This is a genomic window from Mesorhizobium sp. M0239 (genome assembly GCF_040321815.1).
Classification (GTDB): domain Bacteria; phylum Pseudomonadota; class Alphaproteobacteria; order Rhizobiales; family Rhizobiaceae; genus Mesorhizobium.
On sequence record NZ_JAMYSG010000044.1, the window covers coordinates 1 to 44,080 of the forward strand.

The window sequence follows — 44,080 nt, forward strand, 5'->3', positions numbered from 1 at the left end:
CGGGGGGGTCCCATGGGCGGGCGCCTCCCCGGGCAGTCGCGCCGGCCGCGAATCGTAATTCCTATCGGCCGCCCGCCCGCCCTAGCCCTTTCAACATCAACCCGCCCCCGGGGGCGGGCGCCGCCGGGCCCGTCGAACCCAGTTTATTTCTGCAACTCGGTCCAGATCTTGGTGTAAATTTCCTGGGTCTCCGGCGAGCACATCTGCTGCAGCTCGCCGCGTGGCTTGTCCGCGGCCGGAATGATGACTTCGGGCGCGTCCTTCATGTCGGCCGGCATGTACTTGTCCGAGCCGGTGATGGCATTGGCGTAGCGATGGAAGGCCGAGAGACCTGCCGCGTTTTCCGGATCCATGATGAAGTTCTGGAAAAGCTTGGCGTTCTCGACGTTCTTGGCTTCCTTCAGAACGACGACGTTGTCGCTCCACAGGCCGAAGCCTTCTTTCGGATAGTTGTAGTGGATGGCCGGGTTGGCCAGCCGCTGGCGCAGCGCCGAGCCGTTCCAGTCGCTGGTCGCCTTGAAGTCGCCGGCGCCCATCTTCTCGATGGTGTTGTATTCCATCGCGATCCAGTTCGGCTTGGCCGCCACCAGCAGGTCGCGCACCTTCTTCAGCACCGCCTTGTCGTCGGTGCATTGCTGGCCGCCGACATACTTGATCGCGGCGAACATCACATCGCCCATCTCCGGAACGACATTGACCTTCCCCTTGAGCTCGTCAGGCGTGTTGAAGATGATACCCCAGCTATCGGCCGGCCCCTTGTAGGCATCGGTGTTGACGACCACGCCGATCGTGCCCCACGCCCATGGAACACTGTATTTGCGACCCGGATCGAAATCGGGATTGGCCCATTCCGGCGCCACGTTCTTGAAGTTTTCCATCTTGCCAGGATCGGTCTCCTGGATGAGGCCTTCCTTGATCCAGATCGGCACGTAGGTCTGCGACGGCACCGCAATGTCGAAGCCGGTGCCTCCCTGGCGAACCTTGGCCAGCGCGGTGTCGTTGGAATCGTAGTCGGTGATGGTCACTTTGACGTTGTATTTGGCCTCGAACTTCTTGATCACGTCGGGGCTGGTGTAGTTGCCCCAATTGTAGATGTTGAGCACGCCGTCGGCGCGGGCCAGGCCCGTCGAGGCGAGCAACGCCAACCCCATGGCGGTTGCTGTTGTCTTCCAGTTCATGGTTTTAACTCCCATTTTTCGGTTCAGTCTCGTTTCCTGCTGACGAAGAAAAACAACGTGACGATCGCGACCGAAAGCAGCAGGAAGGCGGTCGATATCGCGTTGATCTCGGGTGTGATGCCGCGGCGGATCTGGCCGAGCATGTAGGTGGGCAGCGTGTCCTGGCCGCCTGATTTGACGAACTCGGTGATGACGACGTCGTCGAGCGAGATGACGAAGGCCAGCATCAGCCCGGCCAGGATGCCGGGCCACAGAAGCGGCAGCGTGATGCGCCGGAAAGCCTTCCAGGGCGTCGCGTAGAGGTCGGCTGCGGCACGCTCCAGCGTCAGGTCCATATTCTCAAGCCGCGCCCGGATCGGCAAATAGGCAAAGGGAATGCAGAACGCCGTGTGCGCGGCGACCAGATAGCCGATGCCGGAATAGCCGGTGAAGATCTTGATGCGCGAGAAGAAGATCAGCAGCGCCACGCCGGTGACGATCTCGGGCACCATCAGCGGCTGGTTGATCGCCGCATATTTGAAGGTGAGGCCGGGATAGGGCGCGGTGCGGGTGGTGGCGAGCGCCGCCATGGTGGCAAAGATCGTGGAGAGCACCGCCGCGATGGAGCCAATCTGGAAGGAACGCAGCGTGGCATCGACGACCTGCGTGTTCTGCCATGCCGACTGGAACCATTTCAGCGAAAAGCCGCCCCATTCGGAGGTCGAGCTCGCCGCGTTGAAGGCATAGATGACCAGCACGATGATCGGCAGATACAGCACGATAAAGCAGGTCGCGGCGATCGCGGTGAATCCTGGCTGGTGCTTGATGGAAAAGTTCTTAGCCATGACGTACCCCCGACTTGCCGGCATTGCGCACATAGGCAAGCAGCGCCACCATGACGATGATCATGACGGCGATCGACAGCGCCGAGCCGAGTGGCCAGTTGCGGCCCTGCCCGAACTGCAATTCGATCAGGTTGGACAGCATCATGTTCTTGCCGCCGCCAAGAACGCTCGGTGTCACATAGGCGCCAAGCGCTGGAATGAAGACCAGTATGGAGCCGGCGATGACGCCCGGCTTGACCAGCGGAAAGATGATCCGCCGCAGCACCTGGAAGCGCGACGCGTAAAGGTCGTACCCCGCCTCGACCAACCGGAAATCGAGCTTTTCCATGCTGGCATAGATCGGCAGCACCATCAGTGGCAGGTAGACATAGGCCATGCCGATCAGGATCGCCGTGTCGGTGTAGAGTATCTGGATGGGCGCCGAGATGATGCCGAGCTTGAGCAGGATCGTGTTGACGATGCCTTCGTTGCGGATGATCTGCAGCACCGCGAAGGTGCGGATCAAAAGGTTGGTCCAGAACGGAATGGTAATCAGGAACAGCCAGAGATCGCGGGTCTTTTCGCTGCGCGTCGCCATGAAATAGGCGGTCGGGAAACCAAGCACCAAAGTGGCGATCGTCGTCACCACCGAGAGCTTGATCGAGCGCAGGAAGATGGTGACGTGGGCGGCGGCGATCGAAAGCGTGTCGTCGAAGATATCGCGTTCCAGAAACACCGATGTCCAGGCTTCCGGCGAGAACTGCCACTTCACGTCGCCATAGGAGCCTGGCGTCAGGAACGAGTAGACGAGCACGATCAGCAAGGGGCCGGTCGCGGCGAGGAAAATGACCAGCAGCGCTGGCGCTGACAAAAGCCAGCGGTCACGGACATCGCGCCGCTCCGCTGCCTTGGCGACTTCTTCCGCGGTCGCCATCGTCAGTCCTTCAGGACCTGAGCGGCATCGCTGCCGATGAGGATGCCGACTGCGTCGCCCTTCTCGAAACCGCAGCCCGCGCTGCGCGTGTTCTGCTGGCGTACGGTGAAGAGTTCGCCACTGTCGAGATGAACATGGATGTGGGTGTCGGTGCCGAAATAGACGATGTTTTCGACCGTCCCCGACAGTTCGCCCTTGGCCTTGGTCAGCTTGGCGTGTTCGGGCCGAACCACCACCGTGGCGTTGGATTTGGGCTGGAAACCCTGGGCCACGGTCGCCTCGATGGTCGCACCGGATTTGAGCGTGGCGCGCGCCTTGCCGTTGGCCATCTCGCTGATGGCGGCGGTGAGGAAGTTGGTTTCACCGATGAAGTCGGCGACGAAGCGCTCCGCCGGCTTGTCGTAGATATCCCAGGGCGAACCGACCTGCAGGATCTTGCCCGATGACATCACCGCGATGCGGTCTGACATGGTCAGCGCTTCTTCCTGGTCGTGGGTGACGAAGATGAAGGTGATACCGGTCTCGTGCTGCAGCCGTTTCAACTCGATCTGCATCTCCTTGCGCAGCTTGTAGTCAAGCGCCGACAGCGGCTCATCGAGCAAAAGCACCTTCGGCTGCGGCGCCAAAGCGCGGGCCAAAGCCACGCGCTGCTGCTGGCCGCCGGAGATCTGGCTGGTGCGACGACCAGCGAGTGCCTCCATCTTGACCAGCTTCAGCATCTCGGCGACGCGCGCCTTGATCTCCGCCTTCGGCTTGCCCAGCATTTCCAGGCCAAAGCCGATATTGTCGGCGACCGTCATGTGCGGGAACAGCGCATAGGACTGGAAAACGGTGTTGACCGGCCGCTTGAAGGGCGGCAGCGGCGCGATGTCCTGGCCGTAGAGCAGGATTTCACCGGCGGTTGGAAAGTCGAAGCCGGCGATCAGCCTGAGCAACGTCGTCTTGCCGCAGCCGGATGGCCCCAGCAACGTGAAGAATTCGTTCTCCCGGATAGATACCGAGACCGTGTCGAGGGCAGCTACCTGCCCCTCACCTGATCCGAAAATTTTGCTGACGTTTACTACTTCAATCGCATTCCGATCCGGTTTGTCCGGCACGATTACGCCTCACTGTTGACCCCGCTCTTGCTGGCGGAGCTCTTCCCCTGTTCGATGTGACCACATGGCCGGTGGGTTGGCAAGCCCGGCATTGGGTCACAGTTCAATCAGTCATTGAGGCCTGCAAGCCCCATGCCATAGTCAGGCCTGATAGGTGACCTTGCCGCCGCAAATCGTCGTCACCGGCCGCACCTTGTGCAGGTCGGCCGGGGCGGTGTTCTCGATATCCATCGACAAAACCACCAGATCGGCCATGTAGCCTGATTTCAGCGTGCCCTTGCGGTGCTCGGCGAATTCGGCGTAGGCGCCCTCGATCGTGTAACCGGCGATCGCTTCATGCAGTGAGAAACTCTGGTCCGGGTCGCTTTCTGCCCACGGTTTGCGCAACACTGCCGCCTGAATGCCCAGGATCGGATCGATCGGCGACACCGGCCAATCGGATGCGAAGACGACATGCGCGCCGGCATCCTTCAAGGTCCGCCAGGCATAGCTCAGCGGCCAGCGCGCCGGCCCGATGCGAGACACTGTCGGCTCCAACGGAAAATCCATGGCGCCGGGCGGATGCGGCGGTTGCATGGAGGCAATGACGCCGAGTTCGGCGAAACGCGGCACATCAGCCGTGGTGGTGACCTCGATGTGCTCGACACGGTGACGGCTGTCGCGCTTGCCGTTCGCCTTCTGCGCCGCCTCATAACCGTCGAGCACCGCGCGCACCGCGCCGTCGCCGATCGAGTGCACGGCGATCTGCAACCCGCGTCTGTCGACCGCGACGGCCAGATCGATGAATTGTTGCGGCGTGAACAGCGGCTCGCCAACCCAGTCCGGGCGGTCGGCATAGGGCTCGACCATTACAGCTGTCCAGGAATCGAGAACGCCGTCGTAGAACACCTTGACCATGCCCGACGACAGCCATTCGCTGTTGTAGCGTTCGGCCATATCGGACGCCTTGTCGAGCATGTCGAGCGTCATGAAATTCTTGTAGTGGAACGGGATCTTGACGCGGCAGGGCAAACCTTCCTCGGCGTCGATCTCGGCCAGCAGCTCAAGTTGATAGAGATTGCCGTCCATGTTCTGGATCGAGGTGATGCCGTGGCGGGCGCACCAGGCGAGCCCGCGCCGCATGATGTCGCGGTCGGCGTCCCGCTCGGCCGTCGTCGGCATCGGGTCCGGCTCGCCGCCGGTCGACAGCCCCAGCCGCACCCGGCCTTCGCCGGCAAGGTCGAGCACCGGGCCAAAGGCCTCGCCTTCGCGCAATTCGCCGGCGGCCAGTCCATCGTCACCCATGACGATCTCATTGCCAGGGCCGAGCGTGCACCCCTGCAGGATGCCGGCCATTTCCAGCGCCTTGGTGTTGGCCCACATGGTGTGATGGTCGGGCGCCGCCATGCAGAACGGGCGATCGGGCAAAATGGCGTCGAGGTGGTGGCGCGTCACCCGCTCGCTGCCGAGCACGGTGTAGTCGACGCCTTGGCCGACCAGCATCTTCGCGTCGGGCCGGGTCGGCGCATAGTCGCGGATCGCCTTCTGCAGCGCCTCGAGGCCATGAATACCGGTGAGTTGAAGGTGGGCAAGTTCAGCCCCGCCCGAAAACAAATGCATATGGGCTTCGATGAACCCCGGCACGACGGAACCGCCCTTGGCGTCGATCACCTTGGTGGTCGGTCCCTTGAACTCTTCGATGGAGGCGCGGCTGCCGATGGCGATGATGGCGCCGTCCTTGACGGCGACGGCTTCGGCGGCGGGATTGTCGTCGTCCATGGTCCGTACACGACCGTTGGTGACGATCAGATCCGCATTGTGACCCGCACCTGTGACAGACATCGCGACTCCGCGCTTTTGACGACTGACTGGGACCGACAACCCCTCATGTCCAACGACCTGCCCCTCCACCGGAGCGGCGCCATGGGACGAAAAAGAATGCCAGCGCGCTGTCTTGGAAATTCCCCTTGTCATCCCAAGAGGCAGCGTGGATAAAGAATGCGACTGATTATTCGCGTTTGTCAACATACCGAATCTGGAATGTATTGTGGACAGCAAGCTCCCACCATGTTGAGACCAGGCGGGGAACGAGGACATCAAGCCGTGAAGCGCAGTCTCGACCGCAAAACCAGGATAGCGCTCGAACCGCGCAAACAGCCGCGGCAACAACGCTCCAGCAAGGTGGTCGACCGGATTCTCGACGCAGCGCTGGTCTTGACGCGCGAGCAAGGAACCAAGACGCCGACGACGCTCGCCATTGCGCAGCGCGCAGGCTTGTCGGTTGGTTCGATCTACCAATACTTTCCCAACAAGGAAGCCATTCTTCTGGACCTCGCCCGGCGCTGGCTGTCATCCTTTCCCGAGGTGATCGCCAAGCGTATCAAGGTCGCCCCGCCCACCAACCGTGAAGAGTTTCGGCGCGAAGTGCGCAGGCTCTTCACCGACACGTCCAGGCTCTACCTGGAAAACGCCAGCCTGATGCCGGTGATCGAGGCCATTTCAGGCAACGCCGACCTCAGGCCGATCCAGAACGAATATGACGACCAGATCATCGCCCTCTACGCCGCATGGCTGCAGCATGTGAACCCGGCACTTGAAGACAAGATCGCCAGCCGGCTCGGTGTGCTGATGATGGAGGTCGGACACGTTTGCCGGCTTGTGGGGCTGAAAAAGGATCGCAGGACGTTCGACCTCATCGAGGACGATGTGGAAACCATGTGGCTCGCTCTGGTGAGCCCTTATCTCAATCTTGAATCTTGACTGATTTCACACTTCGAGAGGAATTTATGAAGACTGTTTTCTCCCCCCTGCACGCCGGCCATGCCGGCCAAATGGAACTGGTCACATCGGCCATCGTGCCGGGCTTCGAAAAGCCATCGAGGGCCGAATTCATCAAGGCACGGGTCGAAAGCGAGAAACTGGGTCCCATCATCGCGCCGCACGAACATGACCTCGCCGCCGCCAAGCGCATCCACAAATCAGACTATATCGACTTTCTCCCGACGGTCTGGCCGCAATGGCTGGAAGCAGGCCTCACGGGCACGGCGATGCCCTTCACCTGGCCGACGCGCGGGTTGCGCGGCGACGTGCCGCCAAAGCGCGTCGACGCGCTGCTCGGCTATTATTCCTTCGATGCCGGCGCCACCTTCGTCGAAGGTACCTGGACCGCGATCAAGTCTTCGTACGATGTGGCGCTGACCGCCGCCGGCCTGGTCAAGCATGGCGAGGCTTCCGCCTTCGCGCTCTGCCGTCCGCCCGGCCACCATGCCGGGGCTGGCTTCATGGGCGGCTATTGCTACATCAACAACGCCGCCGTCGCCGCGCAATGGTTCCGCGACCGGGGCGCCAAACGCATCTCGATCCTCGATGTCGACTATCACCACGGCAACGGCACGCAGGAAATCTTCTACGACCGTGCTGACGTCCAGGTGCTCAATCTGCATGGCGATCCGATGATCGAGTACCCGTTCTTCCTCGGCCATGCCGACGAACGCGGAGAAGGCGAAGGCGAAGGCTTCAACCTCAACTATCCAATGCCCTTCGGCACCGACTGGGATGCATGGAACGCGTCGCTCGAGGATGCCTGCGCCAGGCTCACCGCTTATGCACCGGATGTCGTCATCGTCTCGCTGGGTGTCGATACGTTCGAGAAGGACCCGATCAGCCAGTTCAAGCTGAAGACATCTGATTATCCCAAGATCGGCCGCCGCATCGCCAGGCTCGGCCTGCCGACGCTGTTCGTCATGGAAGGCGGCTATGCCGTCGAGGAGATCGGCATCAACGCGGTAGGCGTGCTGACCGGGTTCGAGGATCGGTAAATGCCTGTCGTTCAGGAGCATCTAGAGCGTCGGATGTTCAGTTTGAATCGCGAGGGATTCCAGTGAGGCGTGGTTCATGATTCACTTCCTGTAGGAGGTGATTTGCCATGCCCAAGCCCTATTCGCTCGATTTGCGTGAACGTGTTGTGCGGTTTGTCGAGGCTGGCCACTCGCGGCGTGCGGCGGCGGCACATTTTGGGGTGTCGGTTTCGTTTGTCGTGATCCTGATGAGGAACTATCGAAAGACCGATAGCCTAGCGCCCAAGGCCAACGGTGGCCGCCGCCATTCCAAGCTCGACCCGCATCGAGCGTTCTTGCTTGGCCGTGTAGCCGAGAAGGATGACATTACCATGCCGGAGCTTGCCGCCCAACTGGCCGCTGCTACAGACGTCCAGGTCGCTCCTGCCTCGATCTCGCGCTGGCTCATCAGGAATGGCTATCGCTTCAAAAAAAACGCTGCTGGCCAGCGAGCAAGATCGTCCCGACATCAGCAGGGCGCGGCAGGAGTGGCAGACCATGCGCCAGCCGCGGATGCGGCTTGAGCCACATCGGCTGGTGTTCATCGACGAAACCGGAACCACTACGAAGATGACACGTCTGCGCGGCCGCTGCCTAAAGGGCCAACGGCTGCGCTCAAAGGCACCGTTTGGGCATTGGAAGACGCAGACCTTCATCGCCGGGTTGCGTTGTCATGGGCTCACGGCCCCTTTTGTTATCGACACGCCGATGAACCGGCGCATCTTCGAAACCTATGTCGAAACGCAGCTCGCTCCGACGCTGGCAAAGGGCGATGTCGTCATCCTCGACAATCTCGCTGCCCACAAGAGCCCGACCGCCGAGGCAGCGATCCGGGCCAGAGGCGCATGGCTGCTCTTCCTGCCGCCCTACAGCCCAGATCTCAATCCCATCGAAATGGCATTCGCCAAGCTCAAGGCGCACCTGCGCGCAAAGGCCATCAGAACCATCGACGCCCTGTGGCAGGCCATTGGCGATATCTGCAATCTCTTCTCTCCAACAGAATGCAGATCTCCAACAGAATGCAGAAATTACTTCGCAGCCGCAGGGTATGGACTCACATGAAAGTCCGCCGCTCTAGCGATTTTGGGACAACGACAGGCATAGCAAAGGACCACCGGGACCGGGCGGCAACATCGCCCGGTTCCCACTATCGGGCCAAGGCACCAGCCTTCGGCACAGCAACCGGCGCGCCCATCTGTTCAATGCTCCCGAGCCTGGCGAAATCGACCAGCCGCCGAGAGGGCCGGCGAAGACTTTCGCGTCCCGGTCTTCTGTCCAAGGCGCGAAAACCGACCTCTGAGTCGCACCTGAGTCCATCGGATTCGATTTTGTCAAATCGCGTTTGATGTCAGATTCAACTGCGGGTAGATTAGACCCGAATCAGCCGGTCCTCGGGGGGCGCGGCGACCACCCAAAGTCTCTTGTTCCGGAGCTTTTCCGGCACCAGACGCGGACGGCTTCGCGTTCCCTGAATGGATTCGGGATTTGGTTCGGCGCAGCCCTGCGCCACGCGTGTGTCTTCGTCAAAGTAATGCGTATTCGGGTTCGGCGGCTGGCTTCCAGCATCCGGACAGCAGAAACGATTCCGGCCAAAAGCAACAAGAATGAGCAGTCCCGCCGCACTTCTTCAATCCGACACATTGGGCTCGCGCCTGACGTCGCGCGGCGATCTCACCAGTTTTTTCATGCAACTGACCGCCGAGATCGGCGCCGACAGCTACATGTTGGTCGCCATCGTCCACGACCAGGACCGCAACGATGCGCGCATCGTCTCCTCCAACTGGATTTTCGATGCCATCGAGCTGATCGGCAAGCGGCTGATCGCCGGGCTCGCGCAAGGCGCGCTCACCGTCGCGCCAGGTATCCGTCCACAGCCGCTGGTGGCATCCCGGGCACCAGAAACAGACGGATTGATCACCGGCGAGGAAGCCCGCCTTCTCGACGTGCTCGGCCATGCCGAAATCTATTCGCTGCGCCTCAATGTCGGTCGCCAGCGCCTGTTCGCCCTGTTCTCTGCGGCGACCGCCGGCAGCATCGACCAGCCGGCGTTGATGCGGGCGCAGCTGAAATGCTGCTACGCGCTCTCGCACATTCCGCAACTGATTGCCGCCGCCGCCATGCAGGATCCGTTGTCGGATCGCGAGCGCGAATGCCTGTTCTGGGTTTCCGAAGGCAAGACCACCGACGAGGTCGCCGTCATCCTTGGCGTCTCCTCCAACACCGTCAACAGCTACATCACCCACGCCATCCAGAAATTCGCGGCCAGCAACCGCGCGATGGCCATCGCCACGGCGATCAGGAGCGGCATCATTTGAAACACGCCGATATCAAGGAAACGGCCGAAGCCCTTTTCAACGAGCAGCGCAACCCGTTCGGAGCCTTCACCCTTGGCTCCGAAACCCATCACGCGGTCACCATTCCCGATGCCGTGCGCCGCTGCCGCTGGATCGCCGTTGACATGAATGCCTCGGCTTTCGGCCTCTTCTTCGTAAGCCCCTCGCCCGAGCGGGCGCGGCTAGTCCCATGCTTTGATTCCGACTATCCCGGCATTGCCGTGGCGACCAAGTTCATCTCAGGCGCCAACGGCGAGGAGATCGTGCGCCACACCCGCATCTCGACCGAACCGCGCTGGTGGACGGATGACGGCGTCCCTGCCATGGCGGAGCTGTTTGGCGATCTCACCTGGACCGAGCAGATGGCGGCGCTGGTGCCCGGAACCAGCGGCATCGCTTTTCCCGTTCACGCCGACCGCGGCCAATGCGGCCTTGTCGTGTTCCTCGGCTCGGAGATGACCATGCAGCAGGATGCGCTCTACGAAATACACGCCCGCTGCTTTTCGCTGTTCGCCGCCGTCGCCCGCATCCGTCCGGGCGATACCGGCCGCATGCGCGCAATCTCCAAGCGCGAACTCGAATGCCTGAAGCTGACCGCCAACGGCAACACCAGCGAGGAGATCGCGCGGCTCCTGAAACTGTCGGTGCACACCGCCAACCAGTATCTGACCCAGTCGACCCAGAAGCTCAACGCCGTCAATCGCAACCAGGCCGTGGCCAAGGCGCTGCGGCTGGGCTTGATCGAATAGGGGATTTCGACAGGCGGCTCGATAGCGACCGACGGTCAGCGATAGGCGAGCGGCTCGACCTTGCGGATACGCGCCTCTTCGATCACCGCCTCGAGCAGCGCCGTATTGTGCTCCGGGTCTTCGCCCGGCTTCTCGAACGACACGTAGTTGACCGCCACCGATGCGCCGAGCTCGCTCAGCGTCAGCTGGAAATAGACGGTGACGCCGGGCGGCCTCAGTTCCAGATCGAGCACGATGCGCGGGCTGCCGCTCCAGTCGACATGCGCCTCGCCGCCATGGCCGAGCCGTAGAGTGCCCGGCATGAAGAACAACTCAACCGCTGAATCGACCAGGTCCGACAGGCACGCGAAATGCTCCAGCCGGATAAAGGCGATGTAGTCGGCGACATCGATCAGCCTGAGTTCCCCCACCACCTGCTCGATGGCGCTGGCGACGATGATCTCGCGGGATTTTGCGTGCGGTTGCCGGTTCATGAAATCTGTCTGCGCTCAGCCTTTTTCGAGTAGACGATCCGCACCAGTTCGGCGACGGCCTGGTAGAATTGTGATGGGATTACACTATCGACCGAAACTTGCTTGTACATGGAGCGGGCGAGCGCCACGTCCTCGAAGACCGGGATGTTGTGTTCCCGCGCGATCTCTCGGATTTTCAGCGCCACCAGATCCTGGCCCTTGGCCAGCACCATGGGTGCCGAGTCCTCGTCGCGCACATATTTCAGCGCGATCGAGAAGTGCGTTGGGTTGGCGATGATCAGCGTCGCGCGCGGCACCGCCGTCATCATCCGCTTGCGCGCCCGGTCGCGCGCCAGCGAGCGCAGCCGCGACTTGACGATCGGGTCGCCCTCGGACTGTTTGAACTCGTCCTTGACCTCCTGCTTGCTCATGCGCAGATCCTGCTTCCAGTGGAAGCGCGACCAGACGATGTCGGTTGCCGCGATCAGCCCCATGACGAAGACGATCGCCACCAGGATGTCGACGGCGATGCCGCGGATGACGAGACCGAAGGCGACCGGATTGGTGATCATCCCGCCGAGCAGCTTTCGGTGGTCTTCCGACAGGGTGAAGCTCAGCACGACGATGGCAAACCCGACCTTGCCGAGTGACTTCAGGAACTCGACCCAACCCTGGATGCCGAACAGCCTGTTCCACCCCTTGGCGATCGAAATGCGCGAGAGTTGCGGCCGGACCCGCTCGCCTACGAATTGCGGCATGTTCTGGAACACCGAGGCGCCGACGCCGGCGACGGTCAGCAGCACCATCAGGCTCAGGACGGCGCGGCCAACCTCGAGGAGGACGATCTTGTAGAGCGCGATGACGTCGGTCTCGGTGTCCATCGGCCAGGCTTCCGGCTTCTCCAGGAACATCGACAGGAACATGCCGAGATCGATGATCGCATCCTTGGCGTAGAAGACGGTGAACACCAGTATGGCAACGAACGAGGCAAGGAGCGCTGTCTCCCGCGAATGGGGCAGTTTGCCCTGTTCGATGGTGTCGCGGATCTTCTTTTCCGTCGCCTCTTCGGTTTTCGAATCCTTGTCGACCGCGTCAGCCATGGCGCGGTCTTAGGCGGCGTCTTGGGTCGAGGGTAGTTCGAAGGCACCTTCGCGCGACAGCCGGATCGTCGTCGTAACGATCGTCTTGCGCGCCGCCGTGATGTCGGCGAGAGGGACCCCGTCCGAGCCCTGTCCGAGTTCGGCTTCGATCATGCGCCGCGAGCGGGCGCCGATGGCTGACAGCACCGATTCTGCGAGTGCGGCCGAAGTGCCGCGCAGGGCCAGCGTGACCAACTCCGTCGACAGCCCGTCGAACAGCAGCACCCGCGCTTTCTGGGTGAGCAGCGGCAAATCGTCGAAAGCAAACAGGCGGGCCCTCACACCGTCGAGATCAGGCGTGCCCGCGGCTTCCAGATCCTGCATGACCTCCTCGAGCAGCGGCTTGTCGAGTTCGTTGAGAACGCTGGCGACACGCGCCTGCCCGGCCGAGGTGTCCTTGGTCGAGGTTTCCGCCAGCACGCTGGTACGCAGCCGGTTTTCGACGATCCTGGCGGCAGCGTCGGGAACATTGGCCATCGTCACCATGCGCTTGATGATTTCTCCACGCATCGGCTTGGTCAGTGTCAGCAGCACGTTGGCCGCCACCTGCGGTGCCAGCTTCGACAACACCATGGCCGCCGTCTGCGGATGCTCACCGGCCAGGAAGGCACCAAGCCGCGCCGGCTCGAGCTTTTCGAGCTCGGGCCAGATCGGCGGCGGGCCTTCCGGTGCGACCTCGAATTTCTTGTCGCCCATGATCGCGCTCATCTCTTCGGGCGAGAGCGATTCGTTGAGGATGGTGTCCATCCTGTCGGCGGAATCGAGCAACCCCGCCCCTTCCGTGAACTCGGCTTCGAACTCGGCGACGATGCGCTCAAGATCGCTTTGCGGAATCGTCCGCAGCAGGCGGGCGCCCTCGATCAGGGCCTTCAGTTCTTCCTGCTTGAAGAATTTCAGCAGGCGGCTGGCCGACGGCTTGCCCATCGCCACAAGTATGGCGGCCGCCTTCTGCGCGCGGGTCAAGGTCACCGGCGTCGTCATGCCACTCGCCTCCGCCGCCACCGGCAAGCCCCGCAAACCATGTCTAGGCGCCCTTCGTGCCGGCGATGATTTCGGTCAGCCTGATGCCGAAACGCGACGGATCGCTTTCCAGCACGGTGATCTCGCCGCGCGCGATCTTGCGGCCGTTGACCACGACGTCGACAGGTTCCCCGATGCGGCGATTGAGCGCCACGGTCGACCCTTTTTGCAGCGCCATCAGATCGGAGACCGGCATCTCCGTGCTGCCGAGGATGATCTGGACATCGACGGGGATGTTCATGATCACGCTCGAATTGGCTGATGAGGCCGCCCTGAACGCCGCATCGGGGCGCTGCTCCTCTTCATGCAGGACACCACGCAACTCTTCGATGGCACGGTCGAGTTGCTCGTCCGGCTGGTCGAGGTCGGCTTCCGCCTTGGTTTTGGCCATGATCGTCTCCAAATTCTCAGGCGCGTCCGGCGGCTGCCGGCATCAGCCCGTCGATAAAGTCCTGTCCGGCGTCGTAAGGATGCCTGATCCGGACGGTGTAGTTCTGTCCCAGTTTGCCGAACTCGCATACGAACAGCGTCTTGCCCCGTGCGCTGAGACGCGCCTGGGACTGGGCCGTTTCCTCGAATTCGATGACGTCGCCGATTTGGAAACCGGCGAGCTCGCCGAGCGTCAGCCGCGCCAGCGGCATCGTGGCCTCGAGCGCCACGGTGGAGCGCATCACCTCTTCCGAAAAGCGGGCGCGCCAGCTGGGGCCGTGATCGTCGTCGCTGACAGGCACGGCTCCGTCGCGGCTGGCCAGCACGACGCGCTGCGGCATCGTCACCGTGACGGTGCCACTATCGGCCGGCGTCGAGATGGCAAGCACGATACGGATTGCCGCGCCATCGCGCAGCACATACCGCTTCGCCTCGGTGCCGGACATTGCTCGCGGCGCGGGCAGGCGCAGGTCGAGCGAGCGCTTTCCCGATCCGTTGAGGGCCTGCGCGACCTGCTGGAACACCATGGTCGAAACATCGATTTCGATCTGCGACAGATCGCGTTCGATCGGCGATGCCGGCAGATCCGGGTCGCCGCCGAACAGCGTGCAGACCATGATCGCGATCGCCGGAGCATCGATCACCAGGGTCATCGCATCGGAGGACGCCGACGAGCCGATCACGGTCATGGCAAACGTGTCGCCGGCACGCGAACGCGCCTCGGGAACGCGGCTGACCTCGATCGCTTTGAGTTCGACGACGACCGGAACGCCAAGCTCGCTGGTCAGGCTTTTCTGCAACAGCGGTACGGCGCGTTCGGCCATGGCGCGGCCTGCGTCGATGACCTGCGCGGCCTCGCCGCTGTCACCGACCAGACGCTCGATGATCAGCGAACGCGCTTCCGCTGGACTGCCCAGGCTGGTCATGACAGTGCCGGGACCGATCTGTCGTGCATCGTTCAGGCGGCCTTCTTTTCGACGGCACCGGTGTTCATCGTGCTCTGTTCGACGGCGTCGATCGTCGGCCGTTCATAGGACGAGATGGTCTTGCGGCCGAACTCGATCGCCACCTGCGGCAGCGCACCGTTCATGTAGGCCAGCAGCGTCTGCTTGACGATGATATAGAGGCGGTTCTTCTTCTCGCGCACTGTCTTGATCTTGGTGGCGACCGGCCCGACCACCGAATAGGACAGGAAGATGCCGAGGAACGTTCCGACAAGTGCGGCACCAATCAAACCGCCGAGGATTTCAGGCGACTGGTCGAGCGCGCCCATCGCCTTGACCACGCCGAGCACGGCGGCGACGATGCCGAGCGCCGGCAAGCCGTCGCCCACCGCCACCAGCGCGTGATAGGCCTTCATCTTGTCGGACTTGATGGTCTGGATTTCTTCGTCCATCAGCGCCTCGATCTCGTGCGAGCGGGCATTGCCGATGATGATGATACGGCAGTAGTCGCAGATGAAATGCGTCAGGTCGTGGTTATGCAGCACGGTTGGGAACGCCTGGAAAATCGCCGACTCTTCCGGATTGTCGATATGCGCCTCGACTTCGCTGCGGGATTTCGAGCGCAGCTCGCGCATCAGCGAGTGCAGCACGCCGAGCGTCTCGAGATAGTCCTGTTCCTTCGGCACCGCCTGCTTGAAGGCTTCGAGGATGCCCTTGCCGGTGTCCTTGACCGTCTTCATCGGATTGGCGACGAGGAAGGTGCCAAAAGCCGCACCACAGATGATCACGGCTTCCCATGGCTGAATCAGCACATGAAGATGGCCGCCCATGGCCATGAAGCCGCCAAGGACGCAGCCGAGCGTTACCACCAGTCCAATCAGAATGCCCACGACAGGTCCTTCCGCATTTCACATCAGGAGCTAGGGATAGTCCCCGTGCCTTGTGTGAGGCTTGAATCGAGGGCTTGGAAGCGATTCAGTTTCGCGCAAGGAAGTAGGGGTATTGTGCCGGCATAGCTTCGGCCGGAGGCACGTCTTTGCTCAATACCTTTACCAGCTACCAGCTCATCACCAAGGACATTTCAAAATCGATCGACAGGATCGAGCAGCAGCCCGTGGTTGATCGCGACACCAAATATTATCTCGCGAATATCACCAAGGTGAAATCGATCGACGATTTCGTCAAAAACGACCGTTTGTTCAAGTATGCCATGAAGGCCTACGGGCTGGAGGACATGGACTACGCCAAGGCCTTCATGGTCAAGGCACTCAAGGAAGGCGTCTCCGATCCCGACAGCTTCGCCAACAAGCTGACCGACAAGCGCTACGCCGAATTCGTCAGCGCCTTCAACTTCGCCGCCAACGGCGCCGATGCGACCATCTACAACAAGACACAGCAGTTGGTGACCAAGAACTATGCCACCCAGGCGCAGATCGCCGGCCTCGATCCCAATTCGGCCTATGTGAAGGGCGAGACGACATACTATCTTGCCAACATCACCAAGGTGAAGTCGATCGACGATCTGATGTCGAACAACCGGCTCTACACATACGCGCTGGCGTCATTCGGTCTCGATTCGGCGACGGAAGACAAGGATCTCATCAAGCGGGTTCTGCAGGGCGGCGTCCGCGACCCCGACAGTGTCGCCAACAAGATGACGGACAAGACCTATGCCGCGCTTGCCTCCGCCTTCAACTTCGAAGCCTATGGCGAAAACACCACCACCATCAATCCGGCGCAACAGCCGACCGTCGACAAATACATGCGCCAGACCCTCGAAGAGGATGCCGGCCAGACCAACCAGGGCGTGCGGCTGGCGCTTTATTTCGATCGCAAGGCCCCGACCATCACCAGCTGGTATGACGTGCTGGCCGACACCGCGCTTGCCAGTGTCGTGCGCACCGTGCTCGGCCTGCCTGATTCCTTCGCCACCGCCGACGTCGACAAGCAGGCGCAGCTGTTCGAGCAAAAACTCGACATCTCGGATTTCTCCGACCCCGAAAAACTCGGCAAGTTCCTGACGCGCTTCACCAGCATGTACGAGATCAACCACCTGACTTCATCGGCCGTCGCCTCGGTCAGCGTGCTGTTTGCCCAGCCACTCACCGTCGGCATCTCCACCGACCTGATGATGGCGATGCAGAAACTGAGGTTCTGAGACCATCATGCGGGACAGCCTGTACGTCGCCCTTTCGTCGCAGATCGCGCTTGAGCGGCGCCTCGACACCATCGCCGACAACGTCGCAAACGCCGCGACGATCGGCTTTCGCGCCACCGGCGTGAAGTTCGAGGACGTCGTCTCCGGCACCGGGCAGAAATCGGTATCCTTCGCCTCCCCGGGCAAGACCTACCTTTCCGGCGCTCACGGTGCCTTAAGCGAGACCGGCAATCCCTTCGATTTCGCCGTCCAGGGCGATGCCTGGTTCGCCATAGAGACGCCGGTCGGCACCGTCATGACCCGCGACGGACGCTTTTCAATGAACGAGAACGGCGAACTGATGTCGATCGAGGGCCACCCGGTGCTCGATGCGGGCGGCTCGCCGATCCAGCTTGACCCCCGCAACGGTCCGCCCAAGGCCGGGGCTGATGGTTCGTTGCGCCAGAACGATCAGCTTGTCGGCTCGATCGGTCTCTACAATTTCGATCCGGGCGCGAACTTCGTCCGCTACGGCAATTCCGGCATCGTTCCGGCACGCACCCCAGAGCCTGTCACCGATCGCTCGGATATCGGCGTTGCCCAGGGTTTTCTCGAAGAGTCCAATGTCAATCCGGTGCTGGAGATCACCAGGCTGATCATGGTCCAGCGCGCCTTCGAGAACACCGCCGCCCTGATGCGGCAGACCGACTCATCCACCGACGAGGCGATCAAGACGCTCGGCTCGAAATAATCCATGTCGCTCGACCAGCCATCCCTGCGCGCACTCGAAAGACAACTCCAGCCGGCGCCGGAAGAACGGCTTGCCGCGCTGGAACGGGTCTGGCGGCGTTTCGCCGACGCCGAGGCGCTGCTCAAGCGCGGCGGCCGCGTCATCGAAGTCACGCCCACGCACTACAAGGTGCACGGCCTTTCCGGTTTCGCCAGGCTGGGCGACATCGTCGAGCAGCGCGGCCATGCCGGTGCGCGCCGCGGCGAGATCGTCAAGATCGGCCGCGACGAGGCCGTCGTGGCGCCCTTCGAACGCAGCGCCGATTCCGGCATCGGTGATGCCGTGTTCCGCCGCGGTCCGCTCGTGGTGGCGCCGCATGCCTCGTGGCGCGGCCGCACCATCGACGCACTCACCAGGGTCATCGATGGCGGCCCGCCACTCGCCCGGGGAGACGACACGACGCGCGGCGCCCAGACGACGCCGGGGGCCATGGCGCGGCAACGCGTCGGCACTGCCTTCATGACCGGCGTCAAGGTCATCGATATCTTCACGCCGCTCTGCTTCGGCCAGCGCCTCGGCATCTTTGCCGGCTCCGGCGTCGGCAAGTCGACGCTGCTCGCCATGCTCGCCGGCGCCGACGCATTCGATACCGTCGTGGTGGCGCTCGTCGGCGAACGCGGCCGCGAAGTCCGTGAATTCCTCGAGGACACGATCGGCGACAGCATGGCCAAGACCGTCGCCGTCGTCGCCACCAGCGACGAAAGCGCCATGATGCGCCGGCGTGCGCCAGACACCGCCATGCGCATCGCCGAGCACTTTCGCGACCAGGGGCATCGCGTTTTGCTGGTGCTGGATTCGATCACCCGCTTCGCTCACGCCCTGCGTGAGGTGGCGACGGGAACCGGCGAGCCGCCGGTCGCGCGCGGTTATCCGGCCTCGGTGTTCACCGAACTGCCCAAGCTGCTCGAACGCGCCGGGCCGGGTACGGAAGGCAAAGGGTCGATCACCGCCATCATTTCCGTGCTGGTCGACGGCGACGATCACAACGACCCGGTCGCCGATTGCGTGCGCGGCATCCTCGACGGCCATGTCGTGCTCGATCGCACGATCGCCGAACAGGGTCGCTATCCCCCCGTCAACCCGCTGTCGTCCATATCGCGGTTGGCCGGAAAGGCCTGGAGCGTCGAACAGCGCGCGCTGGTGACAAGGCTGAAGTCGATGATCTCGCGCTTCGAGGACACGCGCGATATCCGGTTGCTTGGGGCCTATCAGGGGGGCGTCGATGCCGAACTCGACATCGCCGTGCGCCAGGTGCCGCTGATCTATGAGGCGCTGACGCAAGCGCCGAAGGATCGCCCGTCGGCCGACCCTTTCTCCGATCTCGCCCGCCACCTCAAGAGCAAGCTGAACGCCGATGCCGGAGACTGAACGCGAATATACCGAGCGCATCCTGCGCGACATGATCGCCGAGGCCAATGCCGTGGAGCAAGCCGAGGCTGACGAAACGAGAACCGCCAAGGCAAAGGCTGCCCGTACCATCGCAGCGAAAGCCGAGGCCGTTCTGGCCAGAGCCGTCAAGCCAATCCTGCCACGGGCTGGCAAAGCCGATCCTGATCTGGCCAGGCCCGTCGAACCCGCTCTGCCCCGGGCTCCCCGGGCGGTGGCTGCCGAGATGACGCAGGCCAGCCGCGACTCGCTGATCGACGGGCTGTTCCCGCGCACCGAATGGCCGCAGCCGCCAAAGGCACCGTTTCCCCGACTGAAGAAGAAGTCCGACCGACGCAGCGATTTCGTCATAGCCGCGCTCGGCATCACGCTCGGCCTGATCTGCGCCCTGTTTCCCTGGTACATCTTCTTCAACCAGGATCAGTTTGGCGTCCAGGCGATGAAGTTCGGCGGCACCGGCTCCAATTCCGGGCGAGCGGGCGGCGGCGTGGTCGCCGAACGCAGCGCGCCGCTGACGGCAAAGGATATTCCCGCGGCCAATCTCGATCTTCTTGCCACGGGGACGGTGCGGGATGATGCCAATCCCGCAGCCGCACCCGACGAGCAACCGTTTCCGGCCGACGCGGCGAAATTCCGCATGGTTCATGTCGCCAACGGCCGTGCCATGATCCAGGACGACGCTGGCCTCTGGATCGTCCAGCGCGGCTCGATACTGCCTGACTCCAGCCAAGTGTCCTCCATCGAGCAGCGCAACGGCAAATGGGTCATGGTCACCAGTGCCGACCGGGTAATCGAACTCTCCAGATAAACGATCTCCGGCTTCCGGCCATCCGCAAGGCCCGCGCAAGACTGGCGGCCTAGTCTCTGGGTACCTGCTCGGAGATTCCCATGGAGCCCGTTTCCCTTTTCGACCTCGCCGCCAAGCAAGCGCAATGGCTGGCCGTGCGCCAGTCGGCAGTCGCCGGCAACATCGCCAATGCCAACACGCCGGGTTATACGGCAAACGACGTCGAGCCATTCGAAAAGGTGCTCGACCGCGCCGCCGTATCGCTGCAGGCCACCCAGGCCGGCCATCTCGGCAATGCAGCGACCAATGCCGGCTTCACCATCAAGCCGCAGGAGGATGACGGCGTCGTCATGCCGTCCAAGAACTCGGTCGTTCTGGAAGACCAGTTGCTGAAAGCCGGCGAGGTGCGCCGCTCCTTCGAACTCAACACGGCGATCGTCAAGGCTTTTCATACGATGATGATGATGGCGGTGAAGAGCTGACCATGGACGCACTGACCGCAGCCCTCAAAGTCGCAGCATCCGGCCTCGGCGCCCAGTCGGAGCGCCTGCGCGTGGTTTCCGAAAACCTCGCCAACGCCCAGTCGACCGGCACCGCGCCCGGCTCCGATCCTTATCGCCGCAAGACCATCAGCTTCGTCTCCGAGCTTGACCGGGCCTCCGGCAGTTCAACTGTTGCAGTGAACTCGATCGATCGAGATCCCAGTGACTTTCCAGTCGAGTTCCAGCCCGGCAACGAGGCCGCCGACGAGAAGGGCTATGTCAAGATGCCCAACGTCAACGTGCTGATCGAAATGGCCGACATGACCGAGGCCAATCGCTCCTACGAGGCCAACCTTCAGGTGGTCAAGCAGGCCCGCGACCTGATTTCCATGACCATCGACCTGATGAGGAACCAGTAATGATCAGCGGTATCGGAGCGCTTCAGTTCAAGCCGTCGATCGGCGGCGACGACGCGGCCACAAGCCTGCTCCAGGGCGGCGCGGCACCCTCGGCCGGCGGCAATGTCGGCACCTCCTTCGCCGAGGCGCTGAGCCAGGCAGCCTCCAAGACCGTCGACACGCTGCAGAATGCCGAGCAGGTATCGTTGCAGGCGCTCAAGGGCGACGCCGACACCCGCCAGGTGGTCGACGCCGTGATGAGCGCGCAGCAGGCGCTTCAGACCGCCGTCGCCATCCGCGACAAGGTGGTTTCCGCCTATCTCGAAGTCAGCCGAATGGGCATCTGAGGATTCCGCCATGAAAGCACTCGCCATCGCCGCCACCGGCATGAATGCCCAGCAGACAAATCTGGAAGTCATCGCCAACAACATCGCCAACATCAACACCACCGGCTACAAGCGCGCCCGTGCCGAATTCTCCGACCTGCTCTATCAGGTCGACCGCACGCAAGGCGTGCCCAACCGCTCCAACGCCTCGCTGGTGCCGGAGGGCGTCTCGATCGGCCTCGGCGTCAAGACGACGGCCGTGCGCAACGTGCACACCCAGGGCGAACTGACCAGCACCGGCAACAGTTTCGACCTGGCGCTGACCGGCAGGGGCTGGTTTCAGATCGAGGGTGCCGACGGCGGCACGCTCTACAGCCGCGCCGGAGCTCTCAACACCAACGCCACCGGCCAGTTGGTGACGGTCGACGGCGCTGCCGTCATTCCGGCAATCAATGTCCCCGTGGATGCCGTCGAGGTCATCGTCAACAAGACCGGCCAGGTCTTCGCCCGCATCGACGGCCAGACCGACCTGCAGAACCTCGGTCAGCTTCAGATCGCCAATTTCGCCAACGAGGCCGGCCTGGCGCCGCTCGGCGACAATCTGTTCCAGGAAACCACGGCTTCGGGGCCAGCCAATGTCGGCGTGCCTGGCGATCCCGGCTTTGCCACCATCCAGCAGGGCTATCTCGAAGCCTCCAACGTCGACCCGGTCAAGGAAATCACCGAGCTGATCTCGGCGCAGCGCGCCTATGAGATGAACTCCAAGGTCATCCAGGCCGCCGACGACATGGCCTCCGTGGTCTCCAAGAACATCAGGTAAAGCATGATGTCGACGCCCGGCCTCCTGTCCGCATTCCGCCGCACCGCGCTCGTCCTTGCGCTGGTGACCGGCGGCCTGCCGGCTTTTGCCCAGGAGTCGGCCAACCAATCGGCCACCCAGATCGCCAGCAATCAAGCTGTCGGCGAGGTGGTGCTTATTCCGAGCCGGGTTATCTATCCCGGCGAGACCATCAACCTGGCTGCCCTGAAACAGGTCACCCTTATCGTCGGCAAGCACAAGCCGGAGGCGGTCGCCACACGGGTCGAGGAACTGGATGGCAAGGTTGCCAAGCGCACGCTGCTGCCCGGCCGCTACATTCCCTCCACCGCGATCCGCGAGGCCTGGCTGGTCGAACAGGGTGCTTCCGTGCAGATCTTCTTCATCGCCGGCGGGCTGACGATCTCGGCCACCGCCGTGACGCTGCAGCCGGGAGCCGCGGGCGACCTCGTCAAGGTTCGCAACATCGACAGCGGCAAAGTCCTGTCCGGCACCGTGATGGCGGATGGAACCATCCAGGTCAGCGCTTCATGATGCGCGGGCTTACCCTGATACTGGCAGCCGTGCTTGGCCTGCAGCCGGCGCTGGCCGACGGCTTGCCGCCGAAGGCCAAGCGTGAGCTCGCCGCCAAGAATGGCGGCGTCTACAACGATCCCGAATATGATCCGGCCACCACCAGCCGCATGTTCCGGGTTTCGACCGGGCCGAGTTCGCTGCCGCCGGGCCAGGTCGCCTCGCGCATCAAGGACATCGCCCAGCTGCAGAGTTCGCGCGACAATCAGCTCGTCGGCTACGGCCTGGTCATCGGCCTTGCCGGATCGGGCGACAGCCTGCGCAACTCGCCATTTACCGAACAGTCTATCCGCGCGATGCTCGAAAACCTCGGCATCGCCACCGAAGGCGGCAGTGCACGTGCCAAGAATGTCGCCGCCGTCATCGTCACCGGCAACATGCCGCCCTACGTGCAGTCGGGCGCCCGCATCGACATCGACGTCTCCTCGATGGGCGACGCGACCTCGCTTTCCGGCGGCACGCTGATCATGACGCCGCTGAAGGCGGCGGACGGCGAGATCTATGCCGTCGGCCAGGGCTCGGTCATCGTGTCCGGCTTTACCGCCCAGGGACAGGCCGAGCAACTGACGCAAGGCGTGCCGACCTCCGGCCGCGTGCCGAACGGCGCCATCGTCGAGCGTGCTGTCCAGGCCGAGTTCGACGATCAGGCGATCCTGACGCTGCAACTGCGCAATCCCGATTTCTCGACCGCTATCCGCATCGCGGACGCCATCAACGATTACACCGGCCAACGCTTCGGCATGCGGGTGGCGGCAGAGCGCGATTCGCGCACCGTTCAGATCAGAAGGCCGAAGGGTGTCTCGGCGGCGCGCTTCTATGCCGAAATCGAGAATTTGGTGGTCGAATCCGACACGCCGGCTCGTGTCGTCATCGACGAGCGCACCGGCACCATCGTCATCGGCAATGACGTCAAGATCTCGCGGGTCGCCATCAGCCACGGCACGCTCACCGTGCGCATCACCGAAGCGCCGCGCGTCGTCCAGCCCGAGCCCTTCTCCAAGGGCGAGACCGCCATCGAACCGTTCACCGCCATCGACGCCAGCCGGCCCGACGCCCGCGTTGCCGTGCTTGACGGACCCGATCTCCAGACCCTCGTTTCCGGCCTCAACCGCCTCGGCGTCAAGCCGGACGGCATCATCGCCATTTTGCAGGGCATCAAGTCGGCCGGGGCCCTGCAGGCCGACCTGGTTCTGCAATAGGCGATGCCGATGATCCGCTCCCTCTCACGCCACGAAAGACACCGCCCCGCTGCAATCCTGCTCGCGGCCGCCGTTCTCGCGACTCTGCCCTTTGCCGGCGATACCGCACGTGGCGAGGAGAAGGTCCGCCAGGTCTTGCCGGGAGCACCGGTGGCAGCGGCGGCGCCGCAATTGACGCGGGAAAAGGCGCCGGACCAAAGCGAGATCGAGCGCTTCTGCTCAAACATCGCCGACGCCGCCCGCGACCGCCGCTATGTCCTACAAGCGGAGGAACTGAAGCAGCTCCAGGCCGGCATTGACGAGCGCATGAAAGCTCTCGATGCAAAGAAAGCTGAATACGAGACCTGGCTGAAGCGGCGCGAGATTTTCCTGGCCCGGGCCGAGGACGGCGTCGTCCAGATCTACGCCGGCATGAAACCCGACGCCGCTGCCGAGCGGCTGGCCATCGTCAACGCCGATCTGGCTGCGGCCATATTGATGAAGCTCGACACACGCAAGGCGAGCGTCATCCTCAACGAAATGGACCAGAAGGCGGCGGCGACGCTCACCGGCATTATGGCCAGCGCAGCCCGAAGGGTAGACCCGTCATGATCCGGAAAATGCTTGTCCTGTGCGCGGTCACCGTGCTGTCGGGTTGCGGAACCAACCTCAAGGAGGTCGGCAGGGAGCCGGCTCTGTCCCCGGTCGGCTCCGGCATCGATGGCGGCAGTACTGGCTCCCTCTATCGCTATCCGCAAACGCCGCCCGCGCCGGTCAAGAAATTCTCGTTGTGGGACGACCGCCAGAGCCGGCTGTTCACCGACCCGCGGGCGCTGTCCCAGGGCGACATCCTGACGGTCAAGATCAAGATCAACGATCGAGCCAACTTCAAGAACCAGAACGACAGGAGCCGCACCGCCAATCGCAAGCTCGGTTACGACCTCAGCGCGCAGTGGGACAAGTGGAGCACCGCCGGCAAGGGCGCTGGGGCTCTCAGCTCCACCACGGACACGACCGCCGACGGCGAGATCAAGCGCTCGGAGACGCTTGAGCTCAATGTCGCGGCGATCGTCACCGATGTGCTGCCCAACGGCAATCTGATGATCACCGGATCGCAGGAAGTGCGCGTCAACGCCGAGCTCAGGGTGCTGACGCTCGCCGGCATCGTGCGGCCGGCCGATATCGGCGCCGAAAACACCATCCCCTACGAACGCATCGCCGAGGCCCGCATCTCCTACGGCGGACGCGGTCGCATCACCGAGGTTCAGCAGCCTGCCTACGGCCAGCAGATTCTCGACCAGGTTCTTCCGTTCTAGGGTTGGGGAACAGAGCACAGTGGCAAATGTCGAACAGGTCCAGCCGCGCAAGGGTCCCTCCCTTGCCATTCAGGCCGGCATGCTGCTGGTTGTGACGGCGGCCGCCATCGGCATGGGCTGGATGTCCGGCGGCTATCTGAAGGGTGTCGACGCACCGTCGTCGGTACCGGCGGCGCCCGAGAATGAAGGCAAGACGGAGCAGCCGGCTTCTGCCGAGCAGCCAGCCGTGGGGCCTACACTGGTCGTGCTGGCGCCGATCACCACCAACATCGCCTCGCCTGCCGGCACCTGGATCAGGATGGAGGTGTCCATCGTCTATGACGCGCCGCAGCCACAGGCAATGTCGGATGACATCCACCAGGACCTTCTGGCCCTGGTGCGCACGTTGAAGATGCATCAGATCGAGGGCGCCAGCGGCTACCAGCACCTGAAGGCCGACCTCGAAGACCGCGCCGCGATCCGCAGCCAGGGTCACGCCAAACAGGTACTCATCAGGACATTGCTGCTCGAATGAGAAAACTCCTTCTCGCCACGGCCATGATCGCCGCCGCCACCTCCATCGCGGCGGCCCAGCAACTCGATCTCGGCGGCATCGGCAAGGCTGACGGCACCACCGTCGGCTACATCATCCAGATGTTCGGCCTGCTGACCGTGCTGTCGGTGGCGCCAGGCCTGCTGATCATGGTGACGAGCTTCACCCGTTTCGTCATCGCCTTCTCGATCCTGCGCGCCGGCATCGGCCTGCAGTCGACACCGGCAAACCTCATCCTGATTTCGCTGTCGCTGTTCATGACCTTCTATGTCATGGCGCCGACCTTCGATCAGGCTTGGAACACCGGCGTCAAGCCGCTGATGGACAACCAGATCACACAGACCGAAGCCTTCGACAAGATTTCGGACCCGTTCCGCACCTTCATGCTGCACAATGTGCGTGACAAGGATTTCGACCTCTTCGCCGACCTCGCCCGCGAGCGCGGCCAGACCGTTTCGCGTGACACCGTCGACCTGCGCATCCTGGTGCCAGCCTTCATGATCTCGGAGATCCGGCGCGGATTCGAGATCGGCTTCCTGATCGTGCTGCCATTCCTGGTCATCGACCTGATCGTCGCCACCATCACCATGGCGATGGGCATGATGATGCTGCCGCCGACAGTGGTGTCGCTGCCGTTCAAGATCCTGTTCTTCGTCCTGATCGACGGCTGGAACCTGCTTGTCGGCAGCCTGGTGCGCTCCTTCAACTGACCCTGCCGCGCCGGCTCGAAATCCCAGCAATATATTTTCGATTAACCGTCCGGTTTAGCCCTTTGGTAGGGACTTGCCCGCATATTCGCTCGCAGATGGCGGGTGATCGATTTGAGAGATCATGGGCATGATGCCGCACCGTCATACCGGTAGAGCCGGTATGTAAAAAATACCTGTAAAATCAAGGTACGAGTACCATGTCCAGCATCATGACGAACAGCGCCGCATTGACGGCTCTGCAGAGCCTCAACGCCACCAACAAATCCCTCACCGACACCCAGGCCCGCATTTCGACCGGCTACAAGGTCTCGCAGGCTTCGGACAACGCCGCCTACTGGTCGATCGCCACCACGATGCGCTCCGACAACCAGGCAATGTCCACCGTTTCGGACGCTCTCGGCCTCGGCGCCTCCAAGGTCGACACAGCCTATACCGGCATGAGTAGCGCGATCGATACCATCAACCAGATCAAGACCAAGCTGGTCGCGTCCTACGGCCAGACGGACGCCTCCAAGGAAAAGACCCAGGTCGAAATCGCCGCCCTTCAGAACCAGTTGAAGGCCTACGCCGATGGCGCCACCTTCTCCGGCACCAACATGCTTTCGGTGTCCACTGCGACAGGCACCGCGGCCGACGTGAAGATTGTTTCGGCCTTCAACCGCGACGCGACCGGCGCGGCTTCGATCTCGACGATCGATGTCAATGTGGAAAGCATCAAGCTGTACGATGCCGGCGCGGCACCAACCGCCAAGGGTATTCTCGACACGGCTCGCCTCGGCACCACGGGCGCTGCTGTTGCCACGGCCTCGAACCCCACCCTGGGTGCTGCAGCAGCGGCAACCGACACCTATTCGGTTGCCTCGCTCACTATCTTTTCGGGTGGCACGGCTGCCAGCGATAGCCAGATCGCGCAGCAGATGAACGTCGTCGACGCCGCGCTCAAGGCCATGACCAACGCCGCCACCACGCTCGGCGCCGCCAAGAGCAGTATCGACCTGCAGAAGACCTTCACCTCGAACCTGATGGACTCCATCGATCGCGGTGTCGGCCAGCTCGTCGATGCGGACATGAACAAGGAATCGACCCGTCTGCAGGCCCTGCAGGTCCAGCAGCAGCTCGGCATCCAGGCGCTGTCGATCGCCAACGGTTCGTCGCAGTCGATCCTGTCGCTCTTCCGCGGCTAATCGCCTTCGCTCAACCGCAGTTCGCACTAAAAATCGGGCCGCGCCAAAAGCGCGGCCCGATTTGCGTTTTGCTCCAGCCCCACGCAACCCTCGATGCTTAACTCTCAAAAGCCAGCTTTTAACAGGCTGTTAACCATGCCGCGCTAGTTATGGTTAACCAATAGCTTACGACAGTTGGCGAATCGGTCCGACCGGCACGATGCCACCCGTTGAACAGGCCCATCCGGCATGTCTGAGCATGTCGGCTTTTGAGAAGGAGCGACTTTCTTGGCGAGCATCATGACCAACGCTTCGGCGTTAACCGCACTTCAAAGCCTCAGCGCCACCAACAAGTCGCTTGAACAGACGCAGGCCCGCATATCGACCGGTTACCGGGTCTCGCAGGCCTCGGACAACGCCGCCTACTGGTCGATCGCCACCACGATGCGCTCCGACAACGCGGCCCTGTCGACCGTGCAGGATGCACTCGGCCTCGGCGCCTCGAAGGTCGACGCCGCTTACACCGGCATGAACAATGTGCTGACAACGATCGGGCAGATCAAGACCAAGGTGCTGTCCATGGTCGGTCAGACGGATGCCGCCAAGGCAAAAACCCAGACCGAGATCAAGGCGCTTCAGACGCAGATGAAGTCGTTTGCCGATGCGGCGACCTTCTCCGGCTCGAATTTCCTGGCGGTGACCTCCAAGCAGACTGCCGCCCCCAATGATGGCGTTCAGCCCGACTCGCAGATCGTGTCCTCATTCAATCGCTCCTCATCCGGCGCAGTGTCGATCGGAACGATCAACATCGATGTTGAGGGCACCAAGCTTTTCGACTACGGCCTCGCCGCCGAGGTGAAGAATTCCGGAACCCTCGATCGCAAAACCTCCATCTATTCCACGGGCGCCGCCCAGACCCTGTACGACAACGCCTATGCGGGCGTGATCGCGGGCGGAGGAACGGATATCGCCGCGAACACAGCCGGCCAGACGGCGGCGGGAGCGGTCGCCAAGGTCGACAATATTTCCGCCTACAACCTCGACATCACGGCCCCAGGGGTAACCGACGACATCATCACGCAGATGGTAACCAGGATGGACAAGGTCATGGCCCAGCTGACCGACTCCGCCACCATCCTCGGCTCGGCCAAGAGCAGCATCGACCTGCAGAAGACCTTCACCCAGAGCTTGATGGACTCCATCGACCGCGGCGTCGGCCAGCTCGTCGATGCCGACATGAACAAGGAATCGACCCGTCTCCAGGCCCTGCAGGTGCAGCAGCAGCTCGGCATCCAGGCGTTGTCGATCGCCAACGCCGCCTCGCAGTCGATCCTGTCTCTGTTCAAGAGCTGATCACGGGCGCCACCGGCGCCCACCTTCCCATCAGATAATCGGGCCGCGCCGCAAGCGCGGCCCGATTTCATTTTCGCACAAGCTTCGAAGACTAGAGTTCCAGCGGACAATCATGCTGGGAGTCGTTGAACCGTGCCGGAACAGATCCAGAGCATCATCTCGAATCTCCGCGGGTTTGGCGTGAAGCGCCTCGCCATGCTGGCGGGCATCGCCGTTCTGGTGATGGGCGTCATCGGCATCGCCTCGGTCTATCTCAACCGCCCCGCCTACGACACGCTCTATGTGGGACTAGACCGTGCCGACGTGAACCAGATCGGCCTGGTGCTGGGCGAAGCCGGTATCGGCTTCGATGTCGGCGCCGATGGAACCTCGGTTCTGGTGCCGGCCGGCACCACCGCTCAGGCCCGCATGCTGCTCGCCGAAAAGGGCCTGCCGACCAGCGCCAATGCCGGCTACGAACTGTTCGACAATGTCGGCTCGCTCGGCCTCACCTCCTTCATGCAGCAGATCACCCGCGTGCGCGCGCTGGAAGGCGAGATCGCCCGCACCATCCAGTCGATATCGGGCATCAAGGCTGCGCGGGTCCACATCGTCATGTCCGAACGCGCCAATTTTCGCCGCGACGAGCAGCAGCCCTCCGCTTCCGTGGTCATCCGCTACGCCGGCATCGACGCCGAGAAGAGCGCCATGTCGATCCGCCATCTCGTCGCCGCCGCCGTTCCCGGCCTGTCGGCAGACAAGGTGACTGTTCTCGATTCCAGCGGCAATCTGCTGGCTGCGGGCGACGACCCTTCCAACACCAGCGCCGCCCGCACGCTCGGCGTCGAGCAGACCGTCGAGGCGCAGATCGGAGACAACATCCGCCGTGCGCTGACGGCCTATCTCGGCCCCGACAATTTCCGCGCCAGCGTCAAGGCCGAGGTCAACACCGACACCCGCCAGACGGAAGAGACCATCTTCGATCCGAATTCCCGCGTCGAACGCTCGGTGCAGTCGGTGCGGGCCAACGAGAACAACAACCAGAAGCAGGCTTCCACTCCGGCCAGCGTCGAGCAGAACCTGCCCGAGACCCAGGCAACCGCCACCGATGGCCCGCAATCCTCCTCGCAAAACGACCGCAGGGAAGAGATCACCAACTACGAGATCAATTCCAAGAAGATCGCCACGGTCTCCAACGGTTACACCGTCACCAAGATGTCGATCGCCGTGGTCGTCAATCAGCAGCGGCTGACGGCCATCCTCGGCAAGGACGCCACGCCGGAGCAGATCGCCAAGCGCGTCGCCGAGATCCAGAAGATGGTCACGTCCGCCACCGGCCTGGACGAAAAGCGCGGCGACATCATCGACGTCTCGGCGGTCGAGTTCATCGATGGCCTGGATGGCGAGGCGATCCCGCAGGCGGGAATGCTCGATTCTATCGGCCAGCATGCCGGCACGATGATCAATGCCGGTGCCTTCATCGTCGTGGTGTTCCTGGTCGCCTTCTTCGGCCTGAGGCCGATGGCCGCGGCGCTGACGGCAAAGGCTACTCCGGCCCTGGCAGGTCCCAGCTTCGACGACGTCCAGCGCTCGCTGCCGACGCCGGAGGCAATGGCGGCCACCGACAGTGCCGCGATCGGGACCTTGCCAGGCACACGCCCAGGCCCCACGCCGCTCGACGATCTTCGCCAGAAGATCCGGCCGGCGCCGCAGGACAGGCTTGCCAGGATGGTCGATCTCAACGAGGAGCGCACCGCGCAGATCCTGCGCAAATGGGCTGCCCAGGAAGTGGCGGTGTAAACCATGCCCTCCGTAGCCCTCTTCGACCTTCTGCCCGATTTCGGGACGCGCGCGCAACGCGCCGGCCAGCCCCGGGCAGCAGTCGATCCCGACCACAAGCCCGAGACGCCGGCGCCACAAGCCGATATCGGCACGCTGATCGCCGAGGCGGTTGCCCAGGCGGAGGCAGCGCTGGAGGTCCGCCTGTCGGCTGCGCATGACGCCGCGCTCGAAGCCGAACGCCAGGCCAGTGCCGAGGAAGCAAGGATATTTCTCGAAAGCCTCGGCGACGATGTCGGCAAGGCTGTCTCGTTGCGCATCGATGCGATGGAGGCGCGCGTGACCGGACTTGTCGCCGCCACGGTCGCCCGCATCATCGGCGGCATCGTCAGCGACGATCTGCAGAAACGTTCGATCGATGCGTTGGCCGGCGCCGTTCGCGAAGCGGTTGGCGATGCCGAAGCGGTGCGCATCGTCGTGCGCGGCCCGCTCTCGATGTTCGAAACACTGAAGGCGTCGCTCGGACCCCGCGCCGCCAATCTCGATTTTGTCGAGGCGCCAGGCTTCGACCTGACCGTCGCCATCGACGAGGCGGTGTTCGAGACGCGCATGGCCGAATGGTCGACGACCCTCTCGGAGGTCCTGGCATGAGCGTCGCCGACGCCGATCACGGCCGCCACGAGATCATCATCGTGCGGCGCAGTCATGACGACCATGACGAAGCCCACCATGGCGGCGTCTGGAAGATCGCCTTCGCCGACTTCATGACGGCCATGATGTGCTTCTTCCTGGTCATGTGGCTGATCAACGCCGCCAACGAGCAGACCAAGGCAGCCGTCGCCAGCTACTTCAACCCGGTCAAGCTGGTCGACCGCAATTCGAGCCGCAAGGGCCTGGAGGATCTCGGCGACGGCCCGCGCGCCATGGGGCTGACGGCCGACGATCCGCAAGAGGCGACCAGCAAAGCCGGACAGAACGGCAATGCCGGCGCGGGCGCGTCGGACCGCAAGCAGGACAAGCAGGAGCCGCAGCAGGCGGAACGCACCGACGATCATCTCTTCGCCGACCCCTACGCGGTGCTTTCGGAAATCGCCGCGGATACCGGCGTCATGCAGAATGTCAGCCAGAAAGGCGACGGCGGCGTGCAGGCTGCCGGACCGGCTACCGGCGCCTCCGGTGGCGCCTCCTACCGCGATCCCTTCGAGCCGGATTTCTGGTCGCAGCAGGTCGCGGCGCCCGGCGCCGAGGCCAGCGCCGAGCGCACCAAGATCGAGGGCGATCCGGCCAAGCCCGGCGACAAGACCGCCGAAACGCAAGTGCTCAAAGTCAAAGCCGTGCCGCCTGTCGCGGCACCGCTCGAGCCGCTGGCTAAGGACGCGACCGGCAAGCAGGCCGCGAACCCTGCCACGGCAATGGCCGGCGAGACCAAACCGGACGGCACCACGGTCGCGGGCGGAGCGAAAGCCGCGACGCAAAACGCCACCAAGCCTGACGTCGGCGAGAAGGCGCCAACCGCGGCTGCCGTCAAGGCAGCGGCCGACGTCAAGCGGCAACTGGCCGATGCCTTCAAGCCCGGCGACAAGCTGCACGACGGCGTCTCGGTCGAAGCCACCGACAAGGGGGTCGTCATCTCGATCACCGACCAGCTCGACTTCGGCATGTTCGAGGTCGGCTCGGCATTGCCGAGACGCGAACTGGTGCTGGCGATGGAGAAGATCGGCCGCATCGTCAACAGCCAGAAGGGCACCATCAGCATCAACGGCCACACCGACGCCCGGCCGTTCCGCGGCGACAGCTACGACAATTGGCGCCTGTCGACGGCGCGCGCGCATTCCGCCTACTACATGCTCGTGCGCGGCGGCGTCGACGAACGCCGCATCACCGAGGTCGCCGGCTTCGCCGACCGCCAGCCGAAAATAGCAGCCGATCCATTGGCGGCCGCGAACCGCCGCATCGAGATCCTGATGGCGACCGGCGGATGAAGCGAGCGGCCGTCACCCGCCGGTTGATTGGCCTGTTGCTGCTGGCCGGCGGACACCCGTCGACCGGTTTCGCCCAGGATACGCTGCAGCCGTATCAGTTGGTGCGCTCGCTGCAACTCATCCAGGACCGCATAGCCGCCGGCGATCATGCCGCCCTGCCGATGCAAGCCAAGCTGCTGGAGATGGCAGATGCGCGCCTGCGGGCGGCGAATGCCGAGGACTACAAGGATCCCAAGAACTTTCGAGCTCTGCTTGTCTATGGCATGAGCGGCGGCAACCCGGTGACCGTCGAAGCGGCCACGTCGCGCGCTACGACGGACCCGCAAAGCCTTGCCATCGCCAAAGGCGTGATTGATTACCTCAACGGCCGGCCCGGCGAGGCTATCGAAGCCTTGAGGCCGATCGATCCCATGGCGCTGCCCCCGGATCTCGGCGCCTTCCTCGCCCTGGTCAAAGGCTCACTGCTTGCCGGCGATCAACCGGCGACCGCACTCCGTCTGCTCGACGAGGCAAGATTGCTCAGCCCCGGCACGCTGGTCGAGGAAGCGGCACTTCGCCGTTCGGTTGGCCTTGCAGTCGCGCAAGGCGACGCGGCACGCTTCGCCCTTGCTTCCACCCAATATGTCGAGCGCTATCTCTATTCGCCCTATGCCAGCCAGTTCGCCGACTCCTTCGTCTCCGGCGTCATCGCGCTGCACATGTCGATCAGCCAGGACAAGCTGGGCGACATCACCTCGATGATGGATCCCGAGCGCGAGAAGGTGATCTATCTGCGCATCGCCCGCCGGGCCGCGATAGACGGCCTGAACGACTTGTCGGCCTTCGCTTCGGCGCGGGCGGAACAGGGCCGCGACGGCAACACCAATCAGGACGATCCACGCGCCCTGCTCTATGCCAGCCTTTCCACCGTCACCTCGGGTACAATCGAGGACGTTCGCGCCAAGCTCGGCAAGATCGACCGCAGCCGGCTGTCGGAGGGCGACCGCGCTTTGCTCGACGCCGCGCAGGCCATTGCCGGCGAGGTCGTCGCGCCGCCCACCGCCCTTCCGGCGGAAAAGCCTGCCCCAGTTCCTGCCGCCGCGGCGCAGCCGGTGCCCGAGATCGCCACGGCGCAAGGCGCCGATGACAGTGGCCTGCCGCCGGTCGAAGGCGCCATCTCGGAGCAACCCGCCGTCACCGCGGCCTCCGGCGGACCAGCCGCCAATGCGCCGGACATGGCAGCAGCGGCATCCGCCGACCCTGCGACTGTCATGCCAGCGTCGGCACCGTCACCCGCAGCCGGTCCAGAGCCCGCCGATCCGACCGACGCCGCCATGACCAGAACACGTCGACAGCTCGACCTGATCGACCAGATGCTTGGAGCCGCCCCAAAATGACCACCAGCCTCGGCTCGGCCTTGCCAGGATTTGCCTCCACGCGCGCGACGTCGGAGCAGCCGGCCGCGAACGGCAGGAACGATGACGCCGGCTTCGGCGAGATGCTGCGCGACGATGCCGGTGCTGCCCGCCCGGAACGGCAGCCTTCGACAGAGGCGGGATCGCGCGACCAGCGCTGGAGCAAGCTCGCTGCCGGCCTTGCCGGGCATGACGCCAGGGCCGAACCAGCATCGGCCGAGCCCGGAAGGACCATCTCGGCCAAAGTGGCAAACGTGAAAACCGGCAAGGACGATTTGGAAGAAAACGCGAAGGCCGACGCTGAAGATACGGCGCCGGATGCCGGGCCGCTTCAGGACGACCTGCCGCTGCTGATCGCGTTTCATGACCTGCGGCATTTCGCGACAACGGCCAAGGCAGCCGGGGGCAATACGGCCACCGGCGAGAATCCGTCGGACCCGGCGCTCGATGGGCAGGCTTCACTGCCAAAGACCTACCGGCCAAAAGCCGCGGGCGGACGCGAAGCACTCGAAACCATGTCGAAGCCGGAGCAGGCGTCGATCGTCGACGGACCTTTGACGGCGTTTGACGGTCAGTCGCCGAGCGCTGCCTCCAGCGCGCCAAAACGCGACGCCGCAGCGGCGGCCCAGAAGCTGTCGGACGCACCGGCCGCCGATGTGCCCGGCGTGCGGTCGAAGCACACCGCGAATGCGATGAAGAGCATCGAGGATGTCCAGTCCTCGATGCGTCCAGAAGCGGGAAAACAGTCCCTGTCCACTGCGCGCATCGACGTGGTGTCGGAACGGAGTTTCCCCGCACCGCCGCAAAGTCCCATCAGCCAGGCAGCCCTCAATGTGATCAACGCCATAGCCGCCGACGCCGGGCCGCAAAAGGCGCTTTCAGCCTCACCCACGACCACCCATCTGGCCAGCTCTGTTGCCGTTCCGACACATGTGTTGAAGATCGAACTCCACCCCGCCGAACTCGGCATGGTGACGGCCAATCTTCGCCTCTCCGGGGAACAACTTTCGATTGAGCTGAAGCCTGAAACGCATGACGCTTATCGTCGGCTGTCGGCCGACAGCGAGGCCATCGTCAAGTCACTGCGGGGGCTCGGCTTTGAGGTTGACAAGGTCACGATACTGCAACCTTCGGTAGCAGCTCCCGCTACAACCCGGACGGATGCAACCGCTCCTATGGCGGCGGCGACAGGCCGCGATCCAGCATCCTTTCAACCGGGGAATTCGGGCAGCGGCAATGGTGGAGCCGGCGGCCAGCAACCGGGCCAGCAATCCTCAGGGAAACGCAACGATGACGCGCAGGACTACGGCCGCGGCACTTCGCCTGCTCGCGAGCGCGCTGGCGGCGATATCTTTATCTAGCGCGGCAAACGCCGCCGCAGCTACGGCCAACCCCTGCGAGCCGGAGATCCTGCGCGCCGCCGATCGTTATGGCGTGCCCGCCGGCATCCTCTATGCCGTTGGCCTGACGGAGACCGGAAACAAGGGCAGCCTTCAACCCAATGCCTTGAATATAGAAGGAAAAGCAGTCTTTCCGAGGAGCCGGACCGAGGCCCTTGCCGCCTTCGCCAATGCCCGGCGCGAGGGCAAGACCCTGATCGATCTGGGCTGCATGCAGATCAATCACCACTATCACGCATCGCATTTTCGCAGCGTCGAGGACATGCTCGACCCACGCCAGAACGTCGACTATGCGGCGCGCTTCCTGGCCAGCCTTCATGCCCGTCACGAGACCTGGTCGATGGCCGTTGCCCGCTATCATGCCGGTCCCGACAACGACCCGGCGCAGAAGATCTATGTCTGCCGCGTCATTGCCAACATGGTCGCCACCGGCTTTGGAAAATGGACCGCGAACGCCCGCGGCTTCTGCAACCCGTAAGCGCATTTCCCGTTACTAATAGACCAACCGTACAACCCGAATTGTTGGTTTGACTTGATCATACCTTGCCGCCGAAAGCACATCTGGCCGCCCGCTAATGCAACCGGTACGATTCCAGACTCCCAAGAAACTAGCTACAAGAAATGACGGTTGTTCAGGATTCCCGCCAGCGGATACGCCTCTCTTCACGGGGCAAATGATTTGATTCGGAAGGCGGGGCCGATGATTGTGATCGTTGACGAGCGCGAGCTCGTAACAGAGGGATACAATTCACTTTTCGATCGTGAGGGCATCGCCTGTGCAGGCTTTGCGTCCGGCGAATTCGGTGAGTGGGTGAACTCGGCCGCGGACACCGATCTGCGCTCGGTCCGGGCCTTCCTCATCGGCGACTGCCGCGAAGGTTCCATCTCTCCCCGCCAGATCCGCGACCGCACCGGCGCTCCGGTCATTGCGCTCAGCGAACAGCATTCGCTGGAGAACACGCTGCGGTTGTTCGAGAGCGGCGTCGACGACGTCATTCGCAAGCCCGTCCATATCCGCGAGATTCTGGCCCGCATCACCGCCATCCGCCGCCGCGCCCAGGAAGACGTCGCCTACACCGAGATCGGCGCCATGCGCATCTTCATGGACGGCCGCGACCCCGAGATCGACGGTCAGCCCCTCCCCCTGCCGCGCCGCGAGCGCCGCATCCTCGAATATCTGGCGAGCAATCGGGGGCGCCGTGTCACCAAGACCCAGGTTTTCAATGCCATCTACGGCATCTTCGACGAAGAGGTCGAGGAGAACGTGGTGGAAAGCCACATCAGCAAACTGCGCAAGAAGCTGCGCGAGAAGCTGGGCACCGACCCGATCGATTCCAAGCGTTTCCTCGGCTACCGGCTCGTCTTCTGATGCAGCGCCGCGCCAGCCTCGCGCAAGAAAACATGCGTAGCCTCGTAGCCAGCAGCATGGACACAGCGGAGACGTTTCGATGAGCCTCTACGGAATGATGCGGACCGGCGTCTCCGGCATGAACGCCCAGGCAAACCGCCTGTCGACGGTCGCCGACAACATCGCCAATTCCGACACCACCGGCTACAAGCGGTCCTCCGCCGAATTCTCGACGCTGGTCATGCCGTCGACCGGCGGTGCCTATAATTCCGGCGGCGTCACCACGACGATCCGCCAGGCGGTCAGCGATCCGGGTGTGCTTCAGTACACGACCTCGGTTTCCGACCTTGCCGTCAGCGGCGATGGCTTCTTTGTCGTTCAGGATCCGAGCGGCACCCCCTACCTGACCCGGGCCGGCGCTTTCGTTCCCGACGGTCAAGGCAGACTGGTCAACTCGGCCGGCTTCCAGCTGATGGCGTACAGCTACGACAACGGCGTACCGGCAGCGACGGTCAATGGCTTCGAGGGGTTGGTCCCGGTTGTCATCTCCGACCAGGGAATGACCGCAACGCCGAGCACCGAGGGCAGCTATGCCGGCAACCTGCCGGCCGGCGCGACCCCGGTCGCCGCCGGCAATCTGCCCACCACCAATGCTGTCGGCGCGCAGTACACCTCGAAATCCTCGATGGTTGCCTACGACAATCTCGGCAACAAGAAGCTGCTCGACGTCTATTTCACCAACACCGGCGCCGGCACCTGGCAGGTCTCGGTCTTCGATCAGTCTCAGGCCACGGCCGGGACAGCATTCCCCTATACCGGCGGCGCGCTGGGCTCGGCCAACCTGACGTTCGACGCCACCACTGGCAAGCTCACCGGCGCCGTCGACAGCGTCTCCCTCACCGTGCCCAACGGCGCCGCCTTTTCGCTCGATCTGTCTGCGCTGACCCAGCTTGGCGCCGGCTTCACGGTTTCCGACGCCCAGGTCAACGGCAACGCGCCGAGCACCATCGACAAGGTTCAGATCAGCAAGGACGGCACCATCTACGCGCAGTACAAGGACGGCTCCACCAAGCCGCTCTACAAGATCCCGCTGGCTGACGTACAGAGCCCGGATCAGCTCACCGCGCTGCCTGGCAACGTCTATTCGCAGGGCACCGAGTCCGGCGCGGTTCGTGTCGGCTTTGCCAATGAAGGCAAGCTCGGCTCCATCATCTCCGGCGCGCTCGAGAATTCCAACGTCGACATCGCCGAAGAGCTGACCAACATGATCGCGGCGCAGCGCAGCTACACCGCCAATTCGAAAGTCTTCCAGACCGGTTCCGATCTGATGGACGTCCTTGTCAACCTGAAGAGATAAGACGGGCGTCGCCCGCGAAAGACCCGCATGTCACTGTCTACCGCATTGAGTATCGCCCAGTCGGCGCTTATGAACACCGCGCGACAGACCAGCGTTGTCTCGCGCAACGTGGCCGACGCCTCCAACCCGGACTATTCACGGCGTCAGGCCGTCGTCACCAGCACGGCGCCGGGCGCGCGTTCGGTCGATATCCAGCGCGCAGCCAACGAGCTTTTGTTTCGCCAGAATCTCGGCGCGCTGTCGGCCTGGAGCGGGCAGAACGCGCTCTACAGCGGCATGGATCAGCTGGGCGTTGCGGTCAATGGCGTCGACAATGCGTCCTCGCCCTCGACCGCGATCGCCAACCTGCAGCAGGCGCTGCAGCTCTACGCCACCTCGCCGTCGAACCAGAACCTCGGCGCCTCGGTCATCGACGCCGCCAAGCAGGTCGTGCGCTCGCTCAATGAGGGCTCCAAGGCAGTCCAGGATTTCCGCACCCAGACCGACGGCCAGATCGCCACCGCCGTCGATGACCTGAACTCGCTGCTCAGCCAGTTCCAGGACGCCAACACGGCGGTCATGTCCGGAACCCGTTCCGGCACCGACGTTTCCGATGCGCTCGACCAGCGCGACGCGCTTTTGAAGAAGATTTCGAACTATGTCCCGGTGTCGACCTTCACGCGAGGCGACAATGACATGGTCATCACCACCGGTGACGGCACGACTTTGTTCGAGACGATACCGCGCACGGTCACCTTCGCGGCGTCGGCAGGCTATACCGCGGGTGCCGCCGGCAATGCCGTTTACATCGACAACGTGCCGATCTCGGCGGGAGCCGGCGGCAACACCAGCGCCAGCGGCACGCTTGCCGGCCTGCTGCAATTGCGCGACGGCGTCGCCTCGACCATGCAGAGCCAGCTCGATGAGACCGCGCGTGGCCTGATCACCGCTTTTGCCGAGACCGCACCCTCGATGGCCAATGCCGCCGGCCTGTTCACCTGGTCGGGAGCGCCGGCCGTGCCGGCCGCCGGCACGCTGGTCACCGGCCTTGCCGCGTCCATCAGCGTCAATGCAGCGATGGACCCGAGCACCGGCGGCAACCCGACGCTGCTGCGCGACGGCGGTGCCAACGGTGCGGCCTATGTCGCCAACACGGGCGGCGGCGCGTCCTATTCCACCCTTCTGGTTGCCTATGGCGACCGGCTCGACCAGCCGATGACTTTCGACCCCGCCGCCGGCGTTTCGGCAACCTCCAGCGTATCCGACTACGCCGCCAGTTCGATCGGTTGGTTCGAGAGCGTGCGCCAGCAGGCTTCGACCGCCTCCGACGCCAAGGAAGCACTGGCATCGCGCAGCGCCGAGGCGCTGTCCAACGCGACCGGGGTCAATGTCGACCAGGAAATGTCGCTGCTGCTCGACCTCGAACACACCTACCAGGCATCAGCCCGGATGATGAAAACCGTCGACGACATGTTGACGGCCTTGCTCAACGCGGTGGGATAATTCCATGACTTCAGTCTCCTCGGCCGCAATCTCCAATGCCATGCGCTCCCAGCAGATGCGCATGCAGGCCGAACTCGTCAAAGCCACCAAAGAATCCTCGACGGGCCGGGTCGCTGACGTCGGCCTGGCTCTCGGTGGGCGCACCACCCAGGCCGTCACCTTCCAGCGCGATCTTGACCGGCTCAACGTCATCATCGATTCCAACGGCCTGGTCGGCGCCCGGCTTTCCTCGACGCAGACCTCGCTTGGTCAGCTCTCCACCGCCGCGCAGACCTTCCTGTCCGCCCTGACCACCGCTTCCTCGAGCGACTCGTCCAACAGCCTCACCCGGGACTCCGGCAAGGCGACCATCCAGCAGCTGACCTCGATCCTCAACACCAGCGTTAATGGTGAATATCTGTTTGCCGGCACCAACACAGACGTCAAGCCGATCAACGATTTCACCGCTGCCGGCTCTCCTGCCAAGGCTGCATTCGATACCGCTTTCCTCACCAATTTCGGTTTCACCCAGGACGACCCGGCAGCGGCCAACATCACGGCTGCCCAGATGGACGATTTCATCACCAATGATGTCGTGCCGCAGTTCACGGGCGCGGGTTGGCAAGGCAACTGGTCGAACGCCACCGACCAGCAGATCGTCAGCCGCATCGCACTCAACGAAACCACACCGACTTCGACCAGCGCCAACAGCGATGGCATTCAGAAACTCGCCATGGCGGCAGCCATGGTCAGCAGCCTGATGTCCAGCAACATCAGCCAGGCGGCGAAGAATACGGTTGTCAGCCGCTCGACCACATTGGTTGGCGAAGCGCTGAGCGGCATTGGCCAGCTTCAATCCGAGACCGGCATCGTCCAGAAGCGGGTTTCCGATGCCAACGATCGGATGAAAACGCAGGTCGACCTTTTCGAACGGCACATTCTCGATCTGGAAGCCGTCGATCCGGCGGCAGCCGCGACACGGGTCGCGGACCTGACACAGCACATCGAAACGTCTTTCGCGTTGACCGCACGCCTGCAGCAGCTCAGCCTGTTGAATTACCTGACCTGACAACGCTTAACGGAACGGTAGAGCCCCAACGATGTACCAATTCTCCTACGCCGACATCCAGAGCAACTCCGTTGCCGACGCGAAGGACCGCGAGCGGGAGCTTCTGACCCGCTCGATCGACATGCTGGCGGCGGCAGCAGCGGCCGGCCACGATTCGATGGAGGCGATCGAGGCGCTTCACTTCACCAACCGCGTCTGGACCGCCTTCGTCGAGGATCTTGGCTCCAGCGACAACGCCCTGCCCAAGGAACTGCGCGCCAACCTCATTTCCATCGGCCTGTGGCTGCTGCGCGAGGCGGAGGACATCCGTCAGGGCCGCACCAACAATTTCGAAGGGTTGATCGAGGTGTCCCAGATCATCAGGGACGGCATTCAATGACCAACACGCTGAAGATATCGCTGAAGCCGAACGAAAAGATCTACATCAACGGCGCCGTCATCCGGGTCGACCGCAAGGTCACCGTCGAATTGATGAACGACGTCCAGTTCCTGCTCGAAAGCCACGTGATTCAGGCCGACGATGCCTCGACGCCGCTCAAGCAGCTTTATTTCATCCTGCAGGTCATGCTGATGAACCCGGCCGGCGCCGCCGCCGCACGCGACATGTTCCGCCGTTCGCTGCCGCTGCTTCTGGCAAGCTTCGAGGACACCCAGATCTGCAGCGCGCTGAAACAGATCGACCGCATGGTCGGCGAGGATCATATCTACGAGGCGCTGAAGGCGATCCGCGCGCTTTATCCGCTCGAACGCCGCGCGCTGGGTGGTAATGACGATGTTTCGGGTGCCGAGCGCCCGTTGGCTGTGGGAGCACGATACTGATGAACGTGGACATGACGACGACGATTCCGACCGGCGCCAATCAGGCCACGGCGTCGACCTCGAAGACAGCGGTCGACTACCAGTCGTTCCTGAAGCTTCTGATCGCCGAGATGAAGAACCAGGATCCAACCAAGCCGATGGATTCGACGCAATATGTCGCCCAGCTCGCCACCTTCTCTCAGGTCGAGCAATCGGTGCAGACCAACACCAAGCTCAATCAGATCATGCAGTCCTCGGCGCTGTCGCAGGCCGACGCACTGATCGGGCGCTCGATAACCTCCGCCGACGGCCTGACGACGGGCACCGTGGCTTCGGTGCGCCTCGCCAGCAACGGTCTCATCGCCGTGCTGCAGAACGGCACCGAAGTCGCGGTCGGTCCGGGAGTTTCGGTCAAGGCAGCAAGCTGACGCTTTCGGCAGAGAGCCAGTCCCATGAATGAGGCCGACGCTCTCGACATCGTCCAGTATGCGGTGTGGACGGTGCTCGTCGCGTCGGCTCCGGTGGTGCTGGTCGCCATGGTGGTCGGCATCGGCATCGCCCTCATCCAGGCGCTGACGCAGGTGCAGGAGATCACCTTGACCTTTGTGCCGAAAATCGTCGCCATCATGCTGGTGGTGGCGCTGACCGGCCCCTTCATCGGCAGCCAGATATCGGCCTTCACCAACGTCATCTTCGAGCGCATCCAGAACGGATTCTGAACCTGTTCCAGGATGGTGTGCCGCGGCATGCCGTTCGCAATTGTCTGAAGACAGAGCCGCCGATCCCCGCGGCACCTCCGGACCCACGGCGGACAAGGCCTGGACCGCCTCTATCCCATTGTTGGACCATGAGCTTTTTTGCCCTTTGCGGCGCCATGCCCTACTTTCGGCAAACGGTCTGCGCAAACGGATTGTCTGACGAGCAGGCACGACATGGCAGGAACCCCAAATGATTGACGAAAAGCCGGACAGCGAGAGCGTCTCGGCGCTGGCGCCCTTCCGTCACGGCATTTTCCGCGCCGTATGGGGCGCAAGTCTCGTCTCGAATTTCGGTGGCCTGATCCAGGGTGTCGGCGCCGCCTGGATGATGACCACGATCGCCACCTCGCCCTATCAGGTGGCCCTGGTCCAGGCTTCGACCACCTTGCCGATCATGCTGTTTGCACTCGTAGCCGGCGCCATCGCCGACAGTTTCGACCGGCGCAAGGTGATGCTGGTCGCCCAGACCTTCATGCTGGTGGTGTCGGTGCTCCTGACCGTGTTCACTTATTCCGGCCTGATCACGCCATGGACGCTGCTTGCCTTCACCTTCCTGATCGACAGCGGCACCGCGCTCAACAGCCCGTCATGGCAAGCCTCCGTCGGCGATATCGTACCCCGCAACAAGGTGCCGGCGGCCGTCGCCCTCAATTCGATGGGCTTTAACCTGACGCGCAGCGTCGGTCCGGCGATCGGCGGCATCATTGTCGCCGCGGCCGGTGCGGCGGCCGCCTTCGCGGCGAACGCGGTGAGCTATATCGGCCTGATCGTCGTGCTGGCGCGCTGGAAGCCGGACGTGCCCATGTCGACCTTGCCGCGCGAGTCGCTGGGGGCCGCCATGGGCGCCGGCCTGCGCTATGTCGCCATGTCGCCCAACATCGGCAAGGTGCTGGTCAGGGGAGCTGCGTTCGGCTTCAGTGCAGGCGCTGTGCTTGCGTTGCTGCCTCTGGTGGCGCGCGATGTCGTCAAGGGCGATGCGCTGACCTATGGCATCATGCTCGGCGCCTTCGGCATCGGCGCGGTCGGCGGCGCCTTGATCAGCGTCAGGCTGCGGCAGTTGCTGTCTAGCGAGACGATGGTGCGCTGTGCTTTTGCCGGCTTCGCTGTCTGCGCCTTCAATGCCGCCGTCAGCCAGCATGCCTGGCAGACGTCGCTCGGCCTGCTTGTCGGCGGCGCCTGCTGGGTGATCGCGCTTTCGCATTTCAACGTCACGGTGCAGATGGCGACGCCGCGCTGGGTGGTCGGCCGGGTGCTGTCGGTCTACCAGACCGCGACTTTCGGCGGCATCGCGCTCGGCAGCTGGATCTGGGGTGTCGTCGCCGATGCGCACGGCGCCGAAACCGCGCTGATCGCAGCCAGCGTCGCCATGCTGGCCGGCGGCGCCATCGGCCTTTTGCTCCCGCTGCCGCAACAGCAGGTGCTCAACCTCGACCCGCTCAATCGCTTCAAGGAACCGCACCTTGCGCTTGACCTGAAGCCGCGCAGTGGTCCCATCGCCATCATGATCGAGTATGTGATCCGGCACGAGGACGAACCGGAGTTCCTCGCCATCATGGCCGAACGCGGCCGCATCCGCCGTCGTGACGGCGCCCGCAACTGGACGCTGGCACGCGATCTCGAGAATCCCACCGTATGGATCGAGCATTATCACACGCCGACCTGGATCGAATATATCAGGCACAATGGACGCATCACCCATGCCGACGCCGTCATCGGCGAACGCGTGCGGGCCCTGCACAGCGGCGACGAACCGCCGCGCGTGCGGCGTATGATCGAGCGTCCGACCACCGCCGGCACGGCGCTTGTGATGGCCAAGGGACCGATCGAGCACTAGAGCGATTCCTATTTTGAGAGAATCGTAGGATTCCCAAAGCCGGATGTTTGTGATTCAAGATGCTGGCTGGATTGGAGGCC

General features: G+C 63.3%; 47 protein-coding genes. 36 read left to right on the plus strand and 11 right to left on the minus strand.

Going from position 1 to position 44,080, the window contains the following annotated elements:
• Nucleotides 1-143: 143 nt before the first annotated feature.
• The 5 genes from NKI99_RS30740 to NKI99_RS30760 all read right to left on the minus strand — a co-directional run bounded on the left by NKI99_RS30740 (nt 144) and on the right by NKI99_RS30760 (nt 5,833).
• The gene (locus NKI99_RS30740) at nt 144-1,178 is read right to left on the minus strand and encodes an ABC transporter substrate-binding protein (protein WP_023809982.1); all 1,035 of its coding nucleotides are present in this window, start codon (nt 1,176-1,178) and stop codon (nt 144-146) included.
• Between the two features lie 23 nt (nt 1,179-1,201).
• Entirely contained in the window at nt 1,202-2,002 is an 801-nt protein-coding gene (locus tag NKI99_RS30745) for an ABC transporter permease (RefSeq protein ID WP_023809983.1), read from the minus strand.
• Entirely contained in the window at nt 1,995-2,915 is a 921-nt protein-coding gene (locus tag NKI99_RS30750; protein WP_352441910.1) for an ABC transporter permease, read from the minus strand. Before NKI99_RS30750 ends, NKI99_RS30745 begins: the two co-directional genes overlap by 8 nt.
• A gap of 2 nt (nt 2,916-2,917) precedes the next feature.
• A complete protein-coding gene (locus tag NKI99_RS30755) occupies nt 2,918-4,012 on the minus strand; it encodes an ABC transporter ATP-binding protein (RefSeq protein ID WP_352441909.1) in 1,095 nt (364 codons plus the stop codon).
• Between the two features lie 141 nt (nt 4,013-4,153).
• Nucleotides 4,154-5,833, minus strand: a complete 1,680-nt coding sequence (locus NKI99_RS30760; protein ID WP_352613288.1) for an amidohydrolase — start codon at nt 5,831-5,833, stop codon at nt 4,154-4,156.
• Between the two features lie 156 nt (nt 5,834-5,989).
• Here NKI99_RS30760 and NKI99_RS30765 point away from each other — a divergent pair, with 156 nt between their 5' ends.
• The 5 genes from NKI99_RS30765 (at nt 5,990) to NKI99_RS30785 (ending at nt 10,909) form a co-directional block, all read left to right on the plus strand.
• Nucleotides 5,990-6,751: a TetR/AcrR family transcriptional regulator gene (locus tag NKI99_RS30765; RefSeq protein ID WP_352441907.1), complete on the plus strand. Its 762-nt coding sequence runs from the start codon at nt 5,990-5,992 to the stop codon at nt 6,749-6,751.
• Between the two features lie 26 nt (nt 6,752-6,777).
• Nucleotides 6,778-7,809, plus strand: coding sequence for a histone deacetylase family protein (locus tag NKI99_RS30770; RefSeq protein WP_352613290.1), 1,032 nt, complete (start codon nt 6,778-6,780; stop codon nt 7,807-7,809).
• A gap of 107 nt (nt 7,810-7,916) precedes the next feature.
• Nucleotides 7,917-8,889, plus strand: a protein-coding gene (locus NKI99_RS30775) for an IS630 family transposase (RefSeq protein ID WP_502905564.1) whose coding sequence is annotated in 2 segments (ribosomal slippage) — nt 7,917-8,272 and nt 8,271-8,889 — 975 coding nt in all. Because the reading frame shifts where the segments join, the coding sequence is not laid out codon by codon here.
• 542 nt (nt 8,890-9,431) lie between these two features.
• A complete protein-coding gene (locus tag NKI99_RS30780) occupies nt 9,432-10,142 on the plus strand; it encodes a helix-turn-helix transcriptional regulator (RefSeq protein WP_128304928.1) in 711 nt (236 codons plus the stop codon).
• On the plus strand, nt 10,139-10,909 hold the full coding sequence (locus NKI99_RS30785; RefSeq protein WP_128304927.1) for a helix-turn-helix transcriptional regulator: 771 nt from the start codon (nt 10,139-10,141) through the stop codon (nt 10,907-10,909). The genes NKI99_RS30780 and NKI99_RS30785 overlap by 4 nt, the downstream gene beginning before the upstream one ends.
• A gap of 35 nt (nt 10,910-10,944) precedes the next feature.
• Here NKI99_RS30785 and NKI99_RS30790 read toward each other — a convergent pair whose 3' ends face one another.
• The 6 genes from NKI99_RS30790 to motA are packed head-to-tail and all read right to left on the minus strand — an operon-like array spanning nt 10,945 to nt 15,783.
• Nucleotides 10,945-11,382, minus strand: a complete 438-nt coding sequence (locus NKI99_RS30790; RefSeq protein WP_023809991.1) for a BspJ family T4SS effector nucleomodulin — start codon at nt 11,380-11,382, stop codon at nt 10,945-10,947.
• Nucleotides 11,379-12,461: a flagellar biosynthesis protein FlhB gene (flhB, locus tag NKI99_RS30795; protein WP_352613294.1), complete on the minus strand. Its 1,083-nt coding sequence runs from the start codon at nt 12,459-12,461 to the stop codon at nt 11,379-11,381. The genes NKI99_RS30790 and flhB overlap by 4 nt, the downstream gene beginning before the upstream one ends.
• A 9-nt stretch (nt 12,462-12,470) precedes the next feature.
• Entirely contained in the window at nt 12,471-13,481 is a 1,011-nt protein-coding gene (locus NKI99_RS30800; RefSeq protein WP_027038262.1) for a flagellar motor switch protein FliG, read from the minus strand.
• A gap of 43 nt (nt 13,482-13,524) precedes the next feature.
• Nucleotides 13,525-13,911: a flagellar motor switch protein FliN gene (gene fliN / locus NKI99_RS30805; RefSeq protein WP_023809994.1), complete on the minus strand. Its 387-nt coding sequence runs from the start codon at nt 13,909-13,911 to the stop codon at nt 13,525-13,527.
• 16 nt (nt 13,912-13,927) lie between these two features.
• The gene (locus tag NKI99_RS30810; protein ID WP_352613296.1) at nt 13,928-14,875 is read right to left on the minus strand and encodes a FliM/FliN family flagellar motor switch protein; all 948 of its coding nucleotides are present in this window, start codon (nt 14,873-14,875) and stop codon (nt 13,928-13,930) included.
• Between the two features lie 32 nt (nt 14,876-14,907).
• Nucleotides 14,908-15,783 (minus strand): flagellar motor stator protein MotA, encoded by an 876-nt coding sequence (gene motA / locus NKI99_RS30815; protein WP_352613298.1) that lies wholly within the window; start codon nt 15,781-15,783, stop codon nt 14,908-14,910.
• Nucleotides 15,784-15,929: 146 nt separating this feature from the next.
• On the opposite strand from motA, the gene NKI99_RS30820 reads away from it, so the two are divergent.
• The 31 genes from NKI99_RS30820 (at nt 15,930) to NKI99_RS30970 (ending at nt 44,000) form a co-directional block, all read left to right on the plus strand.
• Complete coding sequence (locus NKI99_RS30820) at nt 15,930-17,051, plus strand: DUF1217 domain-containing protein (protein ID WP_352613300.1); 1,122 nt, start codon at nt 15,930-15,932, stop codon at nt 17,049-17,051.
• Between the two features lie 7 nt (nt 17,052-17,058).
• Nucleotides 17,059-17,781, plus strand: a complete 723-nt coding sequence (flgF, locus tag NKI99_RS30825; protein WP_352613302.1) for a flagellar basal-body rod protein FlgF — start codon at nt 17,059-17,061, stop codon at nt 17,779-17,781.
• Between the two features lie 3 nt (nt 17,782-17,784).
• Complete coding sequence (gene fliI / locus NKI99_RS30830) at nt 17,785-19,188, plus strand: flagellar protein export ATPase FliI (RefSeq protein ID WP_352613304.1); 1,404 nt, start codon at nt 17,785-17,787, stop codon at nt 19,186-19,188.
• Nucleotides 19,175-20,014 (plus strand): hypothetical protein, encoded by an 840-nt coding sequence (locus NKI99_RS30835; RefSeq protein ID WP_128304922.1) that lies wholly within the window; start codon nt 19,175-19,177, stop codon nt 20,012-20,014. Before fliI ends, NKI99_RS30835 begins: the two co-directional genes overlap by 14 nt.
• Before the next feature lie 80 nt (nt 20,015-20,094).
• The gene (flgB, locus tag NKI99_RS30840) at nt 20,095-20,475 is read left to right on the plus strand and encodes a flagellar basal body rod protein FlgB (RefSeq protein WP_127257833.1); all 381 of its coding nucleotides are present in this window, start codon (nt 20,095-20,097) and stop codon (nt 20,473-20,475) included.
• Between the two features lie 2 nt (nt 20,476-20,477).
• Nucleotides 20,478-20,894, plus strand: a complete 417-nt coding sequence (gene flgC, locus NKI99_RS30845; RefSeq protein ID WP_013529797.1) for a flagellar basal body rod protein FlgC — start codon at nt 20,478-20,480, stop codon at nt 20,892-20,894.
• Nucleotides 20,894-21,220 (plus strand): flagellar hook-basal body complex protein FliE, encoded by a 327-nt coding sequence (fliE, locus tag NKI99_RS30850; protein WP_127290400.1) that lies wholly within the window; start codon nt 20,894-20,896, stop codon nt 21,218-21,220. The genes flgC and fliE overlap by 1 nt, the downstream gene beginning before the upstream one ends.
• Before the next feature lie 10 nt (nt 21,221-21,230).
• A complete protein-coding gene (flgG, locus tag NKI99_RS30855) occupies nt 21,231-22,019 on the plus strand; it encodes a flagellar basal-body rod protein FlgG (RefSeq protein WP_013529795.1) in 789 nt (262 codons plus the stop codon).
• 3 nt (nt 22,020-22,022) lie between these two features.
• Complete coding sequence (gene flgA, locus NKI99_RS30860) at nt 22,023-22,550, plus strand: flagellar basal body P-ring formation chaperone FlgA (protein ID WP_352613306.1); 528 nt, start codon at nt 22,023-22,025, stop codon at nt 22,548-22,550.
• Nucleotides 22,547-23,788 (plus strand): flagellar basal body P-ring protein FlgI, encoded by a 1,242-nt coding sequence (locus NKI99_RS30865; protein ID WP_352613308.1) that lies wholly within the window; start codon nt 22,547-22,549, stop codon nt 23,786-23,788. Before flgA ends, NKI99_RS30865 begins: the two co-directional genes overlap by 4 nt.
• Nucleotides 23,789-23,791: 3 nt before the next feature.
• Nucleotides 23,792-24,379: a MotE family protein gene (locus NKI99_RS30870; RefSeq protein WP_502895909.1), complete on the plus strand. Its 588-nt coding sequence runs from the start codon at nt 23,792-23,794 to the stop codon at nt 24,377-24,379.
• Entirely contained in the window at nt 24,376-25,083 is a 708-nt protein-coding gene (flgH, locus tag NKI99_RS30875; protein ID WP_127290408.1) for a flagellar basal body L-ring protein FlgH, read from the plus strand. Before NKI99_RS30870 ends, flgH begins: the two co-directional genes overlap by 4 nt.
• A 19-nt stretch (nt 25,084-25,102) precedes the next feature.
• Nucleotides 25,103-25,597, plus strand: coding sequence for a flagellar basal body-associated FliL family protein (locus tag NKI99_RS30880; protein WP_352441899.1), 495 nt, complete (start codon nt 25,103-25,105; stop codon nt 25,595-25,597).
• Complete coding sequence (fliP, locus tag NKI99_RS30885) at nt 25,594-26,325, plus strand: flagellar type III secretion system pore protein FliP (RefSeq protein ID WP_128304917.1); 732 nt, start codon at nt 25,594-25,596, stop codon at nt 26,323-26,325. The genes NKI99_RS30880 and fliP overlap by 4 nt, the downstream gene beginning before the upstream one ends.
• Nucleotides 26,326-26,522: 197 nt before the next feature.
• A complete protein-coding gene (locus tag NKI99_RS30890) occupies nt 26,523-27,509 on the plus strand; it encodes a flagellin N-terminal helical domain-containing protein (protein WP_128304916.1) in 987 nt (328 codons plus the stop codon).
• 267 nt (nt 27,510-27,776) lie between these two features.
• A complete protein-coding gene (locus NKI99_RS30895; protein WP_127290416.1) occupies nt 27,777-28,841 on the plus strand; it encodes a flagellin N-terminal helical domain-containing protein in 1,065 nt (354 codons plus the stop codon).
• A gap of 132 nt (nt 28,842-28,973) precedes the next feature.
• Entirely contained in the window at nt 28,974-30,620 is a 1,647-nt protein-coding gene (gene fliF / locus NKI99_RS30900; protein ID WP_023810010.1) for a flagellar basal-body MS-ring/collar protein FliF, read from the plus strand.
• Nucleotides 30,621-30,623: 3 nt separating this feature from the next.
• A complete protein-coding gene (locus NKI99_RS30905) occupies nt 30,624-31,250 on the plus strand; it encodes a hypothetical protein (protein ID WP_023810011.1) in 627 nt (208 codons plus the stop codon).
• A complete protein-coding gene (locus NKI99_RS30910; RefSeq protein WP_023810012.1) occupies nt 31,247-32,581 on the plus strand; it encodes a MotB family protein in 1,335 nt (444 codons plus the stop codon). Before NKI99_RS30905 ends, NKI99_RS30910 begins: the two co-directional genes overlap by 4 nt.
• A complete protein-coding gene (locus tag NKI99_RS30915; protein ID WP_128303088.1) occupies nt 32,578-33,957 on the plus strand; it encodes a MotC family chemotaxis protein in 1,380 nt (459 codons plus the stop codon). Before NKI99_RS30910 ends, NKI99_RS30915 begins: the two co-directional genes overlap by 4 nt.
• Nucleotides 33,958-34,229: 272 nt before the next feature.
• Nucleotides 34,230-35,336 carry a flagellar hook-length control protein FliK gene (gene fliK, locus NKI99_RS30920; protein WP_245486093.1) on the plus strand — a complete coding sequence of 369 codons (1,107 nt, stop codon included), beginning with the start codon at nt 34,230-34,232 and terminating at the stop codon, nt 35,334-35,336.
• Nucleotides 35,266-35,853: a transglycosylase SLT domain-containing protein gene (locus NKI99_RS30925; protein WP_352613312.1), complete on the plus strand. Its 588-nt coding sequence runs from the start codon at nt 35,266-35,268 to the stop codon at nt 35,851-35,853. Before fliK ends, NKI99_RS30925 begins: the two co-directional genes overlap by 71 nt.
• A gap of 222 nt (nt 35,854-36,075) precedes the next feature.
• Nucleotides 36,076-36,744, plus strand: a complete 669-nt coding sequence (locus NKI99_RS30930) for a response regulator transcription factor (RefSeq protein ID WP_013529780.1) — start codon at nt 36,076-36,078, stop codon at nt 36,742-36,744.
• Nucleotides 36,745-36,823: 79 nt separating this feature from the next.
• Nucleotides 36,824-38,080, plus strand: coding sequence for a flagellar hook protein FlgE (locus NKI99_RS30935; RefSeq protein WP_352613314.1), 1,257 nt, complete (start codon nt 36,824-36,826; stop codon nt 38,078-38,080).
• 27 nt (nt 38,081-38,107) lie between these two features.
• Entirely contained in the window at nt 38,108-39,562 is a 1,455-nt protein-coding gene (flgK, locus tag NKI99_RS30940) for a flagellar hook-associated protein FlgK (protein ID WP_128303090.1), read from the plus strand.
• 4 nt (nt 39,563-39,566) lie between these two features.
• Entirely contained in the window at nt 39,567-40,610 is a 1,044-nt protein-coding gene (locus NKI99_RS30945; protein WP_023810017.1) for a flagellar hook-associated family protein, read from the plus strand.
• 31 nt (nt 40,611-40,641) lie between these two features.
• Nucleotides 40,642-40,989, plus strand: coding sequence for a flagellar biosynthesis regulator FlaF (flaF, locus tag NKI99_RS30950; RefSeq protein ID WP_023810018.1), 348 nt, complete (start codon nt 40,642-40,644; stop codon nt 40,987-40,989).
• Nucleotides 40,986-41,429: a flagellar biosynthesis repressor FlbT gene (flbT, locus tag NKI99_RS30955; RefSeq protein ID WP_023810019.1), complete on the plus strand. Its 444-nt coding sequence runs from the start codon at nt 40,986-40,988 to the stop codon at nt 41,427-41,429. The genes flaF and flbT overlap by 4 nt, the downstream gene beginning before the upstream one ends.
• Nucleotides 41,429-41,836 (plus strand): flagellar hook assembly protein FlgD, encoded by a 408-nt coding sequence (gene flgD, locus NKI99_RS30960; RefSeq protein WP_013529774.1) that lies wholly within the window; start codon nt 41,429-41,431, stop codon nt 41,834-41,836. The genes flbT and flgD overlap by 1 nt, the downstream gene beginning before the upstream one ends.
• A gap of 24 nt (nt 41,837-41,860) precedes the next feature.
• Complete coding sequence (gene fliQ / locus NKI99_RS30965; RefSeq protein WP_013529773.1) at nt 41,861-42,127, plus strand: flagellar biosynthesis protein FliQ; 267 nt, start codon at nt 41,861-41,863, stop codon at nt 42,125-42,127.
• A gap of 229 nt (nt 42,128-42,356) precedes the next feature.
• On the plus strand, nt 42,357-44,000 hold the full coding sequence (locus NKI99_RS30970) for an MFS transporter (protein WP_128303092.1): 1,644 nt from the start codon (nt 42,357-42,359) through the stop codon (nt 43,998-44,000).
• Nucleotides 44,001-44,080 lie beyond the last annotated feature (80 nt).

What these genes read in the sequence shown, in the direction of transcription:
- NKI99_RS30740 (WP_023809982.1), bottom strand. Translation starts at nt 1,178, where the DNA reads ATGAACTGGAAGACAACAGCAACCGCCATGGGGTTGGCGTTGCTCGCC.
- NKI99_RS30745 (WP_023809983.1), bottom strand. Translation starts at nt 2,002, where the DNA reads ATGGCTAAGAACTTTTCCATCAAGCACCAGCCAGGATTCACCGCGATC.
- NKI99_RS30750 (WP_352441910.1), bottom strand. Translation starts at nt 2,915, where the DNA reads ATGGCGACCGCGGAAGAAGTCGCCAAGGCAGCGGAGCGGCGCGATGTC.
- NKI99_RS30760 (WP_352613288.1), bottom strand. Translation starts at nt 5,833, where the DNA reads ATGTCTGTCACAGGTGCGGGTCACAATGCGGATCTGATCGTCACCAAC.
- NKI99_RS30765 (WP_352441907.1), top strand. Translation starts at nt 5,990, where the DNA reads ATGCGACTGATTATTCGCGTTTGTCAACATACCGAATCTGGAATGTAT.
- NKI99_RS30770 (WP_352613290.1), top strand. Translation starts at nt 6,778, where the DNA reads ATGAAGACTGTTTTCTCCCCCCTGCACGCCGGCCATGCCGGCCAAATG.
- NKI99_RS30780 (WP_128304928.1), top strand. Translation starts at nt 9,432, where the DNA reads ATGAGCAGTCCCGCCGCACTTCTTCAATCCGACACATTGGGCTCGCGC.
- NKI99_RS30790 (WP_023809991.1), bottom strand. Translation starts at nt 11,382, where the DNA reads ATGAACCGGCAACCGCACGCAAAATCCCGCGAGATCATCGTCGCCAGC.
- flhB (WP_352613294.1), bottom strand. Translation starts at nt 12,461, where the DNA reads ATGGCTGACGCGGTCGACAAGGATTCGAAAACCGAAGAGGCGACGGAA.
- NKI99_RS30800 (WP_027038262.1), bottom strand. Translation starts at nt 13,481, where the DNA reads ATGACGACGCCGGTGACCTTGACCCGCGCGCAGAAGGCGGCCGCCATA.
- fliN (WP_023809994.1), bottom strand. Translation starts at nt 13,911, where the DNA reads ATGGCCAAAACCAAGGCGGAAGCCGACCTCGACCAGCCGGACGAGCAA.
- NKI99_RS30810 (WP_352613296.1), bottom strand. Translation starts at nt 14,875, where the DNA reads ATGACCAGCCTGGGCAGTCCAGCGGAAGCGCGTTCGCTGATCATCGAG.
- flgF (WP_352613302.1), top strand. Translation starts at nt 17,059, where the DNA reads ATGCGGGACAGCCTGTACGTCGCCCTTTCGTCGCAGATCGCGCTTGAG.
- fliI (WP_352613304.1), top strand. Translation starts at nt 17,785, where the DNA reads ATGTCGCTCGACCAGCCATCCCTGCGCGCACTCGAAAGACAACTCCAG.
- NKI99_RS30835 (WP_128304922.1), top strand. Translation starts at nt 19,175, where the DNA reads ATGCCGGAGACTGAACGCGAATATACCGAGCGCATCCTGCGCGACATG.
- flgB (WP_127257833.1), top strand. Translation starts at nt 20,095, where the DNA reads ATGGAGCCCGTTTCCCTTTTCGACCTCGCCGCCAAGCAAGCGCAATGG.
- flgC (WP_013529797.1), top strand. Translation starts at nt 20,478, where the DNA reads ATGGACGCACTGACCGCAGCCCTCAAAGTCGCAGCATCCGGCCTCGGC.
- fliE (WP_127290400.1), top strand. Translation starts at nt 20,894, where the DNA reads ATGATCAGCGGTATCGGAGCGCTTCAGTTCAAGCCGTCGATCGGCGGC.
- flgG (WP_013529795.1), top strand. Translation starts at nt 21,231, where the DNA reads ATGAAAGCACTCGCCATCGCCGCCACCGGCATGAATGCCCAGCAGACA.
- flgA (WP_352613306.1), top strand. Translation starts at nt 22,023, where the DNA reads ATGATGTCGACGCCCGGCCTCCTGTCCGCATTCCGCCGCACCGCGCTC.
- NKI99_RS30865 (WP_352613308.1), top strand. Translation starts at nt 22,547, where the DNA reads ATGATGCGCGGGCTTACCCTGATACTGGCAGCCGTGCTTGGCCTGCAG.
- NKI99_RS30870 (WP_502895909.1), top strand. Translation starts at nt 23,792, where the DNA reads ATGCCGATGATCCGCTCCCTCTCACGCCACGAAAGACACCGCCCCGCT.
- flgH (WP_127290408.1), top strand. Translation starts at nt 24,376, where the DNA reads ATGATCCGGAAAATGCTTGTCCTGTGCGCGGTCACCGTGCTGTCGGGT.
- fliP (WP_128304917.1), top strand. Translation starts at nt 25,594, where the DNA reads ATGAGAAAACTCCTTCTCGCCACGGCCATGATCGCCGCCGCCACCTCC.
- NKI99_RS30890 (WP_128304916.1), top strand. Translation starts at nt 26,523, where the DNA reads ATGTCCAGCATCATGACGAACAGCGCCGCATTGACGGCTCTGCAGAGC.
- NKI99_RS30905 (WP_023810011.1), top strand. Translation starts at nt 30,624, where the DNA reads ATGCCCTCCGTAGCCCTCTTCGACCTTCTGCCCGATTTCGGGACGCGC.
- NKI99_RS30910 (WP_023810012.1), top strand. Translation starts at nt 31,247, where the DNA reads ATGAGCGTCGCCGACGCCGATCACGGCCGCCACGAGATCATCATCGTG.
- NKI99_RS30915 (WP_128303088.1), top strand. Translation starts at nt 32,578, where the DNA reads ATGAAGCGAGCGGCCGTCACCCGCCGGTTGATTGGCCTGTTGCTGCTG.
- NKI99_RS30925 (WP_352613312.1), top strand. Translation starts at nt 35,266, where the DNA reads ATGACGCGCAGGACTACGGCCGCGGCACTTCGCCTGCTCGCGAGCGCG.
- NKI99_RS30930 (WP_013529780.1), top strand. Translation starts at nt 36,076, where the DNA reads ATGATTGTGATCGTTGACGAGCGCGAGCTCGTAACAGAGGGATACAAT.
- NKI99_RS30935 (WP_352613314.1), top strand. Translation starts at nt 36,824, where the DNA reads ATGAGCCTCTACGGAATGATGCGGACCGGCGTCTCCGGCATGAACGCC.
- flgK (WP_128303090.1), top strand. Translation starts at nt 38,108, where the DNA reads ATGTCACTGTCTACCGCATTGAGTATCGCCCAGTCGGCGCTTATGAAC.
- NKI99_RS30945 (WP_023810017.1), top strand. Translation starts at nt 39,567, where the DNA reads ATGACTTCAGTCTCCTCGGCCGCAATCTCCAATGCCATGCGCTCCCAG.
- flaF (WP_023810018.1), top strand. Translation starts at nt 40,642, where the DNA reads ATGTACCAATTCTCCTACGCCGACATCCAGAGCAACTCCGTTGCCGAC.
- flbT (WP_023810019.1), top strand. Translation starts at nt 40,986, where the DNA reads ATGACCAACACGCTGAAGATATCGCTGAAGCCGAACGAAAAGATCTAC.
- flgD (WP_013529774.1), top strand. Translation starts at nt 41,429, where the DNA reads ATGAACGTGGACATGACGACGACGATTCCGACCGGCGCCAATCAGGCC.
- fliQ (WP_013529773.1), top strand. Translation starts at nt 41,861, where the DNA reads ATGAATGAGGCCGACGCTCTCGACATCGTCCAGTATGCGGTGTGGACG.
- NKI99_RS30970 (WP_128303092.1), top strand. Translation starts at nt 42,357, where the DNA reads ATGATTGACGAAAAGCCGGACAGCGAGAGCGTCTCGGCGCTGGCGCCC.